The organism is Microcoleus sp. AR_TQ3_B6, assembly GCF_036702785.1.
GTDB lineage: Bacteria > Cyanobacteriota > Cyanobacteriia > Cyanobacteriales > Microcoleaceae > Microcoleus.
The window spans coordinates 1-54,953 of the sequence record NZ_JAUBVJ010000055.1 but is presented as its reverse complement, the minus strand read 5'-3'; the positions used below and the strand labels follow the sequence as shown (position 1 = coordinate 54,953).

The 54,953-nt window shown below is 45.0% G+C and carries 52 protein-coding genes, 1 tRNA gene and 2 pseudogenes; 40 read left to right on the top strand and 15 right to left on the bottom strand.

Annotated elements, in window-relative coordinates; genetic code table 11:
• Nucleotides 1-53: 53 nt before the first annotated feature.
• Complete coding sequence (locus tag QUB56_RS23655) at nt 54-1,229, top strand: NACHT C-terminal helical domain 2-containing protein (RefSeq protein WP_332958557.1); 1,176 nt, start codon at nt 54-56, stop codon at nt 1,227-1,229.
• A 102-nt stretch (nt 1,230-1,331) separates the two neighbouring features.
• Here the strand turns inward: QUB56_RS23655 and QUB56_RS23650 are convergent, their stop codons facing one another.
• Both QUB56_RS23650 and QUB56_RS23645 read right to left on the bottom strand, forming a co-directional pair.
• On the bottom strand, nt 1,332-1,631 hold the full coding sequence (locus QUB56_RS23650) for a hypothetical protein (protein ID WP_332958556.1): 300 nt from the start codon (nt 1,629-1,631) through the stop codon (nt 1,332-1,334).
• A 49-nt stretch (nt 1,632-1,680) separates the two neighbouring features.
• Nucleotides 1,681-2,292: a DNA-3-methyladenine glycosylase gene (locus tag QUB56_RS23645; protein ID WP_332958555.1), complete on the bottom strand. Its 612-nt coding sequence runs from the start codon at nt 2,290-2,292 to the stop codon at nt 1,681-1,683.
• 20 nt (nt 2,293-2,312) lie between these two features.
• On the opposite strand from QUB56_RS23645, the gene QUB56_RS23640 reads away from it, so the two are divergent.
• The gene (locus tag QUB56_RS23640) at nt 2,313-2,435 is read left to right on the top strand and encodes a hypothetical protein (RefSeq protein WP_006633228.1); all 123 of its coding nucleotides are present in this window, start codon (nt 2,313-2,315) and stop codon (nt 2,433-2,435) included.
• 89 nt (nt 2,436-2,524) lie between these two features.
• Here QUB56_RS23640 and QUB56_RS23635 read toward each other — a convergent pair whose 3' ends face one another.
• Nucleotides 2,525-3,043, bottom strand: a complete 519-nt coding sequence (locus QUB56_RS23635; RefSeq protein ID WP_332958554.1) for a pentapeptide repeat-containing protein — start codon at nt 3,041-3,043, stop codon at nt 2,525-2,527.
• A gap of 387 nt (nt 3,044-3,430) precedes the next feature.
• On the opposite strand from QUB56_RS23635, the gene QUB56_RS23630 reads away from it, so the two are divergent.
• Together QUB56_RS23630 and QUB56_RS23625 are read left to right on the top strand one after the other, a co-directional pair.
• Nucleotides 3,431-3,934 (top strand): hypothetical protein, encoded by a 504-nt coding sequence (locus QUB56_RS23630; RefSeq protein WP_332958553.1) that lies wholly within the window; start codon nt 3,431-3,433, stop codon nt 3,932-3,934.
• A gap of 108 nt (nt 3,935-4,042) precedes the next feature.
• A complete protein-coding gene (locus tag QUB56_RS23625; RefSeq protein ID WP_332958552.1) occupies nt 4,043-4,396 on the top strand; it encodes a translation initiation factor in 354 nt (117 codons plus the stop codon).
• A 437-nt stretch (nt 4,397-4,833) separates the two neighbouring features.
• Here QUB56_RS23625 and QUB56_RS23620 read toward each other — a convergent pair.
• Together QUB56_RS23620 and QUB56_RS23615 are read right to left on the bottom strand one after the other, a co-directional pair.
• Nucleotides 4,834-4,920 (bottom strand) — tRNA-Ser (locus QUB56_RS23620).
• A gap of 37 nt (nt 4,921-4,957) precedes the next feature.
• On the bottom strand, nt 4,958-5,875 hold the full coding sequence (locus tag QUB56_RS23615; protein ID WP_332958551.1) for a TIGR04168 family protein: 918 nt from the start codon (nt 5,873-5,875) through the stop codon (nt 4,958-4,960).
• A 213-nt stretch (nt 5,876-6,088) separates the two neighbouring features.
• Here QUB56_RS23615 and nadA point away from each other — a divergent pair, with 213 nt between their 5' ends.
• From nadA to QUB56_RS23575, 8 genes are all read left to right on the top strand, one after another.
• On the top strand, nt 6,089-7,057 hold the full coding sequence (nadA, locus tag QUB56_RS23610) for a quinolinate synthase NadA (protein ID WP_332958549.1): 969 nt from the start codon (nt 6,089-6,091) through the stop codon (nt 7,055-7,057).
• 169 nt (nt 7,058-7,226) lie between these two features.
• Nucleotides 7,227-7,841 carry a TIGR04282 family arsenosugar biosynthesis glycosyltransferase gene (locus QUB56_RS23605; protein WP_332958548.1) on the top strand — a complete coding sequence of 205 codons (615 nt, stop codon included), beginning with the start codon at nt 7,227-7,229 and terminating at the stop codon, nt 7,839-7,841.
• A gap of 436 nt (nt 7,842-8,277) precedes the next feature.
• Nucleotides 8,278-8,994, top strand: coding sequence for a TIGR04283 family arsenosugar biosynthesis glycosyltransferase (locus tag QUB56_RS23600; RefSeq protein WP_332958547.1), 717 nt, complete (start codon nt 8,278-8,280; stop codon nt 8,992-8,994).
• A 114-nt stretch (nt 8,995-9,108) separates the two neighbouring features.
• Complete coding sequence (locus QUB56_RS23595; RefSeq protein WP_332958546.1) at nt 9,109-9,618, top strand: photosystem I reaction center protein subunit XI; 510 nt, start codon at nt 9,109-9,111, stop codon at nt 9,616-9,618.
• 57 nt (nt 9,619-9,675) lie between these two features.
• Nucleotides 9,676-9,792, top strand: coding sequence for a photosystem I reaction center subunit VIII (locus QUB56_RS23590; RefSeq protein WP_015174678.1), 117 nt, complete (start codon nt 9,676-9,678; stop codon nt 9,790-9,792).
• A gap of 339 nt (nt 9,793-10,131) precedes the next feature.
• Nucleotides 10,132-10,686: a hypothetical protein gene (locus QUB56_RS23585; protein WP_332958545.1), complete on the top strand. Its 555-nt coding sequence runs from the start codon at nt 10,132-10,134 to the stop codon at nt 10,684-10,686.
• 138 nt (nt 10,687-10,824) lie between these two features.
• Nucleotides 10,825-11,712, top strand: a complete 888-nt coding sequence (locus QUB56_RS23580) for a hypothetical protein (RefSeq protein ID WP_332958544.1) — start codon at nt 10,825-10,827, stop codon at nt 11,710-11,712.
• A gap of 180 nt (nt 11,713-11,892) precedes the next feature.
• Nucleotides 11,893-12,465 (top strand): DUF2996 domain-containing protein, encoded by a 573-nt coding sequence (locus tag QUB56_RS23575; protein WP_332958542.1) that lies wholly within the window; start codon nt 11,893-11,895, stop codon nt 12,463-12,465.
• A gap of 159 nt (nt 12,466-12,624) precedes the next feature.
• On the opposite strand, the gene QUB56_RS23570 is transcribed toward QUB56_RS23575, so the two are convergent.
• The 3 genes from QUB56_RS23570 to QUB56_RS23560 form a co-directional block, all read right to left on the bottom strand.
• On the bottom strand, nt 12,625-13,446 hold the full coding sequence (locus QUB56_RS23570) for an alpha/beta hydrolase (protein ID WP_332958541.1): 822 nt from the start codon (nt 13,444-13,446) through the stop codon (nt 12,625-12,627).
• A 129-nt stretch (nt 13,447-13,575) separates the two neighbouring features.
• The gene (locus QUB56_RS23565) at nt 13,576-14,301 is read right to left on the bottom strand and encodes a lysophospholipid acyltransferase family protein (RefSeq protein ID WP_332958539.1); all 726 of its coding nucleotides are present in this window, start codon (nt 14,299-14,301) and stop codon (nt 13,576-13,578) included.
• 200 nt (nt 14,302-14,501) lie between these two features.
• Nucleotides 14,502-15,680: an RNA-guided endonuclease TnpB family protein gene (locus QUB56_RS23560; protein ID WP_332958538.1), complete on the bottom strand. Its 1,179-nt coding sequence runs from the start codon at nt 15,678-15,680 to the stop codon at nt 14,502-14,504.
• A gap of 582 nt (nt 15,681-16,262) precedes the next feature.
• Here QUB56_RS23560 and QUB56_RS23555 point away from each other — a divergent pair.
• The 21 genes from QUB56_RS23555 (at nt 16,263) to QUB56_RS23455 (ending at nt 41,483) form a co-directional block, all read left to right on the top strand.
• Nucleotides 16,263-16,577: a hypothetical protein gene (locus QUB56_RS23555; RefSeq protein WP_190741078.1), complete on the top strand. Its 315-nt coding sequence runs from the start codon at nt 16,263-16,265 to the stop codon at nt 16,575-16,577.
• Nucleotides 16,578-16,706: 129 nt separating this feature from the next.
• Entirely contained in the window at nt 16,707-18,434 is a 1,728-nt protein-coding gene (locus tag QUB56_RS23550; RefSeq protein ID WP_332958536.1) for a succinate dehydrogenase/fumarate reductase flavoprotein subunit, read from the top strand.
• Nucleotides 18,435-18,698: 264 nt separating this feature from the next.
• Nucleotides 18,699-20,606 carry a hypothetical protein gene (locus tag QUB56_RS23545; RefSeq protein ID WP_332958534.1) on the top strand — a complete coding sequence of 636 codons (1,908 nt, stop codon included), beginning with the start codon at nt 18,699-18,701 and terminating at the stop codon, nt 20,604-20,606.
• A gap of 316 nt (nt 20,607-20,922) precedes the next feature.
• Complete coding sequence (locus QUB56_RS23540; RefSeq protein WP_332958533.1) at nt 20,923-22,470, top strand: PfkB family carbohydrate kinase; 1,548 nt, start codon at nt 20,923-20,925, stop codon at nt 22,468-22,470.
• Between the two features lie 2 nt (nt 22,471-22,472).
• The gene (locus tag QUB56_RS23535) at nt 22,473-23,102 is read left to right on the top strand and encodes an HAD family hydrolase (RefSeq protein ID WP_332958531.1); all 630 of its coding nucleotides are present in this window, start codon (nt 22,473-22,475) and stop codon (nt 23,100-23,102) included.
• 120 nt (nt 23,103-23,222) lie between these two features.
• Nucleotides 23,223-24,212 carry an SDR family oxidoreductase gene (locus tag QUB56_RS23530; RefSeq protein ID WP_332958530.1) on the top strand — a complete coding sequence of 330 codons (990 nt, stop codon included), beginning with the start codon at nt 23,223-23,225 and terminating at the stop codon, nt 24,210-24,212.
• Nucleotides 24,213-24,214: 2 nt separating this feature from the next.
• Nucleotides 24,215-25,030: a transketolase gene (locus QUB56_RS23525; RefSeq protein WP_332958529.1), complete on the top strand. Its 816-nt coding sequence runs from the start codon at nt 24,215-24,217 to the stop codon at nt 25,028-25,030.
• Nucleotides 25,027-25,974 (top strand): transketolase C-terminal domain-containing protein, encoded by a 948-nt coding sequence (locus QUB56_RS23520; protein WP_332958527.1) that lies wholly within the window; start codon nt 25,027-25,029, stop codon nt 25,972-25,974. Before QUB56_RS23525 ends, QUB56_RS23520 begins: the two co-directional genes overlap by 4 nt.
• 20 nt (nt 25,975-25,994) lie before the next feature.
• The gene (locus QUB56_RS23515; RefSeq protein ID WP_332958526.1) at nt 25,995-26,801 is read left to right on the top strand and encodes a sporadic carbohydrate cluster 2OG-Fe(II) oxygenase; all 807 of its coding nucleotides are present in this window, start codon (nt 25,995-25,997) and stop codon (nt 26,799-26,801) included.
• Nucleotides 26,794-27,291: an LIC12192 family sporadic carbohydrate cluster protein gene (locus QUB56_RS23510; RefSeq protein ID WP_332958525.1), complete on the top strand. Its 498-nt coding sequence runs from the start codon at nt 26,794-26,796 to the stop codon at nt 27,289-27,291. Before QUB56_RS23515 ends, QUB56_RS23510 begins: the two co-directional genes overlap by 8 nt.
• Nucleotides 27,292-27,294: 3 nt before the next feature.
• A complete protein-coding gene (locus tag QUB56_RS23505; RefSeq protein WP_332958523.1) occupies nt 27,295-27,897 on the top strand; it encodes a hypothetical protein in 603 nt (200 codons plus the stop codon).
• Entirely contained in the window at nt 27,894-28,952 is a 1,059-nt protein-coding gene (locus QUB56_RS23500; protein ID WP_332958522.1) for an aminoglycoside phosphotransferase family protein, read from the top strand. The genes QUB56_RS23505 and QUB56_RS23500 overlap by 4 nt, the downstream gene beginning before the upstream one ends.
• Nucleotides 28,953-29,615 carry a methyltransferase domain-containing protein gene (locus tag QUB56_RS23495; RefSeq protein ID WP_332958521.1) on the top strand — a complete coding sequence of 221 codons (663 nt, stop codon included), beginning with the start codon at nt 28,953-28,955 and terminating at the stop codon, nt 29,613-29,615.
• Nucleotides 29,616-29,672: 57 nt separating this feature from the next.
• Nucleotides 29,673-30,668 (top strand): GDP-mannose 4,6-dehydratase, encoded by a 996-nt coding sequence (locus tag QUB56_RS23490; protein ID WP_332958520.1) that lies wholly within the window; start codon nt 29,673-29,675, stop codon nt 30,666-30,668.
• A gap of 51 nt (nt 30,669-30,719) precedes the next feature.
• Complete coding sequence (locus QUB56_RS23485) at nt 30,720-33,056, top strand: tetratricopeptide repeat protein (RefSeq protein ID WP_332958518.1); 2,337 nt, start codon at nt 30,720-30,722, stop codon at nt 33,054-33,056.
• Nucleotides 33,057-33,117: 61 nt separating this feature from the next.
• Nucleotides 33,118-34,782: a tetratricopeptide repeat protein gene (locus tag QUB56_RS23480; RefSeq protein ID WP_332958517.1), complete on the top strand. Its 1,665-nt coding sequence runs from the start codon at nt 33,118-33,120 to the stop codon at nt 34,780-34,782.
• Between the two features lie 65 nt (nt 34,783-34,847).
• Nucleotides 34,848-37,451, top strand: a complete 2,604-nt coding sequence (locus QUB56_RS23475; protein ID WP_332958516.1) for a TIGR04372 family glycosyltransferase — start codon at nt 34,848-34,850, stop codon at nt 37,449-37,451.
• Nucleotides 37,452-37,510: 59 nt separating this feature from the next.
• Nucleotides 37,511-38,773: a DegT/DnrJ/EryC1/StrS family aminotransferase gene (locus QUB56_RS23470; RefSeq protein WP_332958514.1), complete on the top strand. Its 1,263-nt coding sequence runs from the start codon at nt 37,511-37,513 to the stop codon at nt 38,771-38,773.
• A gap of 10 nt (nt 38,774-38,783) precedes the next feature.
• On the top strand, nt 38,784-39,512 hold the full coding sequence (locus QUB56_RS23465; RefSeq protein ID WP_332958513.1) for a class I SAM-dependent methyltransferase: 729 nt from the start codon (nt 38,784-38,786) through the stop codon (nt 39,510-39,512).
• A complete protein-coding gene (locus tag QUB56_RS23460) occupies nt 39,509-40,321 on the top strand; it encodes an AAC(3) family N-acetyltransferase (RefSeq protein WP_332958511.1) in 813 nt (270 codons plus the stop codon). The genes QUB56_RS23465 and QUB56_RS23460 overlap by 4 nt, the downstream gene beginning before the upstream one ends.
• 85 nt (nt 40,322-40,406) lie before the next feature.
• Nucleotides 40,407-41,483, top strand: coding sequence for an SPASM domain-containing protein (locus tag QUB56_RS23455; RefSeq protein WP_332958510.1), 1,077 nt, complete (start codon nt 40,407-40,409; stop codon nt 41,481-41,483).
• Nucleotides 41,484-41,627: 144 nt separating this feature from the next.
• Here QUB56_RS23455 and QUB56_RS23450 read toward each other — a convergent pair whose 3' ends face one another.
• A complete protein-coding gene (locus tag QUB56_RS23450) occupies nt 41,628-42,545 on the bottom strand; it encodes a hypothetical protein (RefSeq protein WP_332958507.1) in 918 nt (305 codons plus the stop codon).
• 250 nt (nt 42,546-42,795) lie between these two features.
• Between QUB56_RS23450 and QUB56_RS23445 the strand changes: the two genes are divergently transcribed.
• Genes QUB56_RS23445 through QUB56_RS23430 form a run of 4 tightly spaced genes read left to right on the top strand, consistent with a single transcriptional unit; the run spans nt 42,796 to nt 47,081 of the window.
• The gene (locus QUB56_RS23445; protein ID WP_332958506.1) at nt 42,796-43,794 is read left to right on the top strand and encodes an SDR family oxidoreductase; all 999 of its coding nucleotides are present in this window, start codon (nt 42,796-42,798) and stop codon (nt 43,792-43,794) included.
• Nucleotides 43,795-43,798: 4 nt separating this feature from the next.
• Entirely contained in the window at nt 43,799-44,284 is a 486-nt protein-coding gene (locus QUB56_RS23440; protein ID WP_332958505.1) for an NUDIX domain-containing protein, read from the top strand.
• A 24-nt stretch (nt 44,285-44,308) separates the two neighbouring features.
• Nucleotides 44,309-44,968, top strand: coding sequence for an SIS domain-containing protein (locus QUB56_RS23435; protein ID WP_332958504.1), 660 nt, complete (start codon nt 44,309-44,311; stop codon nt 44,966-44,968).
• Nucleotides 44,931-47,081, top strand: coding sequence for a TIGR04372 family glycosyltransferase (locus QUB56_RS23430; RefSeq protein WP_332958503.1), 2,151 nt, complete (start codon nt 44,931-44,933; stop codon nt 47,079-47,081). The genes QUB56_RS23435 and QUB56_RS23430 overlap by 38 nt, the downstream gene beginning before the upstream one ends.
• Before the next feature lie 160 nt (nt 47,082-47,241).
• Here QUB56_RS23430 and QUB56_RS23425 read toward each other — a convergent pair whose 3' ends face one another.
• Nucleotides 47,242-48,153 (bottom strand): tetratricopeptide repeat protein, encoded by a 912-nt coding sequence (locus QUB56_RS23425; protein WP_332958502.1) that lies wholly within the window; start codon nt 48,151-48,153, stop codon nt 47,242-47,244.
• A 329-nt stretch (nt 48,154-48,482) separates the two neighbouring features.
• Here QUB56_RS23425 and QUB56_RS23420 point away from each other — a divergent pair, with 329 nt between their 5' ends.
• Both QUB56_RS23420 and QUB56_RS23415 read left to right on the top strand, forming a co-directional pair.
• On the top strand, nt 48,483-48,617 hold the full coding sequence (locus QUB56_RS23420) for a hypothetical protein (RefSeq protein ID WP_332958501.1): 135 nt from the start codon (nt 48,483-48,485) through the stop codon (nt 48,615-48,617).
• 121 nt (nt 48,618-48,738) lie between these two features.
• Complete coding sequence (locus QUB56_RS23415; RefSeq protein ID WP_332958500.1) at nt 48,739-49,983, top strand: hypothetical protein; 1,245 nt, start codon at nt 48,739-48,741, stop codon at nt 49,981-49,983.
• 252 nt (nt 49,984-50,235) lie between these two features.
• Here QUB56_RS23415 and QUB56_RS23410 read toward each other — a convergent pair whose 3' ends face one another.
• Nucleotides 50,236-51,411, bottom strand: a complete 1,176-nt coding sequence (locus tag QUB56_RS23410; RefSeq protein ID WP_332958498.1) for a homocysteine biosynthesis protein — start codon at nt 51,409-51,411, stop codon at nt 50,236-50,238.
• A gap of 199 nt (nt 51,412-51,610) precedes the next feature.
• On the opposite strand from QUB56_RS23410, the gene QUB56_RS23405 reads away from it, so the two are divergent.
• Nucleotides 51,611-52,237 carry a Uma2 family endonuclease gene (locus QUB56_RS23405; RefSeq protein WP_332958497.1) on the top strand — a complete coding sequence of 209 codons (627 nt, stop codon included), beginning with the start codon at nt 51,611-51,613 and terminating at the stop codon, nt 52,235-52,237.
• A gap of 120 nt (nt 52,238-52,357) precedes the next feature.
• Here the strand turns inward: QUB56_RS23405 and QUB56_RS23400 are convergent, their stop codons facing one another.
• The 4 genes and pseudogenes from QUB56_RS23400 to QUB56_RS23385 form a co-directional block, all read right to left on the bottom strand.
• Nucleotides 52,358-53,533, bottom strand: a complete 1,176-nt coding sequence (locus QUB56_RS23400; protein WP_332958496.1) for an AI-2E family transporter — start codon at nt 53,531-53,533, stop codon at nt 52,358-52,360.
• A gap of 211 nt (nt 53,534-53,744) precedes the next feature.
• Nucleotides 53,745-54,146 (bottom strand): annotated as a pseudogene (locus tag QUB56_RS23395) (Uma2 family endonuclease); the annotation flags it as partial.
• 33 nt (nt 54,147-54,179) lie between these two features.
• Nucleotides 54,180-54,617: a transposase gene (locus QUB56_RS23390; protein ID WP_332958494.1), complete on the bottom strand. Its 438-nt coding sequence runs from the start codon at nt 54,615-54,617 to the stop codon at nt 54,180-54,182.
• An 18-nt stretch (nt 54,618-54,635) separates the two neighbouring features.
• A pseudogene (locus tag QUB56_RS23385) lies at nt 54,636-54,953 on the bottom strand (ISKra4-like element ISMiva1 family transposase); the annotation flags it as partial.

Here is a 54,953-nt window from a genome sequence, read left to right as displayed (position 1 = left end):
TTTTGTTGAAATTTTTACCTGATTAGTCTTACTATATCTAGATATGTAAAGTTTTGTATCAAGGTTCAACATTTCTGGCTGAAAAGCTATATAAAAAGTCTAGAGGAGTGGAAGCTGACCTGTGTAAGACAATATATCGGTATGTTGAACAACTGACCAAAAAACCACTCAATACCCTAAAAAATTGGCGGGATATTCCTCAATGGTTAGAACAAAATGGATACAAAATACAGGTATTTGATGCCGTTGATGGTAAGAAGGCGATCGCATCCTCTCCTTCAGATGATTTAGTTGATATTGAACTTGTCTCTGACTTATTGGTAAAAAAAACCTGGAAAAAATCCTCTTTTTCTGATCGAAATTTTCCACCAGAGTATTTGACTGCCGAGGAATTGGTAAGCTCTCAACAGGGTTGTCAGCAACTCGTCGTTCACATAACTGAACCACGCTGGCGAAAAGTATTTTTGCAGGCTTCTAAGATGTTGTCCGCAACAGATAGCTTATTGCAACTAATGAAGCAACAAGTTGATATGCTCATGATTACTGATAAAAAACTCCAGGAATTTCTCAGGTGGGTAAGTAAGAAATCGAATTCAGTTAATGTTTCTTACAAACCAGCAGCCGTTCGTCTTTTTTACCTTACCCGCGCTCGCGCTATTGCTATCGCCAGTGACCCAGATTGTGCTGGCAGCGCTATTGGTAGCCTTATTGAGGTTACTACCACTAACACTATTGCCACTGGCTTAGATATTGATATCAACACCAAAACTGACATAGATATTGCTATCGACTATATAAGTGCTCTTGCTATTAGTAGAACAATTGCTACTAATACAGCGATTAATAATAATATTAATCCTAATCTTATTCTCAATGCTATCACTAGAACTCTCGACGATTTCCTCAAAGAAAATACTAATTCTGAGTTTAATGAAACAATTGAACAATTGAAAAATTCCTTACCTGTTTCAAATAGAGATATATTTAGGGAATGGTGGCTAAATAATGGTTTAGAGTGGACTAAAAACTTAAGAGATGTGATAATTCAGTATCGTGATATCGGTCAGGACTGGCAGTTCACAGAATCGCAAAAAGAATTGCTTGTTCAGTATTATCAGGCTAGTAAATTTTTGATGGAATGCCTAAACAGTGGTTGTAACGTCTCACCTGAAGTCCGATCGCACATCGAAGACAACCTATTTTTACCCCTTAATTCCTCGCTCCCCTAGAAAAAACAGGGGAAAAGATGCTCAAGCTGACGGGGTTGTCACTCCGTCAGAGCCAAGTCTCAATTTCCCCATGCCCGATGCCCGATGCCCCATTCCCAATTCCTACATTTCCTGCATCAGCCGCAAATAATTCTGCCGCATCTGCGTCATATTTTCCATCATTCTATTAGCCATATCTTTCTCAACATCGCTCATTTGCTGCCAAAATAAAGCCGATCGCCTCGCCAGAATTGCTTCTTCCCACAGCATCTCCAAAAGTTGCGCCGCCATTGGGTTTTCAGCATCGATAATCCCGCACAATTGCTCGAAAGCCCGGTTGGCTTCGGTGTGAGTGCTAACATCCTGAACCAGGCTGAGGCATTTTTTGAGTTGTACGATCGGGTTTTCAGTAGAGTAAGCCATAATTTCACTAAGATAAGCGACAAAATTTACACAGATACCTTTGACATTACTAGAGTTGTGACACAGCCTTAGAGTTCCCTACATACCAGCGCCAAGACAAATCAATTCCTTGAGAAATCCCGATCCGCGTAGTTTGCACAAAATTTATTGTACCCTCCTCCACAGCTTGCTGAAAGTGTTCGCTCCGGTGTTCCAACCGCAGCGGTTGACCGGAACCCAAGGGAAAACCGCTTAAAGTTCGATCGATTTCCAGCACCTTACACAGTTTCCCAGGCCCGGCGGCGAGGCGCGATCGCTTCTTCTCGGGAATTCCAGCGAATTCTTTGGGAGGCGCATCTAACTGCAAAGCTCGAATCAGCACAGCACTAGCAACACCCTCTGCATCCGTCACCACGTTAAAACAGTGATACATCCCGTAGATTAAGTAAACGTAGCTCATACCTGCTGGCCCGAACATCACCTCATTGCGAAGAGTTCGCTGCCGGTAAGCGTGACAAGCCGGGTCTCCAGGGCCGTAAGCTTCGGTTTCGACAATAATTCCCCGAATCGTCTCGCCATCAGGAAACTGCCGCACCAGACTACAGCCCAGCAAATCCGGCGCTACGCTGGTAGATGGCCGCGCCAGCCAAAAAGATTCTACAATTTGAGTATTTCCACTCACTCAACAACAGCAGGTAAATTATGGACGTTAAGTTAGTTTTAGCAGTCTTGACAGCAGTTTTCACCGTTTGCTGTCTGTTCTTCGGTACAAAAAACGGATTCTACGATACTGACAAGTATCACGGCAACGGTTCTGCTCACTAATTTTAGGCAGCAGTTAGTTGCTCAAAAAACCGCTGTCTGTCTCTCAGGCGGCGGTTTTGTTTCGATTTATACAGTATTTGCTACTCTGACTAAGGATGAATTTTGCCATCTGGCATTTTAGTTTCCTGCAAGCTAGCATTCTCCAAGCCAGCGCATCCCGGCAGATTGAAACGCATTGTGGCTCCGCGATCGGTTGCTTTCATGTTGAAACCAACTACTGCATTTTCTGGGTTATTCTTTTCGGGAACGGCACCGACATTAAAATCCATATTTGCTCCTTGTTCATTAGCCTCAAGGTTGAAAGTAATGCCGCTACAGCCCAAATCAGCTCCGGTCAGGTTGGCTCTATTTAAATTAGCATTTTTTAGGTTAGCATTTGCCAATTTGGCTCCAGACAAATTAGCACCTTCGAGGTTCGCGCCCTGCAAGTTAAATCCTTGTAAGTCAAGTCCCTTCATGTTGGCATTGCTGAAATTGCATTCTGGACATTGCTTTGTTTCCAGTAACTGCTTGAGTTGGTTTTGTTGAGTTGACGCAGGCATATACTTGACCGCAGTAAATATAACTGCGATCGACAAAGCAGCAGTAAGTAAATTTTTAAATTTCATAAAAATTCTGAAAAGCTTTCGTAGCTTTGTTTTGCGGTTAATATCTTGCTACAGTAGGGCGATCGGTCTCTCCAGAATTTCCCCAAAAATTTGCCCAGATTGCGGAATTTACTTTTACCCGCCCGGGTGCAGCGTGCATATACCTGCGGGCTGACTTAAAAAAAATTCTATTTATATCCCTAGAAGGAGGAAATCTTATAAAAATTGGATAATAATTGAATAGAAAAGCAATACCGTACCTGCGCTGTTGTAAGTTCTCAGCAACTATTTGTGTTGTCAAAATGGTTTGAGAAATTAATTGACTATCAAAACTGTTGGCAGCAGCTCAGGTTCCTCAACCCTGCCAAAACACACCACACCTCCAATCCCAATGAACTCGGAGCGGCAATGAATAAAGTCTACCCCGAACCCAAAAGATCGCGCTTCATGGCAATGCTGCTGACAACGCTGCTTACCTTTCCCTTTGTCAGTGCTTGCGGTTCTAGCCAGCAAAGTTCGCCTCCCCCGCCTCCTGTTGACAATACCCGCGCTGGAGGAGTGCAAACTAATCGCGCCTCGACTCCTTCGCCACAAGCGAAAAAAGGACTGAACACTGCTCAAAAAGTAGGGATAACTTTAGTAGGAGCAGCGGCCCTTTACTACATCTACAATCAGCACAAAAATAAACAAGAAAAGGGGCCGCAGGGAAAACATTACCTTTCCAAAAACGGTCGCGTTTACTACCGCGATGCCCAGAATCGCGCGGTTTGGGTAACGCCCCCGCCTGAAGGAATTAAAGTTCCGGAGTCCGAGGCAGCGCGTTACCGCGAATTCCAGGGTTACAACAACCAAAAAACCGGTCGAGAGCTTACTGGCTTGCCGGAAGCTACAAGTCCTGTTCCCGCACAGTAGGGTAACCACTTGAGATTTTAGATTGCCGCTGCCGTGATTTTGAATTAAATCTGGGATTCCCAATCTAAAATAGCCATTTTTCAACACATAAAAAAGAGGAACTTTATCATGGTAGACGGATTTTTGCGGAATATAAAAGATGCGATCCTCGGAGACGGCGAGCAAGTCGATGCTGACGGCAATTACGAAGATGCCTCAAATCCCGGACAGTACGGCAACGTGCGTCCGGCCAGCGAAGATCCCTACGGCGACCCGGCAGACTACGGACAGTTCGGCAACCTGACTCCAGCCAGCGAAGACCCCTACGGCGACCCGGCGGATCAGTACGGAGAGTACGGCAACCTGACTCCGGCGAGCGAAGACCCCTACGGCGACCCGGCCGACTACGGAGAGTACGGCAACCTGACTCCGGCGAGCGAAGACCCCTACGGCGACCCGGCCGATGAGGAAGGGTTTAGTTAAGTCAGTTGGCTAGAAAATTTACCTGGTAAGCAACAAGCACCCCTGCGGGGGTGTTTTTTTTTCTGGAGGACTAGCAGCAGAAGGAGAAAACTGCAAAGATGGTATAGAGAAATCTATCACCATGTTTTGCAACAAATGCTGAAACAGGTTGATGCTGCTTTTGGGCGCTTTTTCCGAGGATTGGGCAAATATCCGAAAACAAAGCGGCAGTCCCTCGAAAACAGGATAAAATTACGCCCGAGGAGCCTGTTGGAAGACAGGGAAAATCATCCGCGTTGGTGGGTGAGCCTGGGAACCCTAAGATAGTTCCAGCAATTGGAGTTATTTGAGTGCAGGGGAGTTTGAGCGATCGACTCTCGGCCTTTACGGCCCTCAATTGAAATCGGGTGTGTCTGACCAAGTTGCGATCGCCCACAACTGAGGCATTTTCTCAAAAACGGAGAGGGTGGGATTTGAACCCACGGTGACATCACTGCCACACTCGATTTCAAGTCGAGCGCATTCGACCACTCTGCCACCTCTCCGGGCGCATACATTAATTTATCATACCAGCAATTGTCTCTAACTACAAATAGCTGCCGATTCAGCGCCCCGATAAAGAATTTGTTCTAAGGCCACTGCGAAATCCTCCCCCAGCCAAACCAGAGACACTTCCGACACAGCTCCATTTTCCAGCAGGACGATCGAGAAATTCCGCAGTTTCGAGCACTCTCTCTCGACAATTCGCGGTACGCTGGCGGCATTCAAATAAACTGTACCCTCCGCACTCACCTCCAGGGACTTCCGCAACTCATGCTTTTTGTGCCGCAGTTTGTGGTGCATATGACCAAAAGTTACCAGAGGTATGTGCTTTCCCGAACTCCGAGTTCGATCGATCGCCTCGGCAAAATCTGGGTCGCCCCAATCCCCTCCCAGCGGCTTCCAATCTCGCCCGCAGGGGTCTTCAGGAGCCTCTCCCAACCCCGTCGGGCCGGTGTGACCCAAAAAAATCACATTTTCGCAGTCCGCCTGAGCCGCAGCCCCTGCAATGCGCTGCGCCGACTCCTCAAAACTTTCTACCCCAAACCACTCCGAGTAAAAATCCCCGTACTTCCACTCCGAACCCCCCCAAGTAAACGGGCGGCTTCCCACGACTGTTACGCCCAATTCTGGAAAATCCCGTTTCCCGTAACCGACGTGAGCTTCTCCCATTAAATCTAACTGCTGCTGTACCCAATTTTCTTGAGTGCGATCGTAAGGGCACTGACTGCGGCCCCACTCGGTCGCCGTGTACCAAGCGTCGTGGTTCCCAAACACCGCTGCTTTCGGAATGTCCAATTGGGCGATCGCCCGCACCACCTCCACCGACTCATTGCCAAAATCCCCCACAAACAGCACCAAATCAACGCCCAGATGCTTCAAGGCCTCGCCGTCTTCAGGTTCCCAGCTATCGTGAACATCCCCCACCACCGCAATTTTGATAGATTTAGCTTTGTTCATTTCATTTGTTATGTGCGATCGATCCCTAGCCCCTTCTTATTATCAGCATAAGAAACAGCGACCAATTTTTGCACACTCCCCCAGCCAATTTTAGATTTGAGATTTGAGATTTTAGATGGGAGCCACGGAACAGCCAGCACTTTTTGGTAAATTCAACTATAATTCAAAATACACTTTAGCTGTCTTCGCCACCTTCCCCGGAATATTCTAACTGTGTTTACCACCGCACCAGCTCCCTACTTTACTCAAACCCGACTGCCCGACGACTTGTTTGCAGCAATTAACGCCCTCAAACAAGAGTTGAACGCCGTCATTCTCGCCCACTATTACCAAGACTCCGAGATTCAAGACATCGCAGACTTCATTGGCGACTCCCTAGAACTTGCCCGCAAAGCCGCCAACACCAGCGCCGATGTCATAGTGTTTGCCGGAGTTCATTTCATGGCTGAAACCGCAAAAATTCTCAATCCCGACAAATTAGTATTGTTGCCAGACTTAAATGCTGGGTGTTCCCTCGCCGACAGTTGCCCTCCCGAAGCCTTTGCAGCTTTCAAAGCCGCTCGACCAGGACATTTGGTAATTTCCTACATTAATTGTACCGCCGCCATTAAGGCAATGAGCGATATAATTTGCACCAGTTCTAACGCTGTTAAAATTGTCAACCAAATTCCCGAAAATCAGCCGATAATTTTTGGGCCAGACCGCAATCTCGGCCGCTACGTCATGGAACAAACCGGTAGAAACATGGAAATCTGGCAAGGAGCCTGCATCGTCCACGAAAACTTCTCAGAAAAAAAGATAGTTCAACTCAAAATCGAAAATCCCGAAGCCGAAATAATTGCCCACCCAGAATGCGAACCTCCCGTGCTGCGCCATGCTAATTACATCGGCTCTACCACCGCTTTGCTCAAATATTCTCAAGCCTGTTCTAGCCAAGCTTTTATTGTCGCGACTGAACCGGGAATCATTCACCAAATGCAAAAGCAAACTCCGCACAAACGCTTTATCCCCGCTCCCTCAACCAATAATAACTGCGCTTGCAACGAATGCCCGCACATGAGATTAAATACCTTGGAAAAATTGTATCTCTCCCTAAAAAATCAAACCCCTGAAATTACCATGCCCCTAGATATTCAACTAGCAGCCTTGCAGCCCATCCAGCGCATGCTAGAAATGAGTTAACCCCTGGCTATTTTTAAGTAAATACATTGTATGCTGGGTTGGGCGCGACGATTAAAATCAGTCATCGCCTAACCCACCAACATCGATCGGCAATCCGCGAATCAGTAGTCAACTCTTTCTCTTCTCGAACTCTGCGGTTCCTTCCTTTAAAACTCCTGAACGATAAAAGATGCGCGAAAAACTGATTGTTTTCACCCGCTATCCAGAACCGGGAACAACCAAAACTCGACTAATTCCGGTGCTTGGAAAAACAGGCGCTGCCAACCTTCACCGCTTGATGGCACAACGGACGATCGCCTGCGCTCTCTCTCTCCAAAAATCCCGCCAATTATCGGTAGAAATTCACCGAGCCGGCGGCAGCCAACAACTGATGGAAGAGTGGTTGGGAAATGATATTATTTTTCAAAATCAAAGAGACGGCGATTTGGGCGCAAGAATGACAGCAGCGTTTCAAAACTCTTTTAATTCAGGGGTTGATAAAACAGCAATTATCGGGACTGATTGCCCTGGTTTGAAAGCAGAAATCATGGCACAAGCTTTTGAGGAACTGAGCCAGCACGATTTAGTTTTGGGCCCGGCAAAAGACGGAGGTTATTATCTGATCGGGCTGCGGCGATCGATACCGGAATTGTTTGGTGGCATTGACTGGGGAACCAGTGAAGTATTTGCCTGTACGCGGGCGATCGCCCAAAAGCTAGACCTCAATATTGCTTATCTTCCCACTCTTGCAGATATCGATCGACCCGAAGACCTCCTCGGTTTAGATATTAATATATTGAAATAACTAAATTATATTTAAGCTCTTTAAAACATTAGAAATTGTCATATTTAATTAGATAAAACTACTTGATTGTGAAACCAGAAGGTCATAATATAGTAATTGTATTTGTCTAACCAAATGCTGAATCTCAGTAGCAGTTAGACAGCGCTTGGGACAATAGTCCCAGGCGCGAGAAAAAACCAAAAATTAGCAAATAAATTAGCAACTAACAGCTCAGCTTTGTAGGAAACCCGCTTTGCCAGATGAAAGCCCAATGTAGGCGCTCTCCCGGCGTAAAAAATGAGCAACTAAATGAGCAACTAACAGATAAGCTTTGTACAAAACTCGCCCTCCCACCTTAAGGCGCAATGTAGGCGCGCTCCCGGCGTAAAAAATTGGCTCTCATAACAGATAAGCTTTGTACAAAACCCGCCCTCTCTCACGGGGTACTTAATTCTGTATGCCGCCAGAAAATCCCAATCTCAAAATTTCTATTATCATTCCTGTCTTAAACGAAGCACCTACAATTGCCCGAGTCATCTCCACCGCCCTTGAGGCTAAAAATGTCGAAATAATTGTCGCCGACGGCGGCAGCAGCGACGGTACAGCAGATATAGCAAAATCTTTGGGCATCCGAGTTATCTCCGCCGCCCCAGGCCGCGCCACCCAAATGAATGCAGGTGCCGCCGCTGCTACTGGAGATATCCTACTGTTTCTCCACGCAGACACTCTTTTGCCTCGCGGGTACGACGATAGCGCGCGTCGGGCACTAGCTAACCCGTCTGCAGTAGCGGGGGCCTTTGAACTCAAGATTGACGCCCGCAGGCTCAGCCTCCGGCTGGTAGAAACAGGCGTAAAGTGGCGATCGAACTTTCTGCAAATGCCCTACGGCGACCAAGCCATTTTCCTCAAAGCAGCTACCTTTGACAAAATCGGCGGTTTTCCCGACTTGCCCCTGATGGAAGACTTTGAATTCGTGCGGCGGTTGAAAAAACAAGGAGCCATCGAAATAGTACCCCACCCAGTGCTGACATCCGTCCGCCGCTGGCAGCAGCTTGGGGTCATCAAAACCACCGCCATTAATCAAATAGTAATCATCGCTTATTTCTTAGGGGTGTCGCCCGATCGACTCGCTTTCTGGTATGAGGGACAAAAGAAAAATTCTTCCAAAAACTAAAGAATAGTGAACTTTTCTAAAGCTCGCTGCCAATTATGCAAATAGGAAACACCTCCCTGCGTAAAATATGACTTGAACGCCTCAACTTTTACGCACAGCGAGGAAAAAGAGAATATGGCCGATCCCAGAGATGCAGAGCTTATTAAACCCTTTAACGGCGACCCCTTCACGGGTCATCTAGCAACTCCCATCAGTGCTTCTGATTTCACAAAAGCATTCATTGGCAACTTGCCCGCCTACCGCAAAGGACTCTCGCCCCTAGTTCGAGGTCTAGAAATCGGTTTGGCACACGGTTATTTCCTCGTCGGCCCCGAAATCGTCTTCGGGCCCCTGCGGGATTATCCAGAAGCAGCTAATCTCGGCGGATTATATACAGCCCTCGTCTTAGTTCTGCTCGGCACACTAGGTATGTCTGCCTACGGTTTAGTCTCTTTCAAACAAGACAACACCAGCTACCCTAGCGCTAATCCGATGACACCCGATTCCCTCAGAAATGCTGAAGGGTGGAGCCAGTTAACCGCTGGTTTCTTCATTGGCGGGATGAGCGGCGTCTTTGCTGCTTACTTCTTACTCGAAAACTTTAAGGGCGTTGATGCCATTTTCCGGGGTTTAGTCAACAATTAGACTCCACTCCCCCATATCCCTGTTGGAACACACTAACTTTAGTTTGGAGAATTTGATATGACAGGTTCCTACGCTGCTTCTTTCTTGCCTTGGATTTTGATTCCGGTAATTACCTGGCTGATGCCGGTTGTGGTAATGGGTTTGTTGTTTATCTACATTGAAAGCGACGCCTGATCGTTACCCTTAAAGTAAGACCTAAGTTGGAAAGCCGAAGTAAGACAATTGACGAACAATTGCTCTGAAATTTCTAGATAAATCTAAGGAAAATCAGCAAAAATTGTTTTGAGATTGCTGGCGCTCAGAAAACTTAGTTTCTTTACCCCCATCTCCAGAATTTATCTGTAAAGCAATCTTTCAGTTTTCTTCCTTCAGAACTCGTAATTGCCAAAAAATCCTCTGCCTGCAGGCAGAGGATTTTTTTTACACAGAAGACAAATTATCTGCTCCGGGCACACAAATTGCCAAATTCTGAGCCACAATTGTTATGGAAACCTATCTAATGAGGAGACAGCGATGCAATTTTCCCCCGCACGCCGAATCTTAGCTCCATTCCTGATCTCGGTACTGCTGCTGGTGACTTCCTGCGGTCAAACTCAAGCCCCCTCCCGCTGGGACAAAGCCCAGCAGGAAAGTACCCAAAAACCTGGTAAAGCACAGCAGACAACTGCTGATAAATCAAATGCTAGTAATCAAAATCTGCCGAAAAAGGCAGTTGCAGGCGGTAAGTTAAATAAATACTTCCCGTCTTCGGGCGGTGGATTCGATCGCGTTTTTGCTCAAGAAAAATCCGGTTTTGCTGAAGCTAAGTTGAACAAAGACGGTAAAAATGTCGCCGTGCTATCGATTAACGACATCGCTGGCAACCCCAGCGCAGGTGCAAAATTCCAGCAAAGTACCAAGCAAATCAGTGGCTATCCCGCTATTAATCAGGGGGCGAATATCACTGCTGTTTTAGTGGCAAATCGCTATCAGGTGAAAGTTCAATCCCGCAATCCCTCTTTTACCGCCAGCGATCGCGAAGCTTGGCTGTCAAAATTTAACCTCGGCGGCCTCGCCCGCGTCAAGTAGCAATGTCTCTTGTCAAACTCCGCTCCCGACTCGAGTCGGGCGCTATCAAAACTAAGTTTGCCAGAAATAGAGTGTGAAGTTTTTGCCATCTGCCAAAAGTAATACTTTTGATTTTTGTTCCAGCATAAGGAGTTTTTTGTGAGCAAAACAGTCTTTGAATTAGTAGATCAACTGCCTCAAGACAACATGACTGTCAAAGCCCTGCGAGCGCTTGACTTTGTGGTTCCCGGCGAGTGGAACAATTTAGTTGGCTTTGAAAATACCATTCGCACCGTTACTGGCGAAACAGACGAAGATCTGATTCAGCAAATTGGCGATCGCGCCATCTACCTCTACAACGATAAATCTGAGGGCTACCAGCGCGCTCTCTGGCTCTACCAAACTATTGACAGTGCCGACAAGGCTTTGGGCACTGCCGCCCTCGCTAACAAAGTCTCCCAAAATGTGCCGTTTTTGTCCATGCTGGGCAATCTCACTCCCAAGCCGGAAAAAGCTCAAACGATCGACCTTTCTCTGAAGTTAGTCACTGAGTTGCTCGCTTTTTGCCAAATCAACGGCATTCCCGGCGACAGCATCGGCGATTTTGCCGCATCCTTGGCTGACTACGGCGGCGAATCCCTGATGCGGATGGCCGCTTTGGTTTGTTTTGACGGTTTGATTCCCCTGGGCCCAGACTTTATCATGGCAACTCAGTCTTGGATTCAGAGGCTCTCCCCGAACGATTTGCAAGAGAATTCGGTCTTTCAGTCGATCGGCGGCATGATTCCTGGGGGCTCTCCCGCTGGCCAGCTTGGCTTTATCGGCGAAAGCTTTAACTCGGTTTCTGGCTGGATGAGCTCTTTTGTGAGCGATCGAGGTTTGACTCCCCAAAACGTACTCGGCCACTTGCAGAATTTTGTAGACATTTCTGCAGACAAGGTGGACTACGTGGGCGCATTCCTCGATATGACTACCAACTACTACGAACACACCGGTGTTCAAACTCTCGCCCGCCGTTTGATTGAACGAGCTGTCGCTGAGATTTAGAATAATAATCGGAGTTGTGATGTTTGCCGACGATCGCCCTGACAGTGTTTTGAGTTCAAATTTTTTTTACTCGCAATTCTCTCAGGTTGGTTTAAAGGTAAAAAGTATGTGCGATCGAGTCGATCGCCCCCACCTGCACTCACAACTCCTTTTACCGATCACTTTTAACAGGAAGCGTTAATGTCAAAAGAACCGAAAAATCCTACCGCTGGCGAATCCGAAACTCCCAGTGCTTCGATCGAGCACGCCCCGAGTTCCGACGCACCCGAGACAACCGACTTGCCCAGCACTGACAAGCCCCAGGCGGCTGCTAAAAAGCCCCCAGCCAAGGCCGAAGGCGACAAGCCCCCAGCTAAAGCTAAAAAGGAAAAAGCACCTGCTGTTGAAGACAAGCCCTTTGCGGAATTTATTCAACAAGATTATTTACCCGCCTTGCAAGCTGCTTTGACTAAGCAGGGGGTTAAGGATTTAGAGGTGAATTTTGCCAAGCAAAAACTCCCGGTTGCGGGCATGAGTTCCGTCGGGGATTGCTGGCAGGTAATTGGTAAATTCCAAGAAGGTCAGCGCCAATTTAACCTATATTTTCCTCAAGAAAATATTCAAAGTCAAAGAGCATTTTCCTGCGCTGAAAATAATACCAAAACCAGCACTTTAGAGCCTTTTTTGATAGACGAGCGCAAGGTAACACTAGACTTGATGGTGTTTGGGGTAGTCCAGCGACTTAACGCTCAAAAATGGCTAAATCTTAATTAGTTATTAGTTATTAGTCATTAGTTGCTTGTACTTAGGCACTTACTCATGAATGTCAGGGCGGGTTAATTTGGATAGGAACTTTACTGCTCGCCCAATCTCTAATTTTACCCCGACTGACTCATAATTGAGAAGTCATAGCTAATGACTAATGACTATTGACTAATGACTGCTAACTAATGACAGGTTTTCTTCGTATTTTGTCAAAAAATTGCGAGCTTGCATAATCCCGTAAAGGTCAACATCTGTTTCTAACAAACAAGCATGACCGCTGTTAGCCAGCAGCACCATTTCAGCTTTGGGAATTACCTTGACTAAAAGCTTCGCTTCTACTACCGAAGGCAGCAGGCGATCGGCACCGCTAGCAATTACTAGCGTCGGCTGTTTGATGCCGCGCAACTGATTTTCGTCAACATTAAACGATCGCACTAACGCCAATCTCCACACAGACGTGTTTTGCGGTACCGCTTGCATCGCTTCTAGCAAAGCTCGCCGATCGTCGCGCCCAATCTTTCCTAAGGATGCTAATATCGGCAAGAGACCGATTACCGACAGCGGATAAAGGTTGGTCGGCAGCCACTGAGTCAGATACGAACCCCACTGCACCCAAGGCTGCTGTCGGAATGAAGAAGCTGGATTGACTAAAATTAATCGATCGCACAATTGAGGAGCTTCTAAAACAGTTTTCATCGCTAAACAGCCCCCAAATGACTCGCCGCACAGATAAACCGGCCGCTTCGGCTTTCCCGCTTGCTTTTCTGCTTCAATTAAGGCAATTGTTTCGCTAACCAGTACCTCCCAACTAGCCATGTCGTCAGCCGGTATAGCTAAGCAGCGAATGTCGAAATGATTGGCTAATTTAGGAATTTGCGACCGCAGCAGCAAACCGCCTCCGTCCATACCGGGCAGAAATACAAATAAAGGACGTTCTGGTTTCGGCGGTTTGGGGGTTAGGAAACGAACCTTGTTGTTAGCATTTGCCATGATTCAAGTCAATCGATTTTAGATTTTAGATTTTAGATTTTAGATTGGAAATCTGACACCAGCCCATAGTCAACAGCCAACAGTCAACAGTCAACAGTCAACAGTCAACAAACTTACAAACTTACAAACTTACAAACAACGTCGTTGGAGTAATTCTGCAATTTCCCCCTGACAGTGGTCTGTGAGTTCAGCAACAACAGCTTTGGCTTTTTTGCCTCGATATTGCTGCTGTCGATCGACAGTAATCCAGTAAGGCCGACCGATTAAAACATTAACTCGCTGATAAATTATCACAGGATGCCACCCAGATCGATCGAATAGCGGTTCCGAAGGATCAAACAAACTCAACAACTTCAGCGGTACACCCGATCGTATTGACTGTTCCTCAAAAGAACTAATCGCCACCGGCAAAACCGCCAAATCCCGCACCGGCGCCCGCAAAGCCAAATGAGCAAATCCCCGCTGAAACTTCCCCACAGTATTGGGCCCAGTAAGCTTCACCATCGGTTCTGCACCCTCTGGAAACACCCCCACCATCTCCCCGCCTTGCAGCAGCGCTGTCGCTTGAGAGAAAAAATGCTGCTGTCGGTGCTCTGGTGCTTCCAAGGGGAAAGCGCCGAAAGTCGTGACCACTTCCCTCATCACCGGAACTTGACCCATGTAATGATGACACGCAAAGCGGATCGATCGACCCAAAGCCGCCGTCAGCAGCACAGGATCTAAGAAACTGCGGTGATTGCTCACCACCAGCACCGGACTCTCCTGGGGAATCCGGTCTTCGCGGTACAGAAACATCTGCGTTCCCAAACCAGCCAGGAAACAGCGCGAAATCAGCAATTTGCTCTCTGAAGACATGGGCGAAAAGACAGGTGCGACGCTATAAAGGTTGATTCCATTCTCATTCAGCTTAACATTTCTTTACCAAGTCGGGGCTCCCTCAAAAAGTAGACTTTCCGTTCTAAAAAACTTACCCATAGCTACCCAAGTCTAGACTTAGCTGGACATAGGTGATTTTGGTGTTGATTTCCTGTTTCACAGTAGCGGTAGCATGGCTGCTATCGGGTTTGTCTACTCTCGCCCGTGCTGACTGGAGTGGAACTCACCGCCAATTCTGAACGTTCTGGAATAAATATTCCTTCAAACCAACGTTCTATATTTCTCGCGGCATTCAAGTCACGGTCTTGAACATTTCCACAGTTAGGACATTCAAAAACTCGGACTTTCAACGGCATTTTATGACGATGATTGCAGCAAATTGAGCAAATTTGACTACTCGGAAAAAATCTATCTACAAGCGTCAATTTTGAGCTAAACTTTTGGGTCTTATATTCAACTTGACGCTTGAATTCGTACATTCCGCAGTCGGCGATCGCACCAGCTAATTTGTGATTTTTCAAAAATGCTTTAACGTGCAAGTCTTCAATTTTGACCTCGCTGTGGTTTTTAGCGAGGTAAGTTGTCAACTTATGGATGGCGTCTTTTCGGATGTTCGATACTTTTAGATGCAGTTTGGCTAGTTTTGAACTTGCTTTCTTGCGGTTACTGGAACCTTTGAGTCGTTTGCTGACACGTCGCTGTAGGCGCTTCATTTTACGGCTCATTCGACGATAAGCTTTGAGATTAGCGAAGGTTTGACCGTTAGAACAAACCGCTAATTCTTTGATGCCGATATCGACACCAACGACAGGACGGTTAGGTGGAGTTACAGGTTGTTCAACTTCGCACTTAAAAGCAATGAACCATCTGTCGGCTTTGCGGCTGATTACGCAGTTGTGGAACGCTGTAACTGGCAATGGTTCGTGCAGCCTAACCCAACCAATCTTTGGTAACTTGACGCGCTTGCCGTCGTTATTAATTCCTGGTTTTGTTTTTGTTCCTTGCTCTAGATAGAAAGAGTCACCTGACGCGCCTTTTTTCTTGAATCTCGGCTGTTTGGATACTTTTTTGAAGCATCTATCCCAAGCTGTCCTCAGTTCGGCTAGAGCCTGCTGGGGACTTGCCTTGGAAGATTCATAATACCAGGGATATAGCGGTTTGACTTCTGCCACTAAGCGCTTGTGCAGATCTATCGCAGAAGGAATTTTAACCGTTTTGTCGGTTTCTCTGGCATTCAATACTTCAAGAATGATTGAATGCGCCCAGTTGTAAGCGTGCCTTGCTACTCCGCAATGTTGACGGAATTTAGTCACCTGTCGATTATTGGGTTTTAGTTCCGTCTTGAAGCTGAGCAACATTTGCTTTTACCTCATTTTTGTCTTATGGTTATTATATGCACAATTAATGCGGAATAACAAGATGCCTAGAAAAAAGATGTATAGCGAACCCAAGGTTAAACTAAGCTTGAGTCTAACCGAGACTGCTACGAAGTGGTTAGAGGCAAAACAAGTTGAGCTTACCGCAAGCAGTCTTAGTGACGTTATCGAGAGGCTGGCTAGAGAGTTACCCAAAAAGTCCATCAATGGGTAACTCTCTGCAAGAATTACGTTACAGCTTCCAGCCCCTTATGCCTTTGTTTCGTAATCCTGGACGCACGGGTGGCCATCACCTTGGTTGTTTCGCGCGTTTACTTCTAGTCAGCCCGCCAAAACAGTAAAAAACCCGGTTTCTAGGCGTTCGAGTTCGTCAGCCAACTGTGTCGGCCGAATTTCCCAGTCAGGAGCAAAGATATACCAAGTGTTGTGGCAACTTGTTAAAGAATGTTTACAACAACCCCAAAACCAAGTTGCGGCAGCTAAACTTAGAAATTTACAGTCGGCATTGACGCACTGTCAAAGTATTTTTGGACAAGTCGTAATAGCAATCTCGCGAGGCATCAAATGAATAACATCCAAAACTATCGCCTTAGATGTACGCTCACCTTTGGCGACATTTACGGTCAAATCATTGTTTGGCTGATAGTCATCTTCCTAAGTCTAGCGTCGGCACTCGCCTTGTGGAGTAGCGCCCGCCAAATCTTCGCCTTGGCTACCGTCGGCTTGATTTTAGTGCTGTCTCTGCCCTTCTTGCTGTTTGCTTTCGTTACAACTCTGCTAAATAACATTGAAGTGCTTGCTGTAGAACCCGGTACGGAACCTCAACCTTCTGCAACGGGAAATCAGTCGCTTCAGAACCCTGCCGAAAGCGCCGGCTAGTCCAATTTGAAATTTTAACTTTTGATTTTCCATTCAAATCAAAAGTTAAAAAACTTCCTGCTCTTTTGGTAGGAAGTTTTTTTTTGCGTCACCATAAGTTGAGCAGAACACTCAAAATAATTCAAAAAAATGCTAGAACACGACGTAATCATTGTAGGCGGGGGTTTAGCAGGTTGTCGCGCCGCAGTAGAAATTGCCCGGACTGACCCCAGTTTAAAGGTAGCTGTCGTCGCTAAAACTCACCCGATTCGATCGCACTCCGTCGCCGCCCAAGGTGGCATGGCCTCCAGCCTCCAAAATGTCGATCCCGAAGACAGTTGGAAAGCCCACGCCTTCGACACAGTAAAAGGTTCAGACTATTTAGCCGACCAAGACGCGGTAGAAATCCTCACCCGCGAAGCCCCCGGTGTAGTCATAGATTTAGAACACATGGGAGTCCTCTTTTCCCGCCTCCCAGACGGCAGAATTGCCCAGCGCGCTTTCGGCGGACATTCCCACCGCCGTACCTGCTACGCCGCCGACAAAACCGGTCACGCCATCCTCCACGAATTAGTCAACAATCTGCGCCGTTACGGGGTTCACATCTATCAGGAGTGGTATGTCACGCGCCTGATTTTGGAAGAAGGCCAAGCCAAGGGGGTAGTTATGTACCGCCTTCTAGACGGTCAAATTGAGGTTGTCCGTGCTAAGGCGGTGATGTTTGCTACGGGCGGTTACGGCCGAGTTTACAATACCACGTCGAATGATTACGCCTCGACGGGGGACGGTTTGGCGATGACGGCTTTAGCTGGACTGCCGCTGGAAGATATGGAATTCGTGCAGTTTCACCCGACTGGTTTGTATCCCGTGGGAGTTCTGATTTCGGAGGCTGTGCGGGGCGAAGGCGCTTATTTGATTAATTCAGAGGGCGATCGATTTATGGCGAATTATGCCCCGTCGCGGATGGAATTAGCCCCCAGAGATATCACCTCGCGCTCAATTTCCATAGAAATTCGCGCCGGCCGAGGAATTAATGTTGATGGTAGTGCCGGCGGCCCCTTTGTCTACCTCGATTTGCGGCACATGGGACGCGAAAAAATTATGAGCAAAATTCCTTTTGCTTGGGAAGAAGCGCACCGTTTGTTAGGAATTGATGCCGTAAATCAGCCGATGCCCGTCCGCCCTACCGTTCACTATTCAATGGGGGGAATTCCTACTAATGTTAGCGGGCAAGTTCGCAGCAGTCCTGAGGGTTTGGTGGACGGTTTTTTTGCAGCGGGGGAAGCAGCTTGCGTGTCGGTTCACGGCGCCAACCGTTTGGGCAGCAATTCGCTGTTGGAATGCGTCGTTTACGGCAAAGTTACTGGCGCAACCATAGCACAATTCGTACAAAATCGCAAGTTGCCTGCCGTAGACGAACAGCGTTATATTACGGAAGCAAAAGAGCAAATTCAGGCACTTTTAGAACGTCCGGGAAAATACCGGATCGATCAAATCCGGCAGCAGTATCAAGATACTATGACTGAGTATTGTGGCGTATTTCGTAGCGCCGAATTGATGCAGGAAGGTTTAAAGAAATTGGAGTATTTAGAGCGACAATATGAGGAGGTTTACTTAGACGATAAAAGCAAGTTGTGGAATACGGAAATTGTCGAAGCTTTGGAGTTGCGTAGTTTGATAATTGTCGGGAAAATGATTTTAACTTCGGCTTTGAACCGACAGGAAAGTCGGGGAGCTCATTCGCGGGAAGATTTTACTGAGCGCGATGATGGGAATTTCTTGAAGCATACCATGGCGTATTATTCGCCGGCGGGGATTGATTTGGCTTATATGCCGGTGGCGATTACGATGTTTGAGCCGCAAGAGAGGAAGTATTAATTTCTGATTGGCCGTAACCCCCTAATTCAAGGGGGGTATTTTTTTTGATTATGTTAAAATAATGGCGTTTATAAAATATCAGCAAGGAATAAAAAGAGGGCAACTGACTCCAGCCATACTATCCAAATATCCCGTAGCTTGCATAAAAAACTACTATGTGTAATAATTAAAGGTTAAGGGTTAAATTTAATACTCCCGTTGTCAACTACCGATTTTTAGCATAACCCGCGCCGGACAACTTGTAATTTGCTTTTAGAGAAAAAAATGAGTAAGTGGACAAGAACCTTTACTTTTAAAGGTAAAGAGTTATATTACAATAGGATAAAATTCAATAACCCGACAGAAAGAGCCGTAGAAATTTCCATTGCATTTGACTTTATTGCTAATCTAAGGAATCCTCAGAAAATTCTTGAAATTGGCAACGTACTCTCCCACTACGAAAACTCATTGAGCGAAAATATTGGGATAAGATCGAGACGAATTGTAGATAAATTTGAAGTCGATCTAGGTGTAGAAAATCAAGATTTGATGAGCCTGCCATCAGCGGAAAAATATGACGCAATAGTATCAATTTCTAGTGTAGAGCACGTAGGGCAAAAAGACGATCCTTCAGGAGGCTATGGGGAACAGATAGAGTACCGCGATCTAGAAGCCCCCTTAAAGGCGATCGCTAAAATTTACGATCTACTGGCTATTGAGGGAAAAGCCTTGATTACCGTTCCTTTTGGAAAACTTACAGATGCAGAATGGTATATTCAATTTAGCCAAGAATATTTAGATGTTTTATGGAAAAAATATGGTATTCCGAAAGATGCTATATCCGCCAACTACTTAAAGCTGATAGATAGGGAAACGGTAGATGAAAAGCACTATATGCTTTGGAAAGAAGTAAATGCTTTAGAACTTAGCGATAGTGAATACGGATGGCCTTGGTCACAAGCTAATGGAATTGCCGTCATAGAACTTACCAAAGTCTCAAGCGAATTTAATCTCAACTTAAACCTAGAACCAACCGATTTGTATTACAATATGACTTACGAACAACGGAGAGAGTTTGAAAATTGCAAAGCCCAACTTCATCAGATTCAGAGAGAGTTGGCGCAGTCGCAGTCGCAGCTATATCAAACTCAGGCAGAGTTAGAACAATCCTTGATAGAACTAAATCAACGTCAGAAAGAGTTAGAAGTAGTTCAAAGTCAAATTTATCCGGTTCAAGGAGAATTGGAACTGGCGCAAGCTCAACTATATAAAACTCATGAAGAGTGCGCTCAATTTCAGTCCCAACTATATCAAGCTCAGGAAGAGTTGGAAAAAGTCCATCCCCAACTAAATCAAACTAGAAGTGAGTTGGAAATATCCCAGTCACAACTGTACAAAACTCAGGGAGAGTTGGAATTAACCGAAGCTCAACTATATCAAGCTCAGGAAGATCGCGATCGATTTGAGTCCCAAATGTATCAGGCTCAGGAAGATTGCGAATTAATACAAATTCAACTGCATCAAATTCAAGGAGAATTAGAACTATTCCAAGCTCAATATCATCAAACTCAGCAAGAATTGGAACTATCCCAATCCGAACACCATCAAACTCGGCAAGAATTGGAACAGTTACAGTCTCAACTGCACTCGACTCGGCAAGAATTGGAACAGTCACAGTCTCAACTGCACTCGACTCAGCAAGAATTGGAACTATCCCAAGCCGCACACTATCAAGCTCAGCAGGAATTGGAACAGTCCCAGTCGCAACTGCACTCGACTCGGCAAGAATTGGAATTATCCCAAGCCAAACACGATCGCACTCGGAAAGAATTGGAACAGTCGCAGTCACAACTGCACAAAACTGCGGGGCAATTAGAGAGATGGCGTTTTCAGGAAAATGCCGTCAAAAATCCAGATGAAAATAATTCAGTGCAGTACGACGTTCTAGTATGGGAAGCCTGGTATGCTTACCGCAACGACGATAGGGCTGGGATGTCTCATTGTCTACAGAAATCTTTGAATTGTACGCCTTTCTCACCGACAGAAACTATTGTGAACTGGTTGGAAAATTTTGGCCGCTTTTCCTTAGAAAAAGGCGAGTATCTCGATACGAACTCCCTGAGCAATTCCCTCGAATGGAAAGAATTGATGAGGCGTGTCCTTGCTGTTAAAACTACGGTAGGGCGGATCTAGGCTCAGGTGGCGGGAACACTAGGCTTAAGGGAGAGTCTAGTGTTTAAAATAGCCACCGGGAAGCTCAGCGCACACACCCCTTCTCCCTGAGAGCATCGTCTGTTTGTAGCTGTGCCCTTAAAACTGTTCAGGAATAGCGTCGCAAAAATGAAATCTGCTCCGGTTTGGGTGAAAAAAGTCCGTTCACCTTTTTTAACGCAAGTTTGTAGATGCGCCATCGCGAACATCACCTGGTATAGTTACAAAAACGGGGATTCTCCGGTGTTGTATGGTGGCAACCCCCTCAGAGTTGGAAATTACACCATTTAGTTCAAAGATGCTGACAAAGAATACAGAAAAATATCTTGATTTTGGAACTTGTAAAGAGGTACTTGCTAATGTCCGAGAGCAGAACCGTAAGATAGTGCTCTGTCATGGGGTGTTTGACCTGCTTCACCCGGGTCATATTGCCCACTTGCAAGAAGCCAAAGCTTTGGGAGATGTATTGGTAGTTTCAATTACCGCAGCTCATTACGTCAACCGAGGCCCTGGAAGACCGATTTTTACGGACGATTTGCGACTTTATTCTATTGCCTCTTTAGCTTGCGTAGACTATGTGCTATTGGCTCCTGTTGCCACAGCTTTAGATGTACTCGATCGAGTTCAGCCAAATTTTTACTGCAAAGGTCACGAATATGCTGACCACAGTCAAGATGTTACTAAAAATATTGACCGTGAAGCCGAGCGAGTCAAAGCTTACGGCGGAGAAATTCGCTATACAGGCGAGATTGTTTTTAGCTCAACAAAGCTGCTCAATAACTACACGGATGTGTTGCCACCCCATATCAAAAGCTATGCCATTCAATTAAGCCAGCAATACCCTTTTGAGGCAATTCGCAAGGGCGTTGATGCGATGCAAAAGCTCAAAGTCTTAGTGTTGGGGGACGTAATTATTGATGAATTTGTTCACTGTACAGTACAGGGTTTGACTTCTAAGGGCAGAGTTATTTCGACTCGCTTTTTGAAAAAAGAGCAGCATTTAGGAGGTTCTTTGGCTATTGCCCGCCACATCGCTAGTTTTGTAGACTCTGTAACTGTGGCTGGTGTGGTGGGGAATGAGCCAGACATTCACAGCTTGATTTTGAATAATATAAATGGCGGTATTCGGCTAGATTTACAATATGAAAATGGTGCCGCCACCGTCACCAAACGCCGTTACATTGAGCGGCAGGGAATGAGGGATAATTACACCAAGCTGTTTTCTATTAATGAGCTGCAAGAAGAAGGGCCGGCGCCCAATCAGCGGGAGAAGTTGTTAGATCGTTTGCGGAAAACGATTCGGGATTATGACATGGTGGTGGTTGCAGATTACGGACATGGGTTGCTGGATACTGAACTCATGGATTTGGTTCAAAATGAAGCTCCATTTTTGGCTTTGAACTGCCAAACGAATAGTGCAAATTACGGCTATAACTTAATTACTAAGTACCGCAGAGCAGATGTTTTTTGCTTGGATGAACAAGAACTGCGTTTAGCGTTTTCTAGCCGTTACGGAGACCACAATTATCTGCTTCAAGGCTTGTTCCAACATCTAGATGCTCAGCAAGGATGGCTCACTTTAGGTTCTGCGGGCTCGTTGGGAATTAATGCGAAAGGAGAAGAAGATTTGAGTCCAGCAATGACGCTGGCAGTAAAGGATACAATAGGGGCGGGTGATGCTTTTTTTGCTCTGGCTAGCTTGAGTGCGAAGTTGGAATTACCGATCGCAGTTGGTTCGCTGCTGGGAAATTTGGCTGGGGCGATTTCAGCTAATACTCTTGGCAATGCTGAACCTGTAGAAAAAGCTCGGTTGTTGAAATTTGCTACCACAGTTTTAAAGGTATAGAGATGCCATCTTTAAGCAAGCCTCAAGCAATTTTGTGCGATCGCGATGGCACTCTAATTCAAGATAGTCACTTCCTTAGCCACCCCGACCAAATTGAGTGGATTCCGGGAGTGCTGGAAACGCTAAAATTCCTGAATACTCAGGACATCTCAGTATTGGTCCTGACTAATCAATCGGGAGTAGCTAGGGGTTATTTCTCAGTGGAAGCAGTGGAGGCAGTTAACGATCGAATGCGACGGGATGCTGAAGTGGCTTTAGGGGCGATCGCCGATTTTTATTACTGTCCCCATCACCCGAAAGGTGAAGTTATCCAGTATAGTTGCGTTTGTGAGTGTCGCAAGCCGTCGCCTGGGTTATTTCTCCAAGCCATGACCGACCACAGTTTAGACCCGACCCGGTGCTGGGCGATCGGGGATAGACTCAGGGATTTAGAGCCTGGTTTGCAGTTAGGGATGAAAGCTTTTCTGGTGAAAACTGGCTATGGAATACAGGAACACCAAGATTTGTCTAAATCTCCGTTTTACGATCGAATAACGGTAATTTCGTCAATGGCAGAAATTAGTGACTTTATCCAAAACAGGAAGAATTTTACGCTGTCAAAAATGTTAAATGTAACACCTTTAGTGGGATGATTAATATATTAGACATGGTAAAAATAAAGTTTAGGGAAGGCAAAATGCCTACCCCATAACAGTTTTTATAGAGGTCTATTAACCAAAGTCAAAATAATTGAGAAATGTAGGGTGAATCAAATGCAACAAGTTTTAGTCACAGGTGGAGCGGGTTATGTGGGGGCTGTTCTAGTTCCTAAACTACTTCAAGCTGGATATCGAGTTAAGGTTGTGGATTTGTACATTTATGGAACAGATGTTCTATCCGCAGTCAAAAACCATCCGGGGTTAGAAGAGATTAAGGGAGATATTCGCGATCGCCCACTGCTAGAAAAAATTCTACCCGGATGTGATGCTGTTATCCATCTAGCTTGTATTTCCAACGATCCCAGTTTTGAATTAGATCCCGACCTCGGTAAGTCGATTAACTACGATGCTTTTGTTGACTTAGTAGATGTGGCCAAAGATAGCGGTGTCAAGCGGTTTATATATGCTTCCTCTTCAAGCGTGTACGGCATTAAAGAAACCGAAAATGTTAACGAAGAACTGCCATTGCAACCGTTAACAGATTATTCCAAGTATAAAGCAATGTGCGAGGATGTGTTGCTTGCCAAGCGGGAACCGGGGTTTGTTACCTTAATTCTGCGGCCGGCGACGGTGTGCGGTTACTCCCCGAGACTGAGGCTGGATTTAACAGTAAATATCCTTACTAACCACGCGGTTAATAATGGTAAGATTACCGTGTTTGGTGGCGAACAAAAACGACCAAATATTCACATCGAGGATATGACAGACCTTTATATCAAGTCCCTCCAGTGGTCTGATGATGCGATTGATGGTAAGATTTTTAACGCGGGTTATGAAAATCATACTGTGATGCAAATTGCTCAAATGGTGCGAAATGTGGTAGGAGAAACAGTGGAAATAATTACCACGCCGACCAATGACCACCGCTCTTATCACATTTCATCGGAGAAGATTAAGAAGGAACTTGGGTTCGTGCCACAGCATACGATTGAAGATGCTGTGCAGGATTTGGTGAAGGCGTTTAAGGCTAATTTGATTCCTAATCCGATGACAGATAGCCTTTATTACAATATTAAGACGATGCAAGAACTGAGTTTAAAATAAAGATGAATATTCCAGAGCTTGAAGCCACTGCCCGAAAAATTCGGGGCAAAATTGTAGAACTGTCCCACAACGCTCGCACTGCCCATTTAGGTTCTTCCCTATCCTGTACAGATATTTTAGTAGCAGCTTACTGGGGAAGTTTGAAAATCGACCCCAAGGATGCAGAAAATCCCGATCGCGATCGCTTTATTCTCAGTAAAGGACACGCAGCAACAACGCTTTACGCCACCCTCGCAGAAGCCGGATTTTTCCCGCAAGATTTACTCGATAGCTATGCTGAACCGGGTAGCAACTTGCCAGAACACCCTAGCGTGAAATGCGTGCCTGGGGTAGAAGTAGCAACGGGTTCTCTGGGACACGGATTGTCCGTAGGCATAGGGATGGCCCTGGCAAGTCGCATTCAGAAACGCTCTTATCGCGTATTTGTCACAATGAGTGACGGCGAATGCAATGAAGGTTCTGTTTGGGAAGCTGCCATGTTTGCACCAGCTCAAAAACTAGATAATCTGGTGACCATCATTGATTACAATAAGTGGCAAGCTACGGGTCGCAGCAACGAAGTTATGGCTCTTCATCCTTTAAAACAAAAATGGGAAGCTTTCGGATGGAGTACCTATGAATTAGACGGTCACGACATGAAAGCATTGGTTGATACCTTGCGTAACGTGCCAGATGGTAGCGGGAAACCCGTTGCTATTGTTGCCCATACTGTGAAAGGAAAAGGCGTTTCTTTTATGGAAGATGACAACAATTGGCATTACCGCGTTCCGACTGCTGAAGAAGTTGAAAAAGCTAAAGTGGAACTCCAACTTGTATGAGAAATGAATTTGCGGCGGAACTGAGCGAAATCGCGGCGGAAGACGATCGGGTTGTTTTGTTATCTGGCGATATTGGCAATCGGCTTTTTGATAAATATAAAGCTCGCTTTCCCGAAAGGTTTTATAACTGTGGAGTTGCCGAAGCGAACATGATGAGCGTGGCAGCTGGTATGGCAATGTGCGGACTTCGACCCATTACTTACACGATTACGCCGTTTACAACTACTCGCTGTTTTGAACAAATTAGGGTTGATGTTTGTTATCACAATGTTCCAGTGATTATTGTGGGAGTTGGGGCTGGTTTGTCCTATGCCGGGAATGGGGCAACTCATCATTCTTGTGAAGATATTGCTTTACTGCGAATGCTGCCAAACATGACTGTGATCTGTGCGGGTGATGCTTGGGAAGTACGAGCGGCTATGCGAGCTTGTTTGCAACAGAATGGCCCAGCTTATATTCGCATGGGCAAGAAAGGTGAGCCGCTTGTTCATCAGGGGATGCCTGACTTTGAAATTGGCAAAGGAATCGTGATGCGACGGGGAAGTGACGTTTGCTTGCTGAGTACCGGAAATCTGCTACCGAATGTGTTGCAAGCAGCAGACGAGCTTAGCAAACGGGGAGTTTCAGTTCAAGTTGTTAGCTTCCACACTGTCAAACCTTTGGATCGAGAATTGCTAGCTCAGGCTTTCTCGCAGTTTTGGGTAGTGGCGACGGTTGAAGAACACAGTATCATGGGCGGACTCGGAGGGGCTGTGGCTGAGTGGTTGAGCGATCGCGACCATCCAAAAGCTCGCCTGTTGCGAATTGGAGTTGCAGACAAGTTCCTGCACGCAGCGGGAGAACAAGAGTATGCCCGCGAGTATTTTGGTCTCACCCCAGAAGCGATCGCAGACAAAACATTCGAGATGTATCGGGCGATCGCGCCTCAGCAGGTGAAAGCATAAAAAACAAACGATAAACAGATATGGACTTCTTGGAAAAAATAGAAACAGACTTAAGTGCTGCTTTCATTCAAAATGGTTATATAGTCCAGCCCTGCGAAAATCTCTCTGCGCTAGATAAAATCCGAAACAAAACGGTAGATTTAGCAACTAATTTTTTGGGAGTGCCATATCCGACTGATGCCGGAGAGTTTTTAGATGAAATTGTTTCTCTAGTACCAGTCAAAAAACTCAACTCTTTTCGGCTTCATATCATATCCGGTTTAATGGCCGAACCTTGGTTTCGGGAAGCATATTTCTCCTGCGGTCGTTCCCTAGTAAAAACCATTGTCGGCAACGAACTGGTGATGCAGCGAAATATCGGTTTAAGCATTCAACTTCCAGGCGACAACAGTTCTTTATTACCCCTGCATTCAGATAGTTGGGGTTCGGAATGTTCTCCTTTTGAAGTAGTATTGTGGATTCCATTAGTAGATTGCTATCGAACCAAAAGTATGTTTATTTTGCCGCCTGATGCTGATGCTAAATGGCGGGAAAGAATACAGGAATTTTCTGGGGCAGGCACAGAAAGTCTTTATCAGGCGATCGAACCCGAACTTGAATGGTTAGAAGTTCCCTACGGTAAGGTAGTTCTATTTACTCCTACGATCGTCCACGGCAATCGAATTAACCAAGAATCTACAACTAGATGGTCTATGAATATTCGATTTAAAGGTTTATTTACACCTTACTCTGATAAACGTCTGGGGGAATATTTCGCCCCGATCGCCGTGCGTGCCGCCTCTAAAATAGGGATGAAATTTACCATGCCTGGGGGGTTTGATGAGTGAAGAATTGAGTCAAAAATTAGGGTATCGCGGTTACATTACCAGCCGTCGGGTCCGGGGAATAAGTTATCCACACCGCGTGCAAAACTTGGTGGTTCGCGACTACGCCACACGGCATAATTTAGATTATAAACTCAGTGCTACTGAATACGCTATGCCGGGATGTTATATGATGTTCTACGATGTCTTGACAGAACTGCCACAACTAGAGGGCATCATCCTATTTAGCCTGTTTATGTTGCCGCAGAAAACCAAGCCCCGATTGGAAATATACGACCGGATTTTAGGTGCTGGATGCGAGTTACACGCAGCTTTGGAAGAAATGGTACTGCAAGAGAAAAGCGAGATAGAAGATTTTGAGACAATGATACAGGTTGTATTAAATTTACCTAAGGCACCAATGGGGGGTTATTATCACAAGTCAGAAGACCCAAAACTCAACAACTTTTTTCTAGAAGCTATGAGACCGACGATCGATATGACTGTGGAGTGAGCAATGCTAATTGGAGTTGATTTTGACAACACAATTGTTTGTTATGACGGCTTGTTCCACCGAGTGGCGGTCGAACAAAGATTAATTCCCCCAGAAATTCCCGCGAGTAAAGGTCAAGTGCGGGATTATTTGCGCCAATGTGGGAAGGAAGATGCTTGGACTCAAATGCAGGGTTACGTTTATGGCCATCGCATGAAAGAAGCTGACCCGTTTCCGGGCGTACAGGAATTTTTTACCCGTTGCGTTCGGGATGGAGTCAATGTCTGCATTGTCAGCCACAAAACGCGCTACCCTTATCTGGGCCCCAAATACGATTTGCACGAAGCTGCACAGGGATGGTTGAAAAGTCAAGGGTTTTACGATCGCGATCGCATTAATTTGTCCCCAGACCAAGTGTACTTTGAACTTACTAAGCAGGAAAAGCTGGAACGCATTGCCAAGCAGCAATGTACTCATTTTATTGATGACTTGCCCGAATTTTTGGGAGAGTCGGGGTTTCCGGCCGGAGTCGAACGCATCCTCTTTGACCCCCAAAATCACCATTCCACCGGACATCCCTTTCGTTACGCTTCCTCTTGGTCGGAAATAGAGGCTTTGATTTTATGATGGCTGAAGTTGTTTCCCTGAGTTTAGAAGAACTTCAGGAAGCGGCCGGTGATTTAGTATCTGCAGCGGGGTTGGTGGGGGAGGTGGAAATTCATCCTCTGACAGGTGGCGGGAATAACCGAGTTTTCCGCGTGGAGGCAAAGGATTCAAGTTTTTTGCTGAAGGCTTATTTTCAACATCCAGGCGATCGCAGAGACCGGTTGGGTACTGAATTTGCATTTTCGCAGTTTGCTTGGGACAATGGGGTGCGGGCTTTACCTCAACCGTTGGCCTGCGATCGCCAAAAAGGTTTAGGTTTATATGAGTTTGTCCGCGGACGGCGACTAGAACCGCAGGAAGTTACTGCTGAAACGGTTGAGCAAGCACTTAATTTCTATCGGGAAATAAACTGTTATAAGCAACTGACAGAGGCTCAAAATCTACCCAAGGCATCGGAAGCTTGTTTTACCCTTGAGGAACATCTGCAATGCGTGGAACGTCGTCTTGTCAAGTTGCAAACAGTCGAAGTATCTTCCGATAGCGATCGCTCTGCTGTTGAATTTATCCACAACGATTTGTTTGAATTGTGGAAACGAGTGCGATCGCGGGTTGTGCAACAAGCGAGTCAGTGGAGTCTAAAGTTAGAAGCAGAAATCGCATCTTTAGATCGGTGTTTGTCTCCATCTGATTTTGGGTTTCACAACGCTATATTGAGCAATTCTGGGCAATTACGCTTTCTCGATTTTGAGTATGCAGGGTGGGACGATCCGGGTAAAATGGTTTCTGACTTTTTTTGCCAACCGGCGGTTCCTGTTTCTCTAGATTACTACTCCAAGTTTGTTGAAGCGGTTGTTTCTGAATTGTCAGAACCCGAACAACACCGACAGCGGATGGCGATTTTATTGCCTGTTTATCGAGTCAAGTGGTGTTGTATTCTGCTTAATGACTTTTTGCCAGTCGGTAGCCAAAGGCGAAGTTTTGCGGGGCAAGTTGCCGATCAGGAAGTACACAAAGCTGTACAATTGCAAAAGGCACGTCGCGCTCTCGAATACCTGAAAGAAAACAGGGAATTTTAAATGGCTTATATTGACTTCCTCTCAGCAGTTCACAAAAAAACTCAGCGCGATTATTTGGGGCGCGTGAATGAATTCCCCAAGGCTGAGGCGGCTAAGCTTGCTAAAAAATTTGATTATGATTATTGGGACGGCGATCGCAAAGTTGGCTATGGTGGCTATAAATATGATGGTCGCTGGCGGGCTGTTGCAGATGCGATCGCTCAACACTATAATTTAAAACCGGGCGATCGGATTCTTGATGTGGGTTGCGGCAAAGCGTTTTTACTCTACGACTTCACGCAAGCTGTACCGGGAATCGAAGTTGGCGGTATAGATATTTCCGAATACGGTATTAGCCACGCCAAAGAAGAGGTACGCCCTTTTTTGAAGGTCTGCAACGCTACTGAATTGCCCTTTGAAGATAATAGTTTCAAGTTGGTGTTTTCTATTAATACGCTCCACAATTTGTATTGTTTTGAACTTGACAAAGCTTTGCGGGAAATAGAGCGGGTCAGCAAGGAAAACAAATATATAGTGGTAGAGTCTTATAGGAACGAATCCGAAAAAGCTAACCTACTATATTGGCAGCTTACGTGCGAAAGTTTCTATACCCCCCAAGAGTGGGATTGGTGGTTTAAGCATTGCGGCTATAGTGGCGATCACTCTTTTATCTACTTTGAGTAGATGGGAAAATTACATTGTAAAACGGCAAAAATATAAATAAAATTATCAGGGGGAGACATGAATCAACGTAAAATAGCAGTTTTGGGTAGCAATTCTTTTTCGGGAAGCGATTTAGTTGACTTACTTCTGGAAGACGACAAAAACGAAGTTATAGGTATAAGTCGTTCTCCAGAGAAAGGGCCACTTTTTCTCCCCTACCTGCGTCATACAAACCCTCGGTTTCAGTTTCATCAACTGGATTTTAACCGAGATATGGCCAAGATTTTGCAGGCGATCGACGATTTTTCACCTGAATATATTGTCAATTTTGCTGCTCAAAGTGAGGTTGCTCCTAGTTGGACAAATCCTGACCACTGGTTCCAAACGAATACAGTAGCATTGGCTCAACTAATTAATCATTTGAAAGATAAAAAATACCTAAGTCGCTATGTTCACATTTCTTCTCCAGAAGTGTATGGAACTTGTGAAGGGAATGTGCTAGAATCGGCGCCGATGAATCCTTCGACACCCTACGCAGCCTCTAAAGCTGCTGCGGATTTACTTTTATCCACTTACTATAAAAATTTTCAGTTTCCTTTGGTTACAGTTCGTGCTACCAATGTGTATGGAGCTTACCAGCAGCTCTTCAAAATAATTCCGCGATCGGCAATTTATTTGAAGCTGGGTAAAACGATTCAGTTGCACGGCGGCGGGCAGGCGGTGAAGTCTTATATCCATATTCGCGATGTTTCTAGGGGAGAATTAGCGGTGATGGAAAAAGGGAAAGTGGGGGAAATTTATCATTTGTCGCCCGATAGGGGCTATGCTGTACGGGAAGTAGTGCAAACTATTTGCGAAGCAATGAACCGCTCGTTTGCTGAGTCAACGGAGACTGTTGCCGAACGATTAGGACAGGATGCTGCCTATGTGATAGATTCAACCAAGGCTCGTACTGAACTCGGATGGAAGTCAGAAATTTCTTTAAAGGATGGAGTTGCGGGTGTGATAAAATGGGTGGAGGAATTTTGGGATGAGATTGAGAAGCAGCCTTTAGAATATATTCATAAACCTTAGTATCAAATCACGGTAGGATTAACAACGGTTCAGGAAAGCCGGAGACAAGCAATGACTGTAAGCTATTTTGACGCGGCCAACAAACTAAAGCAGGAAGGGAGATGGGAAGAGGCGATCGCTTCTTATCGCTCTGCTATTGAAGAAAACCCCAATTTTTATTGGTCTTACCCAAATTTTGGAGATGTTTTACTGAAAGTTGGCCGATGGGAAGAGGCGGTTAATGCTTACAGTAGGGCGCTCGAGCTGAACCCTGATTCGTCGGCTTGGATTTATTACAATCAAGGGGAAGCTTTAACTAAATTGGGCAGGTGGGAGGAGGCGATTGTTTGTTATCAAAGGGCGATCGATCTGAACCCTGATGAGCTCGAAATTCAATCAAGTTTCGCAGAGGCGTTGCGACAGAGAAGCCAGGTAGATTTGGATCGGGCGATCGGGATTTATCAGCGGGCGATCGAGTTAAATCCTGAGTCGGTGGAAGCTTATCAAAATTTGCTAGAAATCCAACCAAAAAACTGGGAAGCGTGGTGGAAACTGGGTAAAGTTTTAGTCAAAGAAAGCCGTCAAGAAGAAGCAAGAGTCGCCTACAGGCGAGCCATCGAAATAAATCCAGAATTTGCGTCAGCCTACGAAAGCCTGCTGTCAATACAATCTGATAACTCGGAACTTTGGTGGCAGTTGTGCAGAGTGTACGCTCAGCAAAAGGAGAGGCAAAAAGCAATTGCAGCCTACCGGCGAGTCATCGAATTAAACCCCGATTCAGTGGCAGCTTATCAAAGCCTTGCAGAGCTGGAACCAGATAGCTGGGAAATTTGGTGGCAGTTAGGGAATGTTTTAGCCAAACACAATCAGATAGGCGAAGCTGTTGCAGCTTACGATCGCGTGATTCAACTCAATCCTGACGAGGGACTAAAAGTATATCAAAATATCTTAGAAATTCAGCCAGATAGCTGGGAAATTTGGTGGCAGTTAGGGAATGTTTTAGCCAAACAAAATCAGCACGTAGAGGCCGCAGCAGCCTGCGAGCAAGTCATTAAACTAAATCCCGACACGGTTCAAGCTTACCCAAATCTGTTAGAATCTTACAAAAATATATTAGAATATCAACCAAAAAACTGGGAAGCGTGGTGGAAACTGGGTAAAGTTTTAGTCAAAGAAAATCGTCAAGAAGAAGCAATAGTCGCCTACAGGCGAGCCATCGAAATAAATCCAGAATTTGCGTCAGCCTACGAAAGCCTGCTGTCAATACAATCTGATAACTCGGAACTTTGGTGGCAGTTGTGCAGAGTGTACGCTCAGCAAAAGGAGAGGCAAAAAGCAATTGCAGCCTACCGGCGAGTCATCGAATTAAACCCCGATTCAGTGGCAGCTTATCAAAGCCTTGCAGAGCTGGAACCAGATAGCTGGGAAATTTGGTGGCAGTTAGGGAATGTTTTAGCCAAACAAAATCAGATAGGCGAAGCCATAGCTGCCTACGAGAAAGCGGTTAAACTAAATCCAACCGACCTACAAGCCTACCAAAGTCTTGTAGAATTGCAACCGGATAACTGGGAAATCTGGTGGCAATTAGGTAACATCTACGATCGCCAAAATCAGCAGGAAGAAGCGGTAACAGCGTATCGCCAGGTAATCCGATTAAATCCCGAACTTGTAGAAGCTTCTCAAAAAATACGACAAATTAAACCTGAAATTTGGGAAAGTTGGTTCAACTTAAATAACCTGTCTCAGATTGAGAGATACAAAGCTTTAGCTTTAGGGGTGGAGTATATAGCTGGCACGGATGTTGAGGGAGATATAGCTGAATTTGGTACGATGTGGGGAAATACAGCTAAATTCTTGGCATTTGCTTTGTCTAGAACTGATAATAATCCTTATATAACTCTCAACTTGTCTCAAATGAAACTACATCTTTTTGATAGTTTTCAAGGTTTACCCTATTCAGAAGCTCAGGCCGATCGAGAGTCCCCTCATGTAAAGACAGGAGTTTGGGGACCGGGAACTTGTAAAGGTAGTACCAAAGAGCAAGTTTTAGAAATATGTAAGCAATATCTTCCCGAATCAAGAATTAAGATTTATGAAGGTTGGTTTCAGGATACTCTTCCTCAGATCCCAACCAAAACAAAGTTTAGTATGATCCATATAGATAGTGATTTGTATCAGTCTGCTATCGAGGTGTTAGATACTTGTTTTGCGCGGGAGTTTGTACAAGAAGGGACAGTCATATTTTTTGATGATTGGAATTGTAACCGAGCCTCTCCCAAATTTGGTGAAAGGAGAGCTTGGCAGGAAATACAGGAAAAGTATTCAGTCAATTTTAGCGACTGGGGGATCTACAGTACGGGTGGTTATAGAATTATTGTTCACTCTTACAATATTCCTAATAATTCATAATTTTGATTGAATGTTACAGTCCTTGATACAAGAGCAACAAGAATAGAGGATTATTACCAAAATGAAATTATATAAGAAAGAACAACTAATAGAGTGGGTTAGTAAAAATTCTGCTCTCACCTTAGAAGAATCACTTGACTCTCGATTGGAAGAAGTGATCTCCCGCTATAAAGAATTTCTTGAAAAAAATCCAGATGAGTCTCAATTTCAAGATTGGGAACTCTGGTGGCAGTTAGGTGGGATATTAGAAGAACTTGGTCAGGTGCCAGAAGCATTAGCAGCTTATCAGCAAGTAATTAAACTCAATTCCTATTGGGTGCAAGCTTATCAAAATGCCATCAAACTTCAGCCAGAAAACTATGAATTATGGTGGCAATTAGCCTGTAATGTATACGCTGAGCAAGGCCTAATAAAAGAAGCGACTGAAGCTTACCAGTCCGTAGTTAAACTCAACCCGGACTTTTTGCCTGCCTACTACTGTTTACTAGAGCTTCAACTAGAGAATTGGGAGATTTGGTGGAAATTAGGTAAAGCTTTAGATAAACAAAATCAGTATGAGCAGGCTGTAGTTGCATACAACCAGGCCATCGTTTTTAATCCTGATTTTGATGGGGATTTTTGCAATGATAATGACATAGATGATGGGTATATCTACGTTCAAACCAGTGGAGATTATTCTGAACCAACAAGCAAAACTAAGATTGACTTAATCAAATCCGACTTAAAAAATACTTACATAAAGTTAGCAAAACAAGCAACTGATTTAAATGTATATCGTCATTTAAGTAAAACCTGGCAGCGTCAAGGCAACTTGAATAAGGTGATTAGCTTTTGGCAAAAGCTGGTTAAAACAGAACCTAGCAATGTAAATTTTAATATTGAGATGGGTAACATACTTTTGTTACTAGAAAGACGAAATGAAGCACTTAACAGCTATTACCGAGCCAACCAAATTTACTTGGAAGAAGCCCGTCGAAATGGAAGGATAGGGAGGCTATTCTTAATTACATTGCCAAAATCAGGTGGTCAGTATCTTGCCATTTCTCTTCAGAAGGGATTAGGCATAAACCAAGCGCCCTTACCAGGTAGTAATAACATATCTTTCGACGATGTTTTAATTATGCCGTCAGTACATAATGGGCTCCACTCATCAAAAGATATTATTGTTGTTTCTCATGCCTATAGTAATGATTTCAATCGTCTTGCGATTACTCAGTATGTAGACAAGCTAATAGTTAATATTCGAGATCCCAGGCAAGCTACCCTATCTCACATACACAATTTAAACTTAATACACCGTCAGGCGGGGAAGGAACAATTGTTGTTGTCTGTGAACCTTCCTCAAAAATATTTTCTATGGTCTTTATCTGAACAAATAACTTGGCAAATAGATGAAGGCTTTTTCCCAAAAGCTATTCAGTTTATACAAGGTTGGTTAGAGGCAGCGGAAGATCCCAATTTTTATCCGCCCATCTTGTTTACTAGGTATGAACACTTAGTAGAAGCTCCCGAGAAATATTTTACTAGAATTTTGGAATTTTATGGATTCAGCGAATCAAGTTTTGATTTTCCAGAACAGCCAAAATTCCAAGAAAAAAGTCACTATAGAAAAGGAGAAATTGATGAGTGGAAAAAAGTATTTACTTCCGAACAAGCTGACAAAGCTTGTAGTATGCTTCCTGAAAAAGTAAATAAGTTTTTAAATGGGTCGTCCGACGCGGAATAACTAAAAATAGTTGCCCCGTGAAGTAGAAAACCGTGTTATTGTCGCTATATTGATACCATAAACAAATGACAATCAGTTACTTTCAGACGGCTAATAAACTTAAACAGGAAGGTAAATTAGAGGAAGCGATAGCCTGTTATCACAACGTTATTGAGCAAAATCCCAAATTTTATTGGCCTTACCACAACTTGGGGGAAACTTTAGATCTCCTAGGTCGCACGGATGAGGCAATCAAGGCTTATAACCAAGCTATTGACCAAAATCCAAACTCGGCTTTCTCTCACCATAATCTAGGGGACGTTTTGGTTAAACTTGGTCGGCTAGACGATGCCATTATTGCCTACCGTCGCGCTGTTGAGATTTGCCCTAATGTTGATAATTTTTACAACAGCTTGGGGCAAACTTTTTATGAGCTAGCATTAAAGATCACACCAGACTCTTTAGAAGAGTACCAAAGATTAGGAAAAGTCTTACCTAAACTAGCTCATAGTGAAGGATATTTAACAGATTTAGACAATCTAAACGATCTCGATTTTATACAAGTAACTAGCCATCTCAACAACGAAGATTTTATAGAAAAACTTTATTGTGTTTATTTGAAACGCCAGCCAGATGAGGTCGGCAAAAAACACTTTATAGAGGATATTCGCAACAATTTGACTCGCCAGGAAATTGTTTATAAAATTCGGCAATCCCACGAATCTATATCGCTGCCGATTATCACAATTCGAGCAACGGAACCCTACCACATCAAAGATGAAGATTTTCTACAAGCAACTGACCAACTTAACGAAGAGGCGTTTGTAGAAGAGTTGTATCGCGCCTATCTAAAACGAAACGCTGATGATGAAGGGAAAAATCACTACATTCAGCATCTTTGCAATGGAATCTCCCGCCAGGAGTTAGTTGGGGGATTCCGGCAAGCACCTGAATTTAAGTCTTTGTTAAAATTTTCAATAGTATCTTTCTGCCTGCAAGAAGCGATCGCCGCGTACCGCAGTTCGATTGAGATCAACCCCAACAATCATAAGTCTGAGTACAACTTGAGAGAAGCCATAAACTACCAGGGCAGGCTATTAGCCCAGGCGGGGAAATTAGAGGCAGCAATTGAAAGCTACAAACAAGTGACTGCTGCTGTGGAACTAAATTTATCAGATTACCCGAACTTAGCAGAGGCATACTACCATCAAGGAAATGCATTAAGGCTGCAGGGTAAATTTGAGGAAGCACTTGAAAGTTATAAACAGGCGATCGGCATCAATCCCAATTATACTGAAGCATATTTAGGCCGGGCCGCGGCACTGACATTGCTAGACAAGTTTGAGGAGTCAGTTTCAGATTGGAGGAATGGGCTGGAGCTTTGCGCCGACATCCAACAAGCATTATTTGATGTCGGAGACAGAGTGACATTCGATCGGGGGAAAATGGATGCTGCAATCAAGCTATACCAACTCGTGTATGAAGTTCAGCACAAGCGTGCTGATAACGAGGGCTATCAAAAATTAAATATTACTTTCCTTAGCCCTCACTGGGTTTCTAGAATTGGACACCTAGCTTGCCTAGATTACTATGTAAAAATGGGTATTTTGGGCTGGCGACCTTTACACCTAAATATAATATTAGCACCTCACGAGCTGATAGCTAACTCATGTTTATTGAACTACTGGCAGCGCTATCATATCTATGCAATCTCCGATCGCCTATTGATAGAACGTTTATCTCATATAACTAAAAACCTGCAAGAACATTTCAATGTTTGGAGTCTGTCTCAAGGAGAAGTTATGGGGATACATGAGGCAAGAACGTTAAGTCAAAAACAATGGGAAGCCGAAGGACGTTCACCACTTCTTACACTGTCCGATCGAGATCGTGAACGCGGCTGGAGTTGTTTAGGGCAATTAGGAGTGCCCACAGATGCCTGGTTTGTGTGTCTTCATGTTAGGGAACCAGGCTATTGGCAAGATTCTGCTGCATATTTACGCAATTCAAATGTTGATACATACTTGTTAGCCGTCAAAACAATTGTAGAGCATGGCGGATGGGTCATACGCATGGGCAACCCAACAATGAAACCCTTACCCCAAATGAATAAAGTTATTGACTATGCTCATAGCGATGCAAGAAGCGATTGGATGGATGTTTTCTTATGTGCTTCATCTCGTTTTATAATAGGGACAGATTCAGGGTTAACCTATGTGCCTTCTTGTTTTGGCGTACCCATTGCCATGACAAATAATGTGCCAATGGGTGTAAGAATGTATTCTCAGCAAGATATTTACATTTCTAAGCTGTACTGGTCTATACATGAGGAGCGATATTTAGATTTTGCTCAATCAATGGCTCCTCCTTTAGGTCATGCTTTCAGTAACGAAGGTTTAGCTGCATCTGGTGTTAAAGTAGTGGACAACACGCCCGATGAGATTAACGACTTAGTGGTGGAAATGCTAGAACGAATTGATGGAACCATTAAGTACACACCCGACGATGAACGTTTACAGGGAAATTTTAATAGACTAGCCGAAGCTTTCAATGCTTATGGCTGTAGCCGGATAGGAAGAAATTTCTTACGCAAGTACGCTTGGCTTCTGCCAGCTTCCGACGACTACAAGAGTTTAAGGAAAGTTTCTTCAGACTCCAGCAAAATAAAGGCTAATATTCTCAATAGTTAATTGTCAACCTAATCTTGGCTATCTGATTATCCAAGTTAACTTCAAGAGGAAAATTTGAGATGACAAAAAATTTGGAAATTAAGGTACAAGAGCTATCTCAAAACTATAAAATTACCAAGTCAGACTTAGCAATCTTTGGTGGATCTAAAGTTCGTTCGCAGCCAATGCCACCGCGTATGGCTTGTGGAGATACAGAACTTCAAGCGATACAAGAACTGTTTGCCCACTACAAAAGTAGAAAAGTAGATTTTGGTTATCAAGATACATACGAACGACTCTATACAGAAGCTTTTGTTCAATATCAGGGAGTAGATGGATATGCTGATGCTGTGAGTACAGGAACAGCAGCTTTATTTGTAGCTCTAGCTACATTGCAGTTACCACCTCACAGCCATGTTATTGTTTCACCCATTACCGATCCGGGAACTCTTAGTGCGATTATCCTCAACCAGCTAGTACCTGTAATCGCTGACTCTAGCCCTAATTCTTACAATATGGGGGTTGAGCAGTTTGAGGAGCGTATCACCGATAAAACAAAGGCTGTATTAGTGGTACACGCTGCTGGCAAAGCAGCTCCAGTTGACTTAATTAGTCAAGTAGCCAGACAGAGAGGAATATATGTTGTTGAAGACTGCTCACAAGCTCACGGCGCGAAATTAAACGGTCAAAAAGTTGGTGTCTTTGGAGATATTGCAGCTTCTTCAACTATGTATAGAAAAGCCCTAGCTTCAGGGGGTTGTGGAGGTATGATTTTTACACGTTCTCAAGAGCTTTACCATCGAGCTACAGCCTATGCAGACAGAGGAAAAGCTTTCTGGACTGCTGACTTTGATGCTAAAGACTGCACCAAATTTCTGTTTCCCGCTTTAAATTTTAACATTGATGAAATTTCCTGTGCGCTCGGGATGAAATCCTTAGAAAAATTAGAAGATACAATTAGGAAAAGAATTAACTTTTTACAAATTCTTCACGAGCAAATCGAACGGCACTCAAAAGTATGTCAACTATCACCTATCTCAAATGATGATTCTCCATTTTTTCATCCCATATTTGTCGATTCCACTAAGATATCTTGTTCCAAACAGGAATTTGCCCGAGCTATTGAGAGCGAAGGAATCGATATTAACCCTCATTATATGTATGTTGTCAATGAATGGTCTTGGGTACAGCCTTATTTAGCAGATAGGTTTAAAGCTACCAACGCGATCGAGTGTCGGGACAGTTCTTTTAATATCCTCTTCAATGAAAACTATGGTATCAAAGAAGCAGAGGATATAAGTGCTGCTATCATAAAAGTAGAACAAGCGTACTCTATTAACTAGGACAATCAAAATGGAAGAAATTTTTTTTGGAACAGCATCTTCTACAACAGCCAAAAATGTTTATTTGCACCAGGAGGCATCATCGGAGTTTGAAAAATTTGGCGAAGGCTTCCAATTAGGTCCCTACAACACCCGCCACTTACTTTCAGATCCGAGGCGCATCGGTTTTATGATAGCTAGGCATAAATTTGTGGCAAAAATGCTGCATGGCTACAACAATGTTTTAGAAATTGGTTGTCAGGAGGGGTTAGGGTCAATAGTTGTAAGTCAGGAAGTCAATCATGTAGTAGCGACCGACTTTTACAGGCCTCATATAGAAAGCTGTTTGAGTCGGTTAACGGGGATAGTTAGCAATATCGAGTTTAGAGGTCATGATATTATTGACGCTCCCATTCCCGAGAACTTTGATGGCGCTTTCTCCATGGATGTGATAGAACACATTGAGCCTGCACAAGAAGATAGATTTATGACAAATGTAGTGGCTAGTCTGTCAGAACACGGTGTCCTGGTACTGGGAGCACCGTCTCTGGAATCTCAACAGTATGCTTCCGCCGCTTCTAAGGCCGGTCACATAAATTGCAAAAGTGGCGAGGATATGCGTACCTTTTGCAACCGCTTCTTCCACAAAGTTTTTATGTTTGGAATGAATGATGAAGTGGTGCATACTGGTTATCTGCCAATGGCGCACTATCTAATTGCCCTGTGCGTTTACCCCAAAAAGGAGCTGGCAGAACAATGAAATCCATCACCAGTCGGGATATTCGTGCTGGATTTGAAAGGTTGGGTATTGTTGGGAAGCGGGTTGTAGTACATTCATCGCTGCGTAGCTTTGGTCATGTGGAGGGTGGCGCAGAAACAGTGGTATCTGAAATGATTAATAGTTTTGAGACTATTTTAGTCCCCGGATTTTGCTGGGAATCTAACGCACCACCACCCTCACACGATCGACCAGAACAAAATGGTTGCGACTACTCATTTTATGACAATTGGACAAAACCAGCGAAACCTTTTATTTTAGAGTATGCTGGTGTTGAACCAAAGATGGGAATTATTAGCCAGACTTTTGCAAAACTTCCCCAGTCACAACGCAGTGACCACGCATGGTATTCATGGATTGCCTATGGGCAGCTTGCAGACCAATTAGTTAACCACCACCCTTGGGAAACAACACACTTACCTCTTGAAAGGTTAGCAGAGCTTGATGGTCAAATTGTACTCCTAGGGGTTGGGATTTCTTCTTGTACCGCTATTCACATAGCAGAAGAGCGTGCTGGTCGCCGTCCCTTCATTAGGTGGGCAACTGATAAAAATGGTCAAATCAAGCGCGTGGGAGCGGGTGGATGCGGGAAAGGATTCAATAATCTCATGCCTTACTGCCAGGAACTTTTTTCCGAAACTTACATCGGTTATAGCAGGGTTTTAACAACACCATTAAAAAGCTTTATTGAACATACAACCTCACTTATCCAATCTTTACCAGAAATAACTAGATGCTCAGATACCTGCATCAGATGCCGAGATGCAATACTGGGAGGTGCTATCCATTAAAAATAGCCGACATCATCCTTGTCGCTATAATCTTCAATTTGAATGCCATTCCCGTTAACTATCAAAACAATAAGGAGTTTAAACTATGACACTTGAAACACCTAATACAACAAACTTTACTTCTGATGTAACCGAATATACTGCACCCTTACCAGTGCCAGATTTGCCTTCAAAGATTTTAATGGATTTGCAGGAGGGATACTGTAATCTCAAATGCCCTAAGTGTCTTGTTCATGGTTCAGATGATATAGAGGCAATTAAAGCTATCCGGGGATATATGTCTCTAGAGGATGCACGCAAAATTCTCGATGAAGTCATGGTAGCTAACCCTTTAGTCCAGCCTACTCTCTGGAGTGAACCGTTACTGGCACGGGATTTTCGCCAACACATCACTGATATGAAAGAGCGGGGTATAGCTGTTGCCTTGAACACTAACGGGTTGTTATTGACAGAGGAAATAGCTCAATTTTTTGTTGATATCAAGCTAGACTCCCTATTTATCAGCATTGACGCTACAACCCAAGAAACGCTGAAAAAAGTTAGGGGTGTTGATAAACTTAAACAGATTCAAGAAGCTGTTTTTAGGATGCTCCGCGTTAGAGGAGATGCGACTTATCCCCGTATTGGTGTTTCTTTTGCCTTTGAGAAGGAAAACCAACAGGAACACGATGAGTTTGTTTCATACTGGGTGAAGTACGTTGATGTTGTCCGAGTTAACCAAGTATATGAGGGGGGAAGATGGCAGCGTATACCCATGCCAGAAAATCGTGTGGCTTGCAAGGCACTTTACCATACTATGGCCATCCATCACGACGGTGATGTTTCAGTGTGCTGCCTTGATGGGTTTAAAGAGACAAATTTGGGGAATGTGGTTAAAGAGGGTGTAAAAAGTGTATGGCTGGGTGAGGAGTTTCAGAAAGTACGGTATTACCACGAAACAGGTCAGTACGATCGGATTCCTTTTTGCAAGAATTGTAATGTTTGGGCTAATTATATATATGAAGAAGAAATTCAAGGGAATCTTTTGATTCGCCGTTCTCCTGGCATGACTTATTACAACTCTGTTGAGAGATTGTCAGGGTGGGAAGGAGGTTTGCTTGGCGGTCATACTCCCCACTTTACGAATGGATTGCTTGAAGCAAAAGTTCCATCTGCTGATTAGAGTATGGTTAATGACGGGGTGACAAGGAAGTTTAGTTGACCTAAATAAGTAGCAGAGAGAACCTATAATTAAGTGGCCTCTGCTAATTTTTAGGGTATGTATTTTTGATGATCTACACTCTAAAGCTTATTTGCTACCTGTGTACTATACATTCAAAGATGCTAATGGACTAGATATTGATGGACTTGATATGATAGATAGAATAATTGAATAGCACTTGGCTGCTTCCTTAGTTTTTCCCTGCGATAAAAAAAACTTTCCTAACGCATGGTATTCGTCTATAGAGTTAGGTATATCAATGATTGTGCTATTATCTGAATTTCCTAATTCAGGTTGCAACTCTTCTTCTAAACTTTGATATTGATATTGATCCTTAACGAAACTTGATTCTAGATACTGACCATCATAGGGCATACGAAATTCTTGTTCTACCACTTTTTGCAAGAGCACATGCAGCAATACATAGGTGCTGTTAGGGAGAGAAAGCTTTTGCATATACTCAAGGGTGTAAGGTATTAGATCGTACCCTATACTCATATACATACCTATAACTTTATAATTGTTTGCCGCAGCAAGATTATAGTAAAATGGTGGTTGATAAGTATAAAAGCAATGCGTTAGATATACCAAGCCATGACAAGGTAATGCGTGATACATTACTCCCCCCTGTTTGCACAAATTGTGAATGTTTGTAAAACAATTCAATTGATTAAAACAGTGTTCTGTAGTTCCATGATTCGTAACCAAATCAAATTGTTCGGCAAAATCATAATTGGCTCTGATGTTATTATTAAGGTCGAAAACAAAACAGTTATCTCCGCCCAATGCGTCTATGCAGGCATAGGAATCAAAGCCATAAGCTTTGTACATCATTGCGGCGGTATAAATACTATTAGGAGGAAGTTCATATTGGACTCCCGTATTTTTTTCAGCATGGCCTTTAACTAGGTCAGGATCGTACACATCCTGAGCTCCTAGTTCAATCACACTTTTGAAATTTTTAAATGGCGCATATTTTAAAAAAGAACCATAGATTTGTGCAGGGGGCATGCCGATTCCCATATCAATAAATATCCTGTGTGGGGGGTTAGTGGTTAGACGGAAGTATGAGTAGAGTTACTAAGGATTAACAATAGCTGAAGTGCTGACCAAAGTCAATTACATTTGGTGGCGCATTCAAAAAAAACTTTACAATGAGAGGGAATCGTTTTTAAAGAGCTTCATAGCTCAACTTTAAACACAGTCGTTTACAATTAGGTAAAGTGCTATCTACCTAGCCAGAGTCTATTTTCATATTTTCTGGAGCAACCAATTGACGAATAATCCAAAACGCTGCTTAGTAACTGGTGCCGCTGGCTTTATCGGCAGCCACCTGTGCGATCGCCTCCTGTCCCTCGGCCACACCGTCACCGGTCTCGATAGCCTAATTGTAGGTCGCCTCGCCAACCTAGAACAAGCCAAAACCCATAACAAATTTACCTTCATCGAGCAAGACGCAGCCACTATCACTCCCTCAACCCTAGAAGGAATTGACTGGGTATTTCATCTAGCAGGGCTGGCAGACTTAGTACCGTCGATTGAAAACCCCAGCCAATACTACCACTCCAACGTTCAAGGCACTTTTAGCCTGCTAGACGCTTGCCGCCACGCTCAAATCCAGCGCTTCGTCTACACGGCATCCTCCACCTGCTACGGCATCCCAGACCAATATCCCACACCTGAAACCTATCCCTGTTCTCCCGAACACCCCTACGGTTTGACTAAGTATTTAGGCGAGCAAATGGTTATGCACTGGGCAAAAGTGTACAAACTCCCCGCTATCTCCCTGCGGCTGTTTAACGTCTATGGGCCGCGTTCCCGAACAACAGGAGCCTACGGTGCCGTCTTCGGCGTCTTTTTAGCTCAAAAATTAGCAGGTAAACCCTTCACCCTTGTCGGAGATGGCACTCAAACCAGAGACTTCACCTTCGTCAGCGATGTCGTAGAAGCCTTTGTCACCGCCGCAGCATCGGATGTAACGGGTGAAATTATCAACATTGGCTCCGGCAATCCTCAAAGTGTCCTCACCCTCGTGGAACTATTAGGCGGTCCCATCGTCCACATCCCAAAACGTCCCGGAGAGCCAGACTGCACTTGGGGAGACATCACCAAAGCTAAAACTCTCTTGGGATGGGAGCCAAAAGTTTCTTTCCCCGAAGGAGTGTCTCAGATGTTGGCAAACATCAGCCTGTGGCAAGAAGCACCAGTCTGGACGCCTGATTCTATTCAGGAGGCCACAAAAGCATGGTTTGAGTATTTGGGAAAAACCTAAACTTATGGTTCAAAACACCTCTGCTCAAGTTAATCTTCAAGTTGCAAAAGCATTCCTTTACCAAGGATCTCGCCTGTTACTGCAACTGCGAGACAACATACCTGAGATTATAGCCCCCAATCACTGGGGACTGTTCGGCGGTACTGTTGATGAAGGGGAAACCCCAGCCGAAGCTATGAAGCGAGAAATCGAAGAAGAACTTTGCTGGGTACCGCCGGAATCTAAATACCTGCTGACATGGGAAGCACCCGATCGACCTTGCACTACATATATTTTTGGTATTCCCTTGACAGTACCGACTAGCGAATTAACCTTAACGGAGGGGCAAGCCTTCCAACTATTTACCTTTGAGGAATTGACTCAAGTGCTGTTAGTGCCTAAAATTCCTCGGATGCTGCCACAAGTTGTCGAGGCGATCGCCTCTGATGAACTAACCGCAGCTTGGCAGGAGTTCCGCATTAAAAATTTAACATGGGGCATGGCTCATTAACTACAACCAAAGCTGAAAAATTAAATGCAAACATTTCCTTCACAACACCCCTTTGCCACCGATTACTTCCGCCAACTTGGAAAGTTAAGCGAAAGTTTTGAAGCAACTGACACAAAATCTCAGCATCTTTCCTTTTCCGAAGCAATTAGTCAAGCCGCAGCTTTGGTATCTCAACAAAGCCAACTGCAGAAAAAAGTAATTTTTATTGGCAATGGCGGCAGTGCAGCCGTAGCAAGTCACCAGGCGATCGACTACTGGCGAAATGGAGGCTTTCCGGCGATCGCCTTCAATGACGGTGCTCTCCTGACTTGTATCAGCAACGACTTCGGCTACGAACAAGTTTTCAGCAAACCGATCGCCACCTTTGCCCAATCGGGAGATATCGTATTTGCCATTAGCAGTTCTGGACAGTCCGCTAACATCCTAGCCGGGGCCCGTCAAGCAGCTAAAATGGGCTGCTATGTCATCACCCTTTCAGCTTTTAAGCCAGATAATCCCCTGCGTCAGCTAGGAGACATTAACTTTTTTGTCCCGACAATGGCCTATGGATTTGCAGAAATTACTCATCTTTGCATCTGTCATTGTATTCTAGATGGATTGATGAAAGGCTCATTGCCAGAAACAGAAGTTAATAATCCGGTAATTGATGAGATCAAGCTATTTTCAGGCAGCCAACCAACTTAAACAGGAAGGGAAATTAGAGGAGGCGATCGCGTATTACCACCAAGCTATTGAGCAAAACCCCAACTTTTATTTGTCTCACTACAACTTAGGGGAAACATTGGCAAAACTTGGTCGGTGGGAGCAAGCAATTACTTCCTACGATCGCGCTATTCAACTCAACCCTAATTCGGTTTGGTCTTATTACAATTTAGGGCAAGCTTTGGCAAAACTCTGCCGATGGGATGAAGCGATCGCCTCCTACCGTCGTGCCATTGAGCTTTCCCCTGATTTTTATAGATTTTACATTAATTTAGGCGAAGTCCTCTGCCAACAGGATCGTCGCCCCGAAGCCGCCGCCTTCTACTGTCAAGCTGCGGAATCATTGGTCAAACAGCAGCGGTGGGATGAAGCCGAAAATTTTTACAATCAGGCTATTAAGCTCAATCCATCAGTTAACGATGACTACGGCAATTTAGCAGAAACCCTGACCAAACAGCGGCAGCTTGAAGTTGCGATCGCCAAAACCCGCAAAGCCATTAACCAGACTCCAGAAAGTGCTGAACTTCACTGCCGGTCGGGGAAGCTCTTAACACAACAAAACAGGCGAATAGAGGCAATTGAAAGCTATAAAAAAGCGATTGCCCTCAATTTTGACTTAGAAGAAGCACATATCAACCTCGTCAACTTACTGATAGAGCAAGCGGAAATAGATGGGGCTCATCAAAAACAAAACACCCTCTCTTTAGAGGAAGAGGCACTTTTTAACCTCGGAAATTTACTAATACAGCAAGGCAAATTAGAAGCAGCAATTGAAATTTACAAAAGAGCGCTCGTCATCAAACAAAATTGGACAGAAGCTTACCTCAAACTAGCAGAAGCTCACATGAAAATGAGCTGGAATTTTTACGATGTGGGTAAATTATACGAATCAATTAGCTCTACTGAACGTGCGATTGACGTATATAACTCTCAGCTTGAAAAGCATCCCCTGGGCAATTTGGGTATCCGCTTCATAACGCCGGAATATTTCACAAACTGGCCCTGGTTAGGTGCGATCGGCCACCTAGCAATCAATATAGATATTTATATCAAGATGGGTATTCTGGGCTGGCGACCTCAATACCACACAATTCTTTTAGCGCCGTCGGAACAAGTCATCAACCCCTGTTTGCTCAACTACTGGCGACGATATCTCCACATTATCACCGACCCCTCGGTCATCGATCGGCTGCTGCCCTTAGCGAAGACTATGCGCTGCTTGGAATACACTCTGTACCATATAAAACAGGCCAGCGGACAGATGGTAGATCTCGGTTACGCCTTTTCAACAGTTCAAAAACAGTGGCAAAAACAGAGCAAACCGCCCCTGCTGACTCTATCGCCCTCTGATTGTGAGCGGGGATGGAACTGTTTGCAAGACCTCGGTGTGCCTAAAAATGCCTGGTTTGTGTGTCTCCACGTTCGAGAAGATGGCTTCCGGGGAGAAGGAACGATCAGCTACCGCAGTGCGGATGTTCATACTTACTCATTAGCGATCGAGTCGATTGTAGCGCGCGGCGGCTGGGTCATCCGCATGGGCGATCCAAGTATGAAACTTTTGCCATCTAGATCGCAGGTAATTGACTACGCTCACACTACTGTAAAAAGCGATTGGATGGATGTTTTTCTGTGCGCTTCCAGCCGACTCTACCTTGGCACTAATTCAGGTTTAAACTGTATTCCCACTCTCTTTGGAACCCCCTGTGTTCTAACAAATATGTGGCCCATTTCAGCGCGTTCAGTACAAAGTCAGCAGGATATCTTTATTCCCAAGCTCGCTTGGTCTCAAGTTGAAAAACGTTATCTCACCTTTGAAGAAGCACTAGCTCCTCGCTTCTTTTTCAACGATAACAGCAAACTCCTATACTCATGGGGCATTAAAGTGGTGGATAATACACCTGAGGAGATTAATGACTTGGTACTGGAAATGCTCGATCGACTAGAAGGAATATGTCACTACACAGCAGAGGACGAAGTTTTACAACAGCAGTTCAACTCTCTGCCAACACCTTATGGGCCGAGTGCTTTTAATAGTCGGATTGGACGGTCTTTTTTGCATAATTATCATTTTTCCAAACGGAAACCCTTCGCTTAAGGCAGTCATAGTTCGATCGGAAGTCTTGCCTCATTGGTAATTGGTAATTCCTGAGGAGTTTTGAGTTTTAAGATTGGTTCGTGACTCTCACGGAGTAGCCGCTTGAGTGAATTTTAAACTTTTTAACTCAAAACTCCAAACTCTCAACTCAAAACTATCCTTAAGGTTTCGGTAGCGCACCTTCGGGACTAGGAGAAGCAGCCGGTTTGGGACTAGGAGAAGCAGCCGCAGGAGAAGGCGAAGGAGTGCCACTAGCTAACTGATTAATTTGGTCTTTATAGTTAGGAGGAGCTAACTCAGTAGCTCGATCGAACAGCGTTTTTGCCTCATCTGTTTTGCCCTGTTCCTTCAGCACGATCGCCTTTCCTAAAGTGGGGCGAAAATCTTTGGGATTAGCCTTAGCAGATTCGTCGTAAATGGCGATCGCCTCCTCAAACCGCTTCTGCACAGCATAAACCTGTCCCAAAATCAACTGCACCGAAGTTACATCAACACTTCCCGGTTTCGCCTGATTTGCAGCCGGAGCGGCCTTCAGCGTATCTTGCAGCAGTCCGATCGCAGCTTCGGGCCGCTGCTGCACCAGCAGCAAATTCACCAACCCCTGCAAAGCCTTAATTTCCCCAGGCCTAGACACTAAAATTGACCTGTAAGCCCCAGCAGCCCCTTCGCGGTCGCCCGTGCGTTCCTTAGCCTGAGCCAGCAAAATCCCGTATTCGGTAGTCTCAGGATTCAGCGCAGCCAACTTTTCCAAAGGAGCGATCGCATCCTTAATGTCCCCCACTCCTTGTCCGATCAACTCCAGCCGCACCTGCAACAATCCCCGCAAAGCCGTTACATTGTCAGGTTCCCGCTGCAAAACCAATTCGTACCCCCTCGCTTGAGCTTGCAGCAACTCTGATTGCTTCTCCCCAGACTGCGCCGTCTGAGTAGGCGTTGGAGTTGACCGACTTTGGGCTTGGCTGGCCTTGAGAATACTGTCCAAAATTGGAACGAGGGAAAATCCCAAAAAAGCGATGAGCGACAGCACCACCACCACAGAAATCAACCCACGACGCTTGTTTGCTTTTTCCATAATTCAACTATCCCAGCTTAAAATCTACTATTTTCTAAGAATTAAGGCATCACCAGGGGGCATCTGCCATGATTGGCGCGATCGGTGCAACCGTAAACGTTTTTAACTTCAAAGTCCCAACGGACAAAGCAGCCTTTTACTTGCAGCTAATATGGTAACAGACCCACAACTCCATGCTAGCTAAACAATTTTGGACGCTCAGACGCGCAGCCCCAAGGACTGCGGTGTCTGTCCAATTTAGTCTGGTCAAGCTAAAAATTACCAAAAATATGGCGGATCAGCCCGTTAGGTAATTGGATTAAGTAAAATAGGCAAGCTGAATATCCTAAATGCTATTAGCCAGCAACTCCAACGAGCGCGCGGTCGCAGGAGCGATCGGTCAGCAACTGCCAAAGTCCTTGCTCGCAAGGATTTTAGCAGCCAGGGAACCGATCGGCACTCGTAGCGTGGAAAGTTGGCGTTGACGGGTCACAACCAGACCTGCGGGCGCCAGCCCCAAGTCAGGTGCTAGTAGCTTTTAAAGCAGTTTCTTCAGTTTATTCCTAATTTCCCTTAAGGGATGTGTCTCCGCTGCAAGGAGTTTTTATGAACCCCTCTCCCAACCGGTCTTCCAAATCGCCCAAATCTACTTCAACTCGCAAGGCCCAGCCAAGCGAACCGGCCGTCAATCTGCCTAAAGATACAGATTCCATTCCTGAGACACCAGACGAAAGTCCGGTGCCTTCGGCGTTGGCTGCACCTGTTGACCAAAATCAACCGCCAACGCCAACAGACGCCCCAGCGTCCAAGGATAGGCTGCAACGACCACGCTACAGTTCTGCCCTCGACAAGGACAAAACAAAGCCACAAGACCAGCCCACCAATGCTCCTCCACCCTCTGAGCCAGCAGCACCTTCGGAAGCTGTCAGCGCTCCGACACCGCTAGCAGTCGCACCGCCGGCAAAGGCCGAGCCGGCCGCTAACGAAAGTCAGGCCGCTGAGGACATACCCTCGGTCATGCGCCAACATCCCATTCCCCCGCCCAGCGAACCCAGACAGTACCGAGCTGTTGGTTTGGTGCGGGGCCGCTACACGCAATCAGAAGAGCAATTCACCCGGGGTATGCTCATAGCTGCCGACGGAACTGCCATCGACGCAGTTTTGCTGGGTAGAGTCATGAGTTTAGTCAAAAATCACCTGGATCTGGAACAAGAACACCTGTGGGTGGTCTATCCCCGCACCAGGCAAGAAGACGGCAACTTGCACGCCCAGATTATGGGAGTTTGGGAGCCGGAAACGCTCAAGAAACCTCCCGAACCGTCCTCTGATGAGGAAAATCAGGAAGCAGCGGAGATTGAGCGTCGTGGCGAAGCATCGACCGCATCGAGCCCGCCCTCGGAACCTGATGTTGAAGATGGCTATTTTTCGATTAGAGGTGAGGTGATTTATCAATCCCAAGACGAAGAAAAGTATGTCATCGTCAAAATCAAGCAAGCTCCCCGCAAGAATGACGAGAAGATGAAGTTTTTTAAACTGAAACTTAAGGGAGATTTAGCAACAAAAGCGATCGGGTTTTTTTGGGATTTCCACGTCAAATTGAAAGCTGACAGTCTGATGATTGAGCAAGCTAATAATATTGGCGCCCTGCCGATTAAGAAGCGGAAATTCCCCCCTGGCAGCAAGCCGCCCGGTGGCTTCAAAGGAGGAGGGAAGCGTCCGTTTACTCCTAAGCCCCGCGGTGACGGTGCTCCTGTAGGGCGTCCTAACATCAAGTCGGCAGCAGCAGCACCGCCTGTCCCCAAGGAACCTCTTCCTAAGCCAGTTAAGAAGCCTAAGCCGATCGAGGAATGAACCAATTTTAGGTTTGAGATTTGAGATTTTAGATTTTAGGTGAGTGCATCAGTTTCCAATGTGTGCAGTTTTTTACCAGAATTCTTCACTCAAAAATCTAGAATCCTGGACGCACTCGCCAGGAGGAGAAACCGGGTTGCTTGACCAAAAACCCAAGCTTTCAGGCCCGGGCTAGCAACAAGAAACCCAGTTTGTGAGACCCTGTGCGTCCACAAATAATCTAAAACCGCCAAATAGCCCATCTAAAATCCTTTATTCGAGCCTCACTTGGGCGCCCCACAAATCTTGCGGGAGAAATACTCTGTCGGTGGGTAGGGGAGCAACTGGGGCCGTGAGGGTAAATTGACCCGCTTCAATTTGCTGCTTCAATTCCAATGCTACTTGTCGGGAGAGAAACATACTCGCAAGGGGGGCGGCCCGTACAGGTTTGCCCTCGATGGTGATGCGGCCACTCTTTAATTGAGCATAGCTGACTAAACCGAAGGTCGGACGAACGCGCCGGGGGATAGAGAAATCTACCACCGGCGCTACTATTTTTTTGTCTGATACTGCACAGTTGGCGACGACTGTTTCGTTTAAGACGGGAAAGGGGATGCCCACTCCCAGCATCAGGGATGGGCCGTAGTTTTTGAAGTAGCAGCCGCGCACCCATTTCGAGTTCATCTGTTTGGCGTCGCCGATGAGTGCCAGGGTGGCGGCCGGGCCGATGGGCGTGCGGTTGGGCTGGCGTTTTTGCAGCGGGAAGTGCTGGGTTCCTTCCCAAGTGATGTAGCCGGTGGCGCCTCCTAGAAAGATGCGGGTGCCGATGCCGATGATTTGGAGGTCGGGGTCGTTGAGCAGGGGAGACATGGCTCCAAGGTTCGAGTAGACGGCGTTGCCGAGGTTTGGTTGCAGGGGACCGAGGTAGGTGAACAGCGGGCGATCGCCCCCATTGACGCCAACAATAAAGTTTTGATATGCGTTGCGGGGATTGAATAAATAAAACTGGTTGATTGTATCGCGGGTAATCGTGGTTTCAAAGGAGGCGCGGGGGTAGCAGTCTGTTACTTGCCCCAAGGCTCGCAACTGCACGGGTTTGCCGGCTATTAAGTCTTCGATGACGTGTCCGCCGCCCCGTTCGCGCGATTCTTCGCCGTCTTCGGCTACTTGGGTGGCTCCCAGGTACAGGTCTACTGCCCCGAAGCCCGAGTAGGCTAAAACGCCGTCCAGCCAACATTGGCGGATTTTTATCGGCGGGTCGGTATGGCCGAGGTTGATGATTGCACCGGAGGATTCCATCGGCTCGAAGGTGCCGGTGGTAATCACATCGACTTCTTTGGCTGCTTGGGTAATGCTGGTTTCTTGAACTCTAGTTTTGAGTTCTTCGATTGTCCAGACTGTGGCTTTGCCCTGGCTGATTTTATCGTTGATTTCGTCGATCGATCTCATATATTTTAGATTTTAGATTTTGGATTTTAGATTTTGAATTGATTGATTTTGGAGTGATTTTGATTGGGGATTGATTTGGGATTGATGGAATGTCGATCGAGCGAATGCAGTTTTGGCGAGCGACCTCGGTTTGATAACACCGTAAAATGCTATAACAGATATCAGGGTTATATTATAAATAAAATAAAGAGCGATCGCCATGACTCAAGCGATATTAAAACCAGTCACGTTTGATGAATTTATTGACTGGTATCCTGAAAATTCTGAAAACCGTTACGAACTGCACAATGGAACTATTGTTGAGATGCCTAAAGCAACCGGAGAACATTCAGAAGTAGCGGGCTTCCTTGTCGCTGAACTCAACTTTGAAATCCGACGACTAGGACTTCCTTACTTCGTTCCCAAAGAATGCGTTGTCAAAGCTGATAACGAGCTATCTGGTTACGAACCGGATGCGATCGTTTTGGACAGGCAAGGGACGGACAGCGAACCGAGATGGAAAAAGGAATCTATCATTACAATGGGTAGTTCTGTCCGGCTAATTGTCGAAGTTGTCAGTACCAATTGGCGGGATGATTACGGCTACAAATTGGTTGACTACGAAGCTTTGGGCATTTCTGAATACTGGATTGCGGATTATTTGGGACTTGGCGGGCGACGCTATATTGGCAATCCTAAACAACCTACTTTTTCTGTTTACCACTTGATTGACGGTGAGTATCAAGTCAGTCAGTTTCGGGGTAGTGATAGGGTTGTGTCACCCACATTTGGACAGTTAAATTTGAGCGTTGAACAGATTTTTAGCGCCGGCAGAGATACGGTATAAAATCCGAGGCTTGAAGATAGTTATTTGAGGGGTTCGTACCACAAATTTCCTAAGTTTGTAGTGAATATTTCTGTCCTATAACAGGGAATTAATCAGGAGGGAAGTCATTATGAACCTTAACTATTGATTGTCAGGATCCTCATTTTTAACCGGAGCGGGGATGTCGGGTTTCTGTTCTGGTAAATATTTTTCGGGCAGGCTTGCGGTGACTCCTATAGAGTCTTGTTCTTCATGGAGAGCAGAATCGATTGCTGCTAAGGTTTTAGGGCTGGCACTCCACTGGTTGAGAATATCTTTAATTAGGGCTTCCCTAATCCAAACTTGAGCTACAACGGTGAGGGGGAGGGCTAGCAATAAACCTAAAAATCCAAAGAAGGTGGCAAAGAATACTTGAGCTATTAATGTTACTGCAGGTAGCAGTGATACTTGCTGTGCCATGACGTAGGGGGTGAGGACATTGCTTTCAAACTGTTGGATTAGGAAGTAAAGGATTAGGACAAAACCGGATTTTAAGGGAGAATCTAAAAGTGCGATCGTCATTGGCGGGATGACGCTCAGACTGGGGCCTATATTGGGAATTAGGTTAAGAAACCCTGCTACTACAGCGTGAGCTAGCGGTAGGGGAACTTGCAAGACCGACAGACCAATTAAGCTCAAAAAAGCAATCACACTCATGCTAATGAGAGCGCCGATGACCCATCGACCGAGAGCTATTTCGCATTCATCTAAGATGCCATCGACTCGTCGCCGATAAAAAGAGGGAAATAGTTGGATGAATGCTTTGCGGTAAGATAGAGGTTCTGCTAATGTCATTAAGGTCAAAACTATGACGAGCAAAAAGCTGAGTATAACGCCTAATGTGTTGCCGACAAAGGCTCCTGCACCGCCGACTAGTTGGTTGAATAAAGGTTGCAGTTGTTGCATGATGTCGTTAACATCAAGATTTGGCAGCCGTTGATCGAATTGCCCTGAAAACCGAGCTTCGATTTGATCTATCCACTCATTTAATTTCGCTATTCCTTGAGGGGCTCTTTGGGTAAGTTGTTGAAACTGTTGGGCAAAGGGTGGTACAATTATTAGGAATAATCCTACCAAGACTAGGAATAAGAAGCTAATTGAGCAAAGTACGGCGATCGATCTTTTGAGTCCGAATTTTTGCAAGTAGCGTGCTAGTCTGTTTAAGGCTGTGGCTAAGACGACCGCGGCAAACAGCAGCAGTAGAGCCTGCCTGATTTGCCACAGGATGTAACAAGATGCGATGAGGGCTAATAAGCCCATCCACTGTCCTAGCTTCATTAGATTTTAGATTTGAGATTTTAGATTGAGGAAGAGGGTATTGGGAATTGCTGCTGGCTAATTGCTCTGCTGCCCAAAAGCGATGAATCGCATCTCTACAAGATACCTTAGATGCGCGCGATCGCATCTTTAATCAGATACCCCTACTCGGACATCAGTATAAGCAGCCTCCTCAATTCCCTTTTGCGAACACCTGCTGCGCTGTCAGCTTCTATTCTGGGAAAGTTGGGGACTCAATAGAATCGCCGCCTCTGAACAGTTGGACTGGGTACTCGCCGTCAACAAGTTGGTAAACCGAAAAAGTAGGTTGCTTGGGGTTGCCGATGAACCGTCTGCCGCCCAATCCTAAATAGTCTATAATCCAATATTCTTGAATACCCATTGACTCATATGCCTCAAGCTTTAAGGCATAATCATCTCCCCAATTAGTGCTAGTTACCTCAACGATTAGGGGGACTGATGAACCCATTGTGATAATTGATGATTTTTCCCATCGCGGCTCGTTTCCAATGGTTTGTTCGTTAAGTACAATAATATCTGGTTCATATCCCGATTCCTCGCGCATGGGTTTGATGACGCATTCTTTGGGGATGAAGTAGGGCAAATTGAGACGCTCGGCTCTCCTGAACTTGTGGTTATAATTTATCTAATCAGAGAAGCAAGCTAATACGCGATTCCTAAAATTATTAAAATTATAAAAGCCATATCCTTGGCGCATTATCAACTTAATTCGATTGTTAATTCCTTCCATAACTCCACTTGTTGTGCGATTCAAAAAGTAGTTGCAAATCCCCTCAAAATGATTTTCAAGTGTTGATGCAGATTCTCTAAAAAACACCTGTGCATGATTTAGCCATTCTTTGATTTCTTTCTGCCCTTTTTTGACTGTCAAATTAGTCTCATATATTTCTCTAAATTTTTCTTTCATCTCATACGCAATTTTCAAGCATTCTGACTTACCTAGTACCAATTCTAATTTATCAATCTGCTCTGGATTCAAATTTATTCGATTATTTAATAATAAATATTTACTTTGCCTATCTGTTATTCCGGCTGCTCTACGTAATTTATTTAAGGGGTGCATCTCACTTTTGCAAATACATCAAGTGGAAAGTTGACCATTAAGATAAGCACAGCGAAGAGAAAGGATAGAGGAAACATTCTCGATATTCCACGCTCGCCCCCGATAGTTTCACTCAAGCGTCCAATTCGTTTAATCGTTGATTCAATTGTTCCAGAACCGATTGAGCTTAGGGATTCTTCTTTATAATATTGATAGTTAACTATTCGGCTGCGATGATTTTCTAAATATTTACAAAATGTTTTAAATAATTTTTTTTTCAGATTTTTAAATAAATTGATAACTTCATTAACTTTCCCTGACCATAACAGACTTTCTGCTTGCTTTGAGCGTTTCATT

Coding starts and splice junctions, on each gene's coding strand:
- QUB56_RS23650 (WP_332958556.1), bottom strand. CDS start 1,631: ATGGCTTACTCTACTGAAAACCCGATCGTACAACTCAAAAAATGCCTC.
- QUB56_RS23640 (WP_006633228.1), top strand. CDS start 2,313: ATGGACGTTAAGTTAGTTTTAGCAGTCTTGACAGCAGTTTTCACCGTT.
- QUB56_RS23635 (WP_332958554.1), bottom strand. CDS start 3,043: ATGAAATTTAAAAATTTACTTACTGCTGCTTTGTCGATCGCAGTTATA.
- QUB56_RS23630 (WP_332958553.1), top strand. CDS start 3,431: ATGAATAAAGTCTACCCCGAACCCAAAAGATCGCGCTTCATGGCAATG.
- QUB56_RS23625 (WP_332958552.1), top strand. CDS start 4,043: ATGGTAGACGGATTTTTGCGGAATATAAAAGATGCGATCCTCGGAGAC.
- QUB56_RS23615 (WP_332958551.1), bottom strand. CDS start 5,875: ATGAACAAAGCTAAATCTATCAAAATTGCGGTGGTGGGGGATGTTCAC.
- QUB56_RS23605 (WP_332958548.1), top strand. CDS start 7,227: ATGCGCGAAAAACTGATTGTTTTCACCCGCTATCCAGAACCGGGAACA.
- QUB56_RS23600 (WP_332958547.1), top strand. CDS start 8,278: ATGCCGCCAGAAAATCCCAATCTCAAAATTTCTATTATCATTCCTGTC.
- QUB56_RS23595 (WP_332958546.1), top strand. CDS start 9,109: ATGGCCGATCCCAGAGATGCAGAGCTTATTAAACCCTTTAACGGCGAC.
- QUB56_RS23590 (WP_015174678.1), top strand. CDS start 9,676: ATGACAGGTTCCTACGCTGCTTCTTTCTTGCCTTGGATTTTGATTCCG.
- QUB56_RS23585 (WP_332958545.1), top strand. CDS start 10,132: ATGCAATTTTCCCCCGCACGCCGAATCTTAGCTCCATTCCTGATCTCG.
- QUB56_RS23575 (WP_332958542.1), top strand. CDS start 11,893: ATGTCAAAAGAACCGAAAAATCCTACCGCTGGCGAATCCGAAACTCCC.
- QUB56_RS23570 (WP_332958541.1), bottom strand. CDS start 13,446: ATGGCAAATGCTAACAACAAGGTTCGTTTCCTAACCCCCAAACCGCCG.
- QUB56_RS23565 (WP_332958539.1), bottom strand. CDS start 14,301: ATGTCTTCAGAGAGCAAATTGCTGATTTCGCGCTGTTTCCTGGCTGGT.
- QUB56_RS23560 (WP_332958538.1), bottom strand. CDS start 15,680: ATGTTGCTCAGCTTCAAGACGGAACTAAAACCCAATAATCGACAGGTG.
- QUB56_RS23555 (WP_190741078.1), top strand. CDS start 16,263: ATGAATAACATCCAAAACTATCGCCTTAGATGTACGCTCACCTTTGGC.
- QUB56_RS23550 (WP_332958536.1), top strand. CDS start 16,707: ATGCTAGAACACGACGTAATCATTGTAGGCGGGGGTTTAGCAGGTTGT.
- QUB56_RS23545 (WP_332958534.1), top strand. CDS start 18,699: ATGAGTAAGTGGACAAGAACCTTTACTTTTAAAGGTAAAGAGTTATAT.
- QUB56_RS23540 (WP_332958533.1), top strand. CDS start 20,923: ATGCTGACAAAGAATACAGAAAAATATCTTGATTTTGGAACTTGTAAA.
- QUB56_RS23535 (WP_332958531.1), top strand. CDS start 22,473: ATGCCATCTTTAAGCAAGCCTCAAGCAATTTTGTGCGATCGCGATGGC.
- QUB56_RS23530 (WP_332958530.1), top strand. CDS start 23,223: ATGCAACAAGTTTTAGTCACAGGTGGAGCGGGTTATGTGGGGGCTGTT.
- QUB56_RS23525 (WP_332958529.1), top strand. CDS start 24,215: ATGAATATTCCAGAGCTTGAAGCCACTGCCCGAAAAATTCGGGGCAAA.
- QUB56_RS23520 (WP_332958527.1), top strand. CDS start 25,027: ATGAGAAATGAATTTGCGGCGGAACTGAGCGAAATCGCGGCGGAAGAC.
- QUB56_RS23515 (WP_332958526.1), top strand. CDS start 25,995: ATGGACTTCTTGGAAAAAATAGAAACAGACTTAAGTGCTGCTTTCATT.
- QUB56_RS23510 (WP_332958525.1), top strand. CDS start 26,794: ATGAGTGAAGAATTGAGTCAAAAATTAGGGTATCGCGGTTACATTACC.
- QUB56_RS23505 (WP_332958523.1), top strand. CDS start 27,295: ATGCTAATTGGAGTTGATTTTGACAACACAATTGTTTGTTATGACGGC.
- QUB56_RS23500 (WP_332958522.1), top strand. CDS start 27,894: ATGATGGCTGAAGTTGTTTCCCTGAGTTTAGAAGAACTTCAGGAAGCG.
- QUB56_RS23495 (WP_332958521.1), top strand. CDS start 28,953: ATGGCTTATATTGACTTCCTCTCAGCAGTTCACAAAAAAACTCAGCGC.
- QUB56_RS23490 (WP_332958520.1), top strand. CDS start 29,673: ATGAATCAACGTAAAATAGCAGTTTTGGGTAGCAATTCTTTTTCGGGA.
- QUB56_RS23485 (WP_332958518.1), top strand. CDS start 30,720: ATGACTGTAAGCTATTTTGACGCGGCCAACAAACTAAAGCAGGAAGGG.
- QUB56_RS23480 (WP_332958517.1), top strand. CDS start 33,118: ATGAAATTATATAAGAAAGAACAACTAATAGAGTGGGTTAGTAAAAAT.
- QUB56_RS23475 (WP_332958516.1), top strand. CDS start 34,848: ATGACAATCAGTTACTTTCAGACGGCTAATAAACTTAAACAGGAAGGT.
- QUB56_RS23470 (WP_332958514.1), top strand. CDS start 37,511: ATGACAAAAAATTTGGAAATTAAGGTACAAGAGCTATCTCAAAACTAT.
- QUB56_RS23465 (WP_332958513.1), top strand. CDS start 38,784: ATGGAAGAAATTTTTTTTGGAACAGCATCTTCTACAACAGCCAAAAAT.
- QUB56_RS23460 (WP_332958511.1), top strand. CDS start 39,509: ATGAAATCCATCACCAGTCGGGATATTCGTGCTGGATTTGAAAGGTTG.
- QUB56_RS23455 (WP_332958510.1), top strand. CDS start 40,407: ATGACACTTGAAACACCTAATACAACAAACTTTACTTCTGATGTAACC.
- QUB56_RS23450 (WP_332958507.1), bottom strand. CDS start 42,545: ATGGGAATCGGCATGCCCCCTGCACAAATCTATGGTTCTTTTTTAAAA.
- QUB56_RS23440 (WP_332958505.1), top strand. CDS start 43,799: ATGGTTCAAAACACCTCTGCTCAAGTTAATCTTCAAGTTGCAAAAGCA.
- QUB56_RS23435 (WP_332958504.1), top strand. CDS start 44,309: ATGCAAACATTTCCTTCACAACACCCCTTTGCCACCGATTACTTCCGC.
- QUB56_RS23430 (WP_332958503.1), top strand. CDS start 44,931: ATGAGATCAAGCTATTTTCAGGCAGCCAACCAACTTAAACAGGAAGGG.
- QUB56_RS23425 (WP_332958502.1), bottom strand. CDS start 48,153: ATGGAAAAAGCAAACAAGCGTCGTGGGTTGATTTCTGTGGTGGTGGTG.
- QUB56_RS23420 (WP_332958501.1), top strand. CDS start 48,483: ATGCTATTAGCCAGCAACTCCAACGAGCGCGCGGTCGCAGGAGCGATC.
- QUB56_RS23415 (WP_332958500.1), top strand. CDS start 48,739: ATGAACCCCTCTCCCAACCGGTCTTCCAAATCGCCCAAATCTACTTCA.
- QUB56_RS23410 (WP_332958498.1), bottom strand. CDS start 51,411: ATGAGATCGATCGACGAAATCAACGATAAAATCAGCCAGGGCAAAGCC.
- QUB56_RS23405 (WP_332958497.1), top strand. CDS start 51,611: ATGACTCAAGCGATATTAAAACCAGTCACGTTTGATGAATTTATTGAC.
- QUB56_RS23400 (WP_332958496.1), bottom strand. CDS start 53,533: ATGAAGCTAGGACAGTGGATGGGCTTATTAGCCCTCATCGCATCTTGT.
- QUB56_RS23390 (WP_332958494.1), bottom strand. CDS start 54,617: ATGCACCCCTTAAATAAATTACGTAGAGCAGCCGGAATAACAGATAGG.